60 protein-coding genes, 5 pseudogenes and 1 riboswitch (2 of these 66 cut by a window edge) are annotated in these 54,604 nt (G+C 61.4%); of the genes and pseudogenes, 24 read left to right on the forward strand and 41 right to left on the reverse strand.

Features of this window, described 5'->3' with window-relative positions:
* The 3 genes in view from cobN to cobU are tightly spaced (at most 6 nt apart) and all read right to left on the reverse strand, a layout consistent with a single transcriptional unit that may run on beyond the window.
* On the reverse strand, positions 1–386 hold the start of the coding sequence (gene cobN, locus HJC04_RS05970; protein WP_221145277.1) for a cobaltochelatase subunit CobN. Its footprint begins 3,775 nt before the window's first position; the window shows 386 of its 4,161 coding nt (coding positions 1–386); it begins with the start codon at positions 384–386; its stop codon lies beyond the left edge, outside the window.
* Between the two features lie 3 nt (positions 387–389).
* On the reverse strand, positions 390–1,445 hold the full coding sequence (cobW, locus tag HJC04_RS05975; RefSeq protein ID WP_221145280.1) for a cobalamin biosynthesis protein CobW: 1,056 nt from the start codon (positions 1,443–1,445) through the stop codon (positions 390–392).
* Positions 1,446–1,451: 6 nt separating this feature from the next.
* Positions 1,452–1,973, reverse strand: a complete 522-nt coding sequence (gene cobU / locus HJC04_RS05980) for a bifunctional adenosylcobinamide kinase/adenosylcobinamide-phosphate guanylyltransferase (RefSeq protein WP_221145282.1) — start codon at positions 1,971–1,973, stop codon at positions 1,452–1,454.
* A gap of 331 nt (positions 1,974–2,304) precedes the next feature.
* Positions 2,305–2,702, reverse strand: a riboswitch (cobalamin riboswitch).
* Between the two features lie 226 nt (positions 2,703–2,928).
* Between cobU and HJC04_RS05985 the strand changes: the two genes are divergently transcribed.
* Complete coding sequence (locus HJC04_RS05985; protein ID WP_221145284.1) at positions 2,929–4,719, forward strand: chloride channel protein; 1,791 nt, start codon at positions 2,929–2,931, stop codon at positions 4,717–4,719.
* A gap of 6 nt (positions 4,720–4,725) precedes the next feature.
* Here HJC04_RS05985 and HJC04_RS05990 read toward each other — a convergent pair whose 3' ends face one another.
* Positions 4,726–5,904: an adenylate/guanylate cyclase domain-containing protein gene (locus tag HJC04_RS05990; RefSeq protein ID WP_405048789.1), complete on the reverse strand. Its 1,179-nt coding sequence runs from the start codon at positions 5,902–5,904 to the stop codon at positions 4,726–4,728.
* A 265-nt stretch (positions 5,905–6,169) separates the two neighbouring features.
* Positions 6,170–7,624 (reverse strand): cobyric acid synthase, encoded by a 1,455-nt coding sequence (locus HJC04_RS05995; RefSeq protein ID WP_221145286.1) that lies wholly within the window; start codon positions 7,622–7,624, stop codon positions 6,170–6,172.
* 645 nt (positions 7,625–8,269) lie between these two features.
* Here HJC04_RS05995 and HJC04_RS06000 point away from each other — a divergent pair.
* Positions 8,270–9,268: a glycine betaine ABC transporter substrate-binding protein gene (locus HJC04_RS06000; RefSeq protein WP_221145288.1), complete on the forward strand. Its 999-nt coding sequence runs from the start codon at positions 8,270–8,272 to the stop codon at positions 9,266–9,268.
* Positions 9,269–9,300: 32 nt separating this feature from the next.
* Positions 9,301–9,648, forward strand: coding sequence for a hypothetical protein (locus HJC04_RS06005; protein WP_210630963.1), 348 nt, complete (start codon positions 9,301–9,303; stop codon positions 9,646–9,648).
* A 45-nt stretch (positions 9,649–9,693) separates the two neighbouring features.
* Here HJC04_RS06005 and HJC04_RS06010 read toward each other — a convergent pair whose 3' ends face one another.
* Positions 9,694–9,849, reverse strand: a complete 156-nt coding sequence (locus tag HJC04_RS06010) for an entericidin A/B family lipoprotein (protein WP_011425752.1) — start codon at positions 9,847–9,849, stop codon at positions 9,694–9,696.
* Between the two features lie 99 nt (positions 9,850–9,948).
* Positions 9,949–10,848 (reverse strand): LysR family transcriptional regulator, encoded by a 900-nt coding sequence (locus HJC04_RS06015; protein WP_210630962.1) that lies wholly within the window; start codon positions 10,846–10,848, stop codon positions 9,949–9,951.
* Positions 10,849–10,962: 114 nt separating this feature from the next.
* On the opposite strand from HJC04_RS06015, the gene HJC04_RS06020 reads away from it, so the two are divergent.
* Positions 10,963–11,175: a hypothetical protein gene (locus tag HJC04_RS06020; RefSeq protein WP_210630961.1), complete on the forward strand. Its 213-nt coding sequence runs from the start codon at positions 10,963–10,965 to the stop codon at positions 11,173–11,175.
* Between the two features lie 100 nt (positions 11,176–11,275).
* On the opposite strand, the gene HJC04_RS06025 is transcribed toward HJC04_RS06020, so the two are convergent.
* Positions 11,276–11,884: a LysE/ArgO family amino acid transporter gene (locus tag HJC04_RS06025; RefSeq protein WP_221145290.1), complete on the reverse strand. Its 609-nt coding sequence runs from the start codon at positions 11,882–11,884 to the stop codon at positions 11,276–11,278.
* A 100-nt stretch (positions 11,885–11,984) separates the two neighbouring features.
* Between HJC04_RS06025 and HJC04_RS06030 the strand changes: the two genes are divergently transcribed.
* Positions 11,985–12,878, forward strand: a complete 894-nt coding sequence (locus tag HJC04_RS06030) for a LysR family transcriptional regulator ArgP (RefSeq protein ID WP_221145292.1) — start codon at positions 11,985–11,987, stop codon at positions 12,876–12,878.
* A gap of 137 nt (positions 12,879–13,015) precedes the next feature.
* Here the strand turns inward: HJC04_RS06030 and greA are convergent, their stop codons facing one another.
* A complete protein-coding gene (gene greA, locus HJC04_RS06035) occupies positions 13,016–13,498 on the reverse strand; it encodes a transcription elongation factor GreA (protein WP_221145295.1) in 483 nt (160 codons plus the stop codon).
* A 242-nt stretch (positions 13,499–13,740) separates the two neighbouring features.
* Between greA and HJC04_RS06040 the strand changes: the two genes are divergently transcribed.
* Entirely contained in the window at positions 13,741–14,460 is a 720-nt protein-coding gene (locus tag HJC04_RS06040; protein ID WP_221145297.1) for an MgtC/SapB family protein, read from the forward strand.
* Positions 14,461–14,483: 23 nt separating this feature from the next.
* On the opposite strand, the gene HJC04_RS06045 is transcribed toward HJC04_RS06040, so the two are convergent.
* From HJC04_RS06045 to HJC04_RS06070, 6 genes are all read right to left on the reverse strand, one after another.
* Positions 14,484–14,669 carry a DUF3008 family protein gene (locus HJC04_RS06045; protein WP_210630956.1) on the reverse strand — a complete coding sequence of 62 codons (186 nt, stop codon included), beginning with the start codon at positions 14,667–14,669 and terminating at the stop codon, positions 14,484–14,486.
* Positions 14,670–14,753: 84 nt separating this feature from the next.
* The gene (locus HJC04_RS06050; protein ID WP_210630955.1) at positions 14,754–14,915 is read right to left on the reverse strand and encodes a DUF2945 domain-containing protein; all 162 of its coding nucleotides are present in this window, start codon (positions 14,913–14,915) and stop codon (positions 14,754–14,756) included.
* Positions 14,916–14,965: 50 nt separating this feature from the next.
* Positions 14,966–15,199 carry a DUF2171 domain-containing protein gene (locus HJC04_RS06055; protein WP_210630954.1) on the reverse strand — a complete coding sequence of 78 codons (234 nt, stop codon included), beginning with the start codon at positions 15,197–15,199 and terminating at the stop codon, positions 14,966–14,968.
* Between the two features lie 460 nt (positions 15,200–15,659).
* Positions 15,660–16,286 (reverse strand): hypothetical protein, encoded by a 627-nt coding sequence (locus HJC04_RS06060; RefSeq protein ID WP_221145299.1) that lies wholly within the window; start codon positions 16,284–16,286, stop codon positions 15,660–15,662.
* 36 nt (positions 16,287–16,322) lie between these two features.
* The gene (locus HJC04_RS06065) at positions 16,323–17,717 is read right to left on the reverse strand and encodes a selenium-binding family protein (RefSeq protein ID WP_221145300.1); all 1,395 of its coding nucleotides are present in this window, start codon (positions 17,715–17,717) and stop codon (positions 16,323–16,325) included.
* Between the two features lie 304 nt (positions 17,718–18,021).
* The gene (locus HJC04_RS06070) at positions 18,022–18,468 is read right to left on the reverse strand and encodes a DUF1184 domain-containing protein (RefSeq protein ID WP_221145302.1); all 447 of its coding nucleotides are present in this window, start codon (positions 18,466–18,468) and stop codon (positions 18,022–18,024) included.
* Between the two features lie 151 nt (positions 18,469–18,619).
* Between HJC04_RS06070 and HJC04_RS06075 the strand changes: the two are divergent.
* From HJC04_RS06075 to HJC04_RS06090, 4 genes and pseudogenes are all read left to right on the forward strand, one after another.
* A pseudogene (locus tag HJC04_RS06075) lies at positions 18,620–19,225 on the forward strand (alpha/beta hydrolase); the annotation flags it as partial.
* Complete coding sequence (locus HJC04_RS06080; RefSeq protein WP_259668821.1) at positions 19,191–19,709, forward strand: TetR/AcrR family transcriptional regulator; 519 nt, start codon at positions 19,191–19,193, stop codon at positions 19,707–19,709. The pseudogene HJC04_RS06075 and the gene HJC04_RS06080, both read left to right, overlap by 35 nt.
* Before the next feature lie 447 nt (positions 19,710–20,156).
* Positions 20,157–20,357, forward strand: a complete 201-nt coding sequence (locus HJC04_RS06085) for a hypothetical protein (RefSeq protein WP_064803254.1) — start codon at positions 20,157–20,159, stop codon at positions 20,355–20,357.
* 282 nt (positions 20,358–20,639) lie between these two features.
* Positions 20,640–21,659 carry a GlxA family transcriptional regulator gene (locus tag HJC04_RS06090; protein WP_041678677.1) on the forward strand — a complete coding sequence of 340 codons (1,020 nt, stop codon included), beginning with the start codon at positions 20,640–20,642 and terminating at the stop codon, positions 21,657–21,659.
* Between the two features lie 227 nt (positions 21,660–21,886).
* Here the strand turns inward: HJC04_RS06090 and HJC04_RS06095 are convergent, their stop codons facing one another.
* From HJC04_RS06095 to HJC04_RS06105, 3 genes are all read right to left on the reverse strand, one after another.
* A complete protein-coding gene (locus tag HJC04_RS06095) occupies positions 21,887–23,218 on the reverse strand; it encodes a diguanylate cyclase (RefSeq protein ID WP_221145307.1) in 1,332 nt (443 codons plus the stop codon).
* A gap of 186 nt (positions 23,219–23,404) precedes the next feature.
* Positions 23,405–24,235, reverse strand: coding sequence for a response regulator (locus HJC04_RS06100; protein WP_210630948.1), 831 nt, complete (start codon positions 24,233–24,235; stop codon positions 23,405–23,407).
* Positions 24,223–24,459, reverse strand: coding sequence for a hypothetical protein (locus tag HJC04_RS06105; protein WP_210630947.1), 237 nt, complete (start codon positions 24,457–24,459; stop codon positions 24,223–24,225). The genes HJC04_RS06100 and HJC04_RS06105 overlap by 13 nt, the downstream gene beginning before the upstream one ends.
* A gap of 351 nt (positions 24,460–24,810) precedes the next feature.
* On the opposite strand from HJC04_RS06105, the gene HJC04_RS06110 reads away from it, so the two are divergent.
* Genes HJC04_RS06110 through arsC form a run of 4 tightly spaced genes read left to right on the forward strand, consistent with a single transcriptional unit; the run spans position 24,811 to position 26,808 of the window.
* The gene (locus tag HJC04_RS06110; RefSeq protein WP_210630946.1) at positions 24,811–25,167 is read left to right on the forward strand and encodes a helix-turn-helix transcriptional regulator; all 357 of its coding nucleotides are present in this window, start codon (positions 24,811–24,813) and stop codon (positions 25,165–25,167) included.
* A complete protein-coding gene (locus HJC04_RS06115; protein ID WP_210630945.1) occupies positions 25,164–25,694 on the forward strand; it encodes an arsenate reductase ArsC in 531 nt (176 codons plus the stop codon). The genes HJC04_RS06110 and HJC04_RS06115 overlap by 4 nt, the downstream gene beginning before the upstream one ends.
* Complete coding sequence (locus HJC04_RS06120) at positions 25,694–26,389, forward strand: MIP/aquaporin family protein (protein ID WP_221145309.1); 696 nt, start codon at positions 25,694–25,696, stop codon at positions 26,387–26,389. Before HJC04_RS06115 ends, HJC04_RS06120 begins: the two co-directional genes overlap by 1 nt.
* Positions 26,386–26,808, forward strand: coding sequence for an arsenate reductase (glutaredoxin) (arsC, locus tag HJC04_RS06125; RefSeq protein ID WP_210630943.1), 423 nt, complete (start codon positions 26,386–26,388; stop codon positions 26,806–26,808). Before HJC04_RS06120 ends, arsC begins: the two co-directional genes overlap by 4 nt.
* 27 nt (positions 26,809–26,835) lie before the next feature.
* Here arsC and HJC04_RS06130 read toward each other — a convergent pair whose 3' ends face one another.
* The 5 genes from HJC04_RS06130 to HJC04_RS06150 form a co-directional block, all read right to left on the reverse strand.
* Positions 26,836–27,102: a hypothetical protein gene (locus HJC04_RS06130; RefSeq protein WP_210630942.1), complete on the reverse strand. Its 267-nt coding sequence runs from the start codon at positions 27,100–27,102 to the stop codon at positions 26,836–26,838.
* A gap of 112 nt (positions 27,103–27,214) precedes the next feature.
* Positions 27,215–29,737 carry a mechanosensitive ion channel family protein gene (locus tag HJC04_RS06135; RefSeq protein ID WP_221145311.1) on the reverse strand — a complete coding sequence of 841 codons (2,523 nt, stop codon included), beginning with the start codon at positions 29,735–29,737 and terminating at the stop codon, positions 27,215–27,217.
* Between the two features lie 135 nt (positions 29,738–29,872).
* Positions 29,873–30,424, reverse strand: coding sequence for a DUF924 family protein (locus tag HJC04_RS06140; RefSeq protein ID WP_221145313.1), 552 nt, complete (start codon positions 30,422–30,424; stop codon positions 29,873–29,875).
* A gap of 200 nt (positions 30,425–30,624) precedes the next feature.
* Positions 30,625–31,689, reverse strand: a complete 1,065-nt coding sequence (locus HJC04_RS06145; protein ID WP_210630939.1) for a sensor histidine kinase — start codon at positions 31,687–31,689, stop codon at positions 30,625–30,627.
* A 127-nt stretch (positions 31,690–31,816) separates the two neighbouring features.
* On the reverse strand, positions 31,817–33,262 hold the full coding sequence (locus tag HJC04_RS06150; RefSeq protein WP_221145315.1) for an MFS transporter: 1,446 nt from the start codon (positions 33,260–33,262) through the stop codon (positions 31,817–31,819).
* Positions 33,263–33,621: 359 nt separating this feature from the next.
* On the opposite strand from HJC04_RS06150, the gene HJC04_RS06155 reads away from it, so the two are divergent.
* Entirely contained in the window at positions 33,622–33,822 is a 201-nt protein-coding gene (locus HJC04_RS06155) for a FitA-like ribbon-helix-helix domain-containing protein (RefSeq protein ID WP_221145661.1), read from the forward strand.
* A pseudogene (locus tag HJC04_RS06160) lies at positions 33,819–34,243 on the forward strand (type II toxin-antitoxin system VapC family toxin). The gene HJC04_RS06155 and the pseudogene HJC04_RS06160 overlap by 4 nt, the downstream one beginning before the upstream one ends.
* 47 nt (positions 34,244–34,290) lie before the next feature.
* Here HJC04_RS06160 and HJC04_RS06165 read toward each other — a convergent pair.
* Complete coding sequence (locus tag HJC04_RS06165) at positions 34,291–35,019, reverse strand: esterase family protein (protein ID WP_221145317.1); 729 nt, start codon at positions 35,017–35,019, stop codon at positions 34,291–34,293.
* Positions 35,016–35,975, reverse strand: coding sequence for an acetylxylan esterase (locus tag HJC04_RS06170; RefSeq protein ID WP_210630936.1), 960 nt, complete (start codon positions 35,973–35,975; stop codon positions 35,016–35,018). The genes HJC04_RS06165 and HJC04_RS06170 overlap by 4 nt, the downstream gene beginning before the upstream one ends.
* 29 nt (positions 35,976–36,004) lie before the next feature.
* Here HJC04_RS06170 and HJC04_RS31605 point away from each other — a divergent pair, with 29 nt between their 5' ends.
* Together HJC04_RS31605 and HJC04_RS06175 are read left to right on the forward strand one after the other, a co-directional pair.
* On the forward strand, positions 36,005–36,196 hold the full coding sequence (locus tag HJC04_RS31605; RefSeq protein ID WP_349239623.1) for an SIP domain-containing protein: 192 nt from the start codon (positions 36,005–36,007) through the stop codon (positions 36,194–36,196).
* Positions 36,197–36,293: 97 nt separating this feature from the next.
* Positions 36,294–36,707, forward strand: a complete 414-nt coding sequence (locus tag HJC04_RS06175) for an NUDIX hydrolase (protein WP_221145320.1) — start codon at positions 36,294–36,296, stop codon at positions 36,705–36,707.
* Positions 36,708–36,784: 77 nt separating this feature from the next.
* On the opposite strand, the gene HJC04_RS06180 is transcribed toward HJC04_RS06175, so the two are convergent.
* The 3 genes from HJC04_RS06180 to HJC04_RS06190 all read right to left on the reverse strand — a co-directional run bounded on the left by HJC04_RS06180 (position 36,785) and on the right by HJC04_RS06190 (position 40,566).
* Positions 36,785–37,132: a CAP-Gly domain protein gene (locus HJC04_RS06180; RefSeq protein WP_210630935.1), complete on the reverse strand. Its 348-nt coding sequence runs from the start codon at positions 37,130–37,132 to the stop codon at positions 36,785–36,787.
* Positions 37,133–37,247: 115 nt separating this feature from the next.
* On the reverse strand, positions 37,248–38,594 hold the full coding sequence (locus tag HJC04_RS06185) for an extensin family protein (RefSeq protein WP_221145322.1): 1,347 nt from the start codon (positions 38,592–38,594) through the stop codon (positions 37,248–37,250).
* A gap of 151 nt (positions 38,595–38,745) precedes the next feature.
* A complete protein-coding gene (locus HJC04_RS06190) occupies positions 38,746–40,566 on the reverse strand; it encodes a methyl-accepting chemotaxis protein (RefSeq protein WP_221145324.1) in 1,821 nt (606 codons plus the stop codon).
* Positions 40,567–40,839: 273 nt separating this feature from the next.
* Between HJC04_RS06190 and HJC04_RS06195 the strand changes: the two genes are divergently transcribed.
* Both HJC04_RS06195 and HJC04_RS06200 read left to right on the forward strand, forming a co-directional pair.
* A complete protein-coding gene (locus HJC04_RS06195) occupies positions 40,840–41,226 on the forward strand; it encodes an acyl-CoA thioesterase (protein WP_064803309.1) in 387 nt (128 codons plus the stop codon).
* An 18-nt stretch (positions 41,227–41,244) separates the two neighbouring features.
* Positions 41,245–41,832, forward strand: coding sequence for a hypothetical protein (locus HJC04_RS06200; protein WP_210630932.1), 588 nt, complete (start codon positions 41,245–41,247; stop codon positions 41,830–41,832).
* Positions 41,833–42,043: 211 nt separating this feature from the next.
* On the opposite strand, the gene HJC04_RS06205 is transcribed toward HJC04_RS06200, so the two are convergent.
* From HJC04_RS06205 to HJC04_RS06220, 4 genes are all read right to left on the reverse strand, one after another.
* The gene (locus HJC04_RS06205) at positions 42,044–43,216 is read right to left on the reverse strand and encodes a DUF1501 domain-containing protein (protein WP_210630931.1); all 1,173 of its coding nucleotides are present in this window, start codon (positions 43,214–43,216) and stop codon (positions 42,044–42,046) included.
* A 10-nt stretch (positions 43,217–43,226) separates the two neighbouring features.
* On the reverse strand, positions 43,227–44,738 hold the full coding sequence (locus tag HJC04_RS06210) for a DUF1800 family protein (protein ID WP_221145327.1): 1,512 nt from the start codon (positions 44,736–44,738) through the stop codon (positions 43,227–43,229).
* A 472-nt stretch (positions 44,739–45,210) separates the two neighbouring features.
* Positions 45,211–46,011, reverse strand: a complete 801-nt coding sequence (locus tag HJC04_RS06215) for a class I SAM-dependent methyltransferase (protein WP_210630929.1) — start codon at positions 46,009–46,011, stop codon at positions 45,211–45,213.
* 151 nt (positions 46,012–46,162) lie between these two features.
* Positions 46,163–47,044, reverse strand: a complete 882-nt coding sequence (locus HJC04_RS06220) for an NmrA/HSCARG family protein (protein WP_210630928.1) — start codon at positions 47,042–47,044, stop codon at positions 46,163–46,165.
* Between the two features lie 100 nt (positions 47,045–47,144).
* On the opposite strand from HJC04_RS06220, the gene HJC04_RS06225 reads away from it, so the two are divergent.
* Complete coding sequence (locus HJC04_RS06225) at positions 47,145–48,068, forward strand: LysR family transcriptional regulator (protein ID WP_221145329.1); 924 nt, start codon at positions 47,145–47,147, stop codon at positions 48,066–48,068.
* Positions 48,069–48,098: 30 nt separating this feature from the next.
* On the opposite strand, the gene HJC04_RS06230 is transcribed toward HJC04_RS06225, so the two are convergent.
* From HJC04_RS06230 to HJC04_RS06250, 5 genes and pseudogenes are all read right to left on the reverse strand, one after another.
* On the reverse strand, positions 48,099–48,353 hold the full coding sequence (locus HJC04_RS06230) for a hypothetical protein (protein ID WP_210630927.1): 255 nt from the start codon (positions 48,351–48,353) through the stop codon (positions 48,099–48,101).
* Between the two features lie 48 nt (positions 48,354–48,401).
* Positions 48,402–48,779 carry a response regulator gene (locus HJC04_RS06235; RefSeq protein WP_210630926.1) on the reverse strand — a complete coding sequence of 126 codons (378 nt, stop codon included), beginning with the start codon at positions 48,777–48,779 and terminating at the stop codon, positions 48,402–48,404.
* A 139-nt stretch (positions 48,780–48,918) separates the two neighbouring features.
* Positions 48,919–49,480: pseudogene (locus HJC04_RS06240) on the reverse strand (NuoB/complex I 20 kDa subunit family protein).
* Between the two features lie 131 nt (positions 49,481–49,611).
* The gene (locus tag HJC04_RS06245) at positions 49,612–49,980 is read right to left on the reverse strand and encodes a DUF4087 domain-containing protein (RefSeq protein ID WP_210630925.1); all 369 of its coding nucleotides are present in this window, start codon (positions 49,978–49,980) and stop codon (positions 49,612–49,614) included.
* Positions 49,981–50,106: 126 nt separating this feature from the next.
* Positions 50,107–50,895 carry a DUF899 domain-containing protein gene (locus tag HJC04_RS06250; RefSeq protein ID WP_210630924.1) on the reverse strand — a complete coding sequence of 263 codons (789 nt, stop codon included), beginning with the start codon at positions 50,893–50,895 and terminating at the stop codon, positions 50,107–50,109.
* A gap of 261 nt (positions 50,896–51,156) precedes the next feature.
* Between HJC04_RS06250 and HJC04_RS06255 the strand changes: the two genes are divergently transcribed.
* Both HJC04_RS06255 and HJC04_RS31610 read left to right on the forward strand, forming a co-directional pair.
* A complete protein-coding gene (locus HJC04_RS06255) occupies positions 51,157–51,927 on the forward strand; it encodes an adenylate/guanylate cyclase domain-containing protein (RefSeq protein WP_221145331.1) in 771 nt (256 codons plus the stop codon).
* A gap of 56 nt (positions 51,928–51,983) precedes the next feature.
* Positions 51,984–52,174: pseudogene (locus tag HJC04_RS31610) on the forward strand (DUF805 domain-containing protein); the annotation flags it as partial.
* A 150-nt stretch (positions 52,175–52,324) separates the two neighbouring features.
* On the opposite strand, the gene HJC04_RS06260 reads toward HJC04_RS31610, so the two are convergent.
* The 4 genes and pseudogenes from HJC04_RS06260 to HJC04_RS06275 form a co-directional block, all read right to left on the reverse strand.
* Positions 52,325–52,666, reverse strand: a complete 342-nt coding sequence (locus HJC04_RS06260; protein WP_210630922.1) for a lipoprotein — start codon at positions 52,664–52,666, stop codon at positions 52,325–52,327.
* Positions 52,667–53,000: 334 nt separating this feature from the next.
* Positions 53,001–53,378 (reverse strand): hypothetical protein, encoded by a 378-nt coding sequence (locus HJC04_RS06265; RefSeq protein ID WP_221145333.1) that lies wholly within the window; start codon positions 53,376–53,378, stop codon positions 53,001–53,003.
* A 76-nt stretch (positions 53,379–53,454) separates the two neighbouring features.
* Positions 53,455–53,843 (reverse strand): annotated as a pseudogene (locus tag HJC04_RS31615) (hypothetical protein).
* A gap of 147 nt (positions 53,844–53,990) precedes the next feature.
* The gene (locus tag HJC04_RS06275; protein ID WP_311044146.1) at positions 53,991–54,287 is read right to left on the reverse strand and encodes a DUF982 domain-containing protein; all 297 of its coding nucleotides are present in this window, start codon (positions 54,285–54,287) and stop codon (positions 53,991–53,993) included.
* A 265-nt stretch (positions 54,288–54,552) separates the two neighbouring features.
* On the opposite strand from HJC04_RS06275, the gene uvrB reads away from it, so the two are divergent.
* Positions 54,553–54,604, forward strand: the 5' portion of a protein-coding gene (gene uvrB, locus HJC04_RS06280; RefSeq protein ID WP_221145337.1) for an excinuclease ABC subunit UvrB. The gene runs 2,960 nt beyond the window's last position; the window shows 52 of its 3,012 coding nt (coding positions 1–52); its start codon is at positions 54,553–54,555; its stop codon lies off the right edge, out of view.

Genomic DNA, 54,604 nt, shown 5'->3' on the forward strand with positions numbered 1-54,604 from the left:
TTGGAGAAAGGAACCAGCCCCGCATCTGGCTTGGCATCGCCAGGCAATACTGCAATCAGTGCGCCGTTGCGGGCGGCAACGGCGTGCAGCGCCTCCAGCGCATAATGGAAATAGCTGGCGCCGCCGAGCGCACGCACGACGATCAGCTTGGCGTGCCGGGCCGTTCGCTCGACATAGGTATCGACTGACATCGGATGCTTGAGGCTCATCAGATTCGCGAGCCTCAGCGAACGCGGCATTCCCTCGCACCCGCGATAGGCGGTAGCGACCGCGGCAAGTTCGGTGTCGGCAGCCGAAATGAACAGCATATCGCCCGGCGACTGGCCGAGGTCGATTGCCTCTTCGCCGTCGCTGATCGTTCCCTGCTGGGCCAGAAGCAGATGCATCGATTATCCTTGAACGAGCGCTTCAATCGCCTTGCGCACCGCGCCCTGGTTCATTTCGTGCAAGCCGATGACGACAAGGCGCGTGCGGCGCGCCTCGCCCGCTGCCCAGGCGCGGTCGAAATACTGGTCGATGCGGCTGCCGACGGCCTGCAGCTGCAGGCGCATGGGCTTGCCCGAGACGTCGATGAAGCCCTTGAGGCGCAGCACATCATGCTCGGCGATGATGCCCTTCAGCTTCTCGACAAAGCCCCTCGGATCGGAAACAGCGCCGAGTTCGACAACGAAGCTGTCGAACTCGTCGTGGTCGTGTGGCGCCCCATCCTCGTGCTCCAGCTCGTGATGGGATTTGCGGTTGGCGATATCGTCTTCCGCGCCGATGCCGAGGCCGAGCAACACGCCTGCCGGCACCTCGCCATTCCTGGCCTCGATCATGACCGGCTTGCGGGCGATGCGGGAGGCGACTTCGTTCTTCACGCGGCCCAGGCCATCCCCATCGATCAGGTCGGTCTTGTTGAGGACGATGAGATCGGCGCATGTGAGCTGGTCTTCGAACAGCTCCTCGATCGGGCTCTCATGATCGAGCGAGTCGTCCTCGACGCGCGCCGCCTCGACAGCAGCATGGTCATCGGCGAAACGGCCGGCGGCAACGGCCGCACTGTCGACAACCGTAATGACGCCGTCGACGGTCACCTGGGTGCGGATATCAGGCCAGTTGAAGGCGGAGACCAGCGGCTGCGGCAGGGCGAGGCCGGAGGTTTCGATGACGATATGGTCAGGCCGCTGTTCGCGCTCCAGGAGCTTCGTCATCGTTGGAATGAAATCGTCGGCGACGGTGCAGCAGATGCAGCCATTGGTGAGCTCGATAATGTCGTCCTCGCTGCAATTCTCCGCGCCGCAGCCCTTCAGCACCTCGCCATCGACACCGAGATCGCCGAATTCGTTGATGATAAGCGCAATCTTTTTGCCGCCGGCATTGGTGAGCAGGTTGCGGATCATCGTCGTCTTGCCGGCGCCAAGGAAGCCGGTGATGACGGTTGCGGGGATTTTCTGCTGGATCATGGAACTTCAACCCTTCATTTTCAGCGGCAGACCGGCCGCGATGAAATAGACTTCGTCGGCCTGCGCCGCGATTATTTGGTGCAGCCGTCCGGCATGATCGCGAAAATCGCGCGCCATCCGATTGTCAGGCACGATGCCGAGGCCAACCTCGTTGGAAACGAAGACCAGCCGCGCCTTGGCGCCAGGCAGGAAATCAGCGAGCGCGGCAAATTCCACAGCCATCTCGCGCTCCGCCATCATCAGGTTGGTCACCCAGAGCGTCAGGCAATCGACAAGCACAATGCGCCCCTCGCCGTCGATCGCGGCAAGCACGCCGAGAAGATCGAGCGGCTCCTCATGCGTCGTCCAGGAAGGGCCGCGATCGGCCTTGTGCTGGGCAATACGCGTCTGCATCTCCTCGTCCCAGGCACGGCCGGTGGCGAGGTAGTGGCGCTCGTCGCCGCTTGCCATAACGAGATTTTCGGCAAAACGGGATTTGCCGGAACGGGCGCCGCCGAGGATGAGGGTGTGGGAGGGGGCAGCCGTCATGCCCAGACAGTCCTATGACCGGATGCGGTACCCCGCCCCACCTCATTCCTGTGCTTGTCATAGGAATCCAGCCACGGCGCGTCGGCGCCGTGAATAATTCTATGCTGCCGTGAAGGGATTCTCCTGTGCCCAAGGACTTGGGCCCGCTGGATTCCTGTGACAAGCACAGGAATGAGGGAGGAAAGGAAACTCCTTCCCAGCGGCCCCGTGCCGGACGGCGGCGGCATCTGCAAGTCACCTTCCAAGCGCACCACCAGAGGCGGCGCTGAATTCAATCGTTCAGCCAAAACAACCTCCGTGCTGGCAGCGGGTCTCTTGCCCAGGGTTGGGCTTTTCGCCCGGCACGGAAGGCAGGTCTCCTGGCTCGCGGTTATCGGCGGCGATCGGGGCGAACCGGAAGTCCAGTCGCCCCTGATCGTGCCAGCGGATCTGCCTCGCCTTCCCGGCTGCCTCGGTGAAAAGGTGGACGATTCGTAGAGATAGAGGCGTCCGACCCCGGTTGATCACCATGCATTTCCAGTGGCTTTTCCGGCATGCCGCCCATCCCGCCCGCCTGCACGATTGCAGCCCGCCGGCCGAAAGGGTTCGATGCCGGATGGAAGACCCTGACCGCTCTACAGTCGCGGGGTCGGCTGTGATGAAGGCGCCCGATGTGGGTCCGCCCCGTCACATTCCCTTTTCATCCGGAAGGCGAAATGCCGATCCGGAACCATCCGTTATCCCTGGGATGGTTAGGCAAGCCGGGGGGTGAAGTCAACCGACCTTCGCAACCGCTCCAGCTCCAGACTGCGCAAAAGATCGGCCAACACCACTGACCCTACCGGAAATATCGTCTATTATCAGCGACTTAAGTCATAAATATTTGACCCGACCGTCGGCTTTTCGCCGCAATTGCGTTGCAAGGCGACTGCACCTCCGCCCTTGACCCGGCCTCTCATCGCCTAGTTGTCTAGCCATGCTTATGAAATTGGATCGGCGCCGCCTGCGCACGCTGCGTGTTTTCTTCGATCCGGGCCGGCTGCGCGCCCTGACGCGCCGCAGCGAAGTTGGCTTGTCGCTGGCAGGCGCCATCGTCGGCATCGCCTCGGGTCTTGCCGTGACCGGCATGAGCTATGTCTCCAACGAGTTGCACCAGCTAGTTTTCGGCATCGCCGACAGCGAAAGGTTGAGCGCGTCGGTCATCGAGGACAAGATGCTGCTGCTTACCGCCCCGGTCATCGGCGGTACCCTGCTCGGCCTGCTGCTTCTGGTCCTCGCCAAACGGCGCAAGAAACCGATGGTCGACCCGATCGAGGCGAATGCGCTGCATGGCGGCCGCCTCTCGTTGACCGACAGCATCATCGTTGCCGTGCAGAACCTGATCTCCAACGGCTTCGGCGCCTCCGTCGGTCTGGAGGCCGGCTATACCCAGCTCGCCGCCGGCATTGCCTCCAAATTCGGCCTCAAGCTGCAGCTGCGCCGCTCGGACCTGCGCATACTCGTCGGTTGCGGCGCGGCCGGCGCCATCGCCGCCGCTTTCAACGCGCCGCTGACGGGCGCCTTCTACGCCTTCGAGCTGATCATCGGCACCTACACCATCGTGTCGTTGACCCCGGTCGTCGTCTCCGCCCTCGTTTCAACCCTCATCGCAAGGTTGCTTGCCGAGGGCGATTTCACCATCGATATCGGCAGCTTCGGCTCGGTCGTGCCGGCCGATTATATCCCGGCGCTGCTGCTCGGCGTCTTCTGCGCCGGCGTTGGCATCCTCCTCATGCAGGGCGTGGCCTTCGTCGAGGAGGTGGCGCGCAAAAGCTCGATTGCCCCGCCCTTTCGCCCGGCGCTCGGCGGCATTATCGTCGGGCTTCTGGCGATGATTTCGCCGCAGGTGCTCTCGGCTGGCCACGGCGCGCTGCATCTGAACCTCTCCCGCGACGTGGCAATCCCGGCGCTGATCGGTCTCTTCCTCCTGAAATCCCTTGCCTCGGCGATCTCGATCGGCTCCGGTTTCAGAGGCGGGCTGTTCTTCGCCTCGCTGTTCATGGGCGCCCTGCTCGGCAAGCTCTTTGCTTATTGCGGCCCCTATTTCGCCGATGCGACATTGACGCCGGTCATTTATGCCGTGGTCGGGATGAGTTCCCTGGCGGTCGCCGTCATTGGCGGGCCATTGACGATGACCTTTCTGGCGCTCGAAATCACTGGCGATTTCCCGATCACGGCACTGGTTCTTGCCGCCGTCATCACCTCCTCGCTCGTCGTGCGCTCGACCTTCGGCTACTCCTTCGCCACATGGCGCTTCCACCTGCGCGGCGAAAGCATCCGCAGCGCCCACGACGTTGGCTGGATCCGCAATCTGACGGTGAACAAGCTGATGCGCGCCGACGTGAAGACGGCAAAGGCCGATATCTCGCTGGAAGACTTCAAGAAGGCCTTCCCGATCGGCTCAACCCAACGCGTCATTCTCATAGAGGAGAACGAAAAATATGCTGGCCTCGTGCTCGTGCCCGAGATCTACGCCAATCCGACCGACGCCCAGGACGAGAGCCAGAGGCTTGCCGATTTCGTCCGCTACCGCAATGATTTCCTGCAGCCGCAGATGAATGCAAAGCAGGCGGCGGCGATCTTCGACAGGAGCGAAAGCGAAGCGCTCGCCGTCGTCAACAATCTGATCGAGCGCAAGGTGGTGGGACAGCTCAGCGAAAGCCACACGCTGCGCCGCTACAGCGAAGAACTCGACCGGCGCCGCCGCGAGGTGTCGGGCGAGATTTGAGCGAGCCTAAGAAGCGGCGCGGGCAAGCCTGTAAACGTCGGCTCTCTTCGAAACGCCGCGCAGATCGAAAGCGCCGAGATAGTCGCAGGGCACGGCGCAGGTCGCTGCGAAGCTTTCTGACAGCAGCAGGGGCTGCTCAAGCGTTCCGCACAGCTTTTCAAGCCGCGACGCCTCGTTGACGGCCCTGCCGATCACGGTGAAGTCCAGCCGGCCCTGGGCGCCGACATTTCCGTAAAAAACCTCGCCGAGATGCAAGACGACATCAATACCGATATCGGGGCCACCATCCAGCGTCCGTTCGCGATTGAGCTCCTCGTTTGCCCTCAGCAGGTTCTGCGCCGAAGCCAATGCGGCCTTGCAAGCCCTTTGCGGATCCTCGGCGTCCGTCGGAAAGATTGCCAACACGCTATCGCCCATGAACTTGAGGATCTCGCCGGAATTTTCCTCGACGTGCCGGTCGATCAGTTCGAAGTGCTCGTTGAGAAAGCCGACGATCTCCCCCGGCTGATAGGCCTCGGTCAGCGCCGTGAAGTTGCGGAGGTCGGCAAGCAGGATGGCAGCATCGATGGAGCCGCCCATTCCCCTGCGGGTTTCACCGGCAAGGATGCGCGCGCTCGTCCTGGCGCCGGTATAGACGGCGAGGATATCGGTCGCGGTCTTGGAAACCGCGACACGGTAAGCGGCAAGCCCCAGCGCTGGGAAAAGCTCATCGATAATCGCCAGTTGATCATCTGAAAATCCGCCCGGAGAATCGCTCGTCAGAGAGAAACCGAGCCCGCGCAGCGCGACTTCCTTCGGGAACTCGAAAAGATTGACCACATGGTCCGTGCCACCGGCAAGCGCAAATTCGTGGAGCTCGCCATAGTGGAGACCCTCGCCTTTCGCCAGGTTCCACCGCCCCGTCTTCTCACCGCGGTTCAGAAGATAGAATATCGGCGTCTTCTCGAAGTTGCGCTCGGTCTCGCTGCCGTGCTCCGCATTCTCGAGAACAGTCTCACCGCCCCGCATGAAATTGGCCGCGACGCCGCGATACATCGGATGCAGGGACGGCATGCGGATGCTTGCCCGCCAGATCGGAAACCCGTCCGCAATCAGCCGTTCACACAGGCCGGCGACGAGATCACCGATATGCTCGCTGGTGATTCCCTGCTCTATAACCCACTGGATATGATCTTTAATTTCCAAGCCTCCGCGTGAGGATCAACAACCTTTTATTAGCCTGCTTCGCATCGCGATTCTACTCTTGAGCGAATTAAGTAATGCAGCACGACCGAAGATGCGCCTATCCCCTGAGACTCCGACCTCCGGCCAACGTGTTTTCGAGCGGGCCTCTCTCGGCCTTTCTGATTGGCAGCGAAATCCGGTACTCTCAAATGGCTCCTTGCGCGACCTTCTTCAAAGCGCCGCACCTGAGACGCGAAACCGCAGGCGCGGCCTTGATGGGTGGCGGCTAATCAATCAGCCCGGCCAGCCAGTGTGGGTCGAGGCAACGTTGCAATTCCCCGGCGATCTCATCGAGCGCCTGCTCCACGCCTTGACGATAATTCGTCCGCCCGCCCGATAATCCAAAGCTTTCCAGCAGTCGGGTGCGGTAGGCGTCACTGCCGAAGAGCCCGTGCAGGTAGGTGCCCATGATCCGGCCGTCGGCCGAAAGCGCCCCGTCGGGCGCACCGTCGATGATCGCCGAAGGCCTGATACAATCCGGGCCGCCGGTGACGCCGAGATGGATCTGGTAGCCGGCAAGCGGCACGTCATATTCGGTCGAGCGGGCCTGGCTGTTGCGCACGGTCTTCTCCGACGCCATCTCGGTCTCGACGTCGAGCAGCGCCAGCCCCGGCGCCTCGCAGGTTCCGCCCTCGATTCCCAGCGGATCGCGGACCGTGCGTCCGAGCATCTGGTAGCCGCCGCAGATGCCGATCACCCGGCCGCCGCGCCGGACATGCGCCGCAAGATCGCGGTCCCAGCCTTGAATTCTGAGATCGGCGAGGTCCGCTATCGTCGATTTCGAGCCCGGAAGAATGACGAGGCTCGCATCGGCAGGCAGCCGCTCGCCTGAGCGCACGAATACCAACTCGACATCCGCCTCCGCCTTCAGCGGATCGAGATCATCGAAATTGGCAATGCGCGGCAGCATCGGCACGGCAATCTTCAGCGCCCCGGCACCGCCCCTCGCCAGTCGCTCGAGGACGACGGAATCCTCGGCTGGCAGGCGCGCGGCAGCCTGCAGCCACGGCACGACGCCGAAGCAGGGCCAACCGGTGAAACATTCGATGGCGCGGATGCCGTCGTCGAAGAGCGAGACGTCGCCGCGGAACTTGTTGATGAGATAGCCCGCGATCATCGCTCTATCGCCCTCATCGAGGATCGCCTGCGTACCGACCAGCGAGGCGATGACGCCGCCGCGATCAATATCGCCGACGAGCACGACGGGCACGCCCGCTTTCGTCGCAAAGCCCATATTGGCGATGTCGCCGGCTCTGAGATTGATTTCTGCCGGCGAGCCGGCACCCTCGACGACGACGAGATCGGCGCCGGCAGACACCTTTTCGAAGCTTTCGAGCACGGCGCCGAGCAGTTGCGGCTTCAGCCGCTGATAATCCCGCCCCTTCGCCTGCCCGAACACCCTGCCCTGCACGATGATCTGGCTGCCGCTTTCCGATTGCGGCTTGAGCAGCACCGGGTTCATATGCACCGAGGACGGCGTGCGGGCGGCGAGCGACTGCAGCCATTGCGCCCGGCCGATCTCGCCTCCATCATCGGCGACCGCCGCGTTGTTCGACATATTCTGCGGCTTGAATGGCCGCACGGTGAGCCCGGCATTGGCCGCCAGCCGACAGAGACCCGCCACCAACACCGTCTTGCCGACATCCGAGCCGGTTCCCTGCAGCATGATCGCTCTTGCCATGGCGGCCGCCTTTCCCTAGGGCACCGCGCTTCCGAAAATCGATTCAGATTTTCGGGCCGATGCACTAGCCGGAGGCCTACAATGGCCGCCGATCCCGGGTCAAGACTTCGGATATTCTCGCGAAAGCGCGAAAACCGCGCATGGCCTTGGCTCTGCGCGGTTTGCCGAAAACTCAGGCGTCTTCGCCCCTACACGGCGAAGCTCGCTTTCTCCGGTACGCACTACCTGAACCGGAGAAGCAGCGGTCGTTGCCGCTACATCCCAACTGATAACGGCACATTCTTACCGGAGAGTTATTGAAGGCTTACGCAAATGTTAATTTTGACTTTTTTTGATCTGCACGGCGGAATTTCCGCCGCCACTGCGCCGGCGTTCCCAGACGGCGTCAATTTTCGATCTGGGGAAATATTAGCTGCGAACTATATTCTTCGAATTCAATAATTTAGTTCCGCAACCACGAGCAGAAGACGGTTGATTTCTCCGAGCGAACGCGTAGGCTTCGACAAAATAAGCCATTGCTAAACATGGTCTGCGACGAGTTGCCGGAGCCGGTGGGACGGCGCCCGTGAACGGGAAACGCCTGTTGCGGGATCGCCCCAGGTGAATCCCGGCAGCACGTTGTCTAAGAAGAATTCGGGGAAGACGATGAAGACGCATTTGATTTCGGCCGTCTTTGCCGCGGCTCTTCTGAGCGCGATCGTGCCGGCCGAAGCCGCCGAATGCGGCAAAGTATCGATCGCCGAGATGAAATGGGCCTCGGCCGGCATTGCCGCAAACTTCGACAAGTTTATCCTGGAAAACGGCTACGGCTGTTCCGTCACCATCGTCGACGGCGACACCCTTCCGACCTTCGCCTCGATGAATGAGAAAGGCACCCCCGATATCGCATCGGAATACTGGATCAACTCCGTCAGGGCTCTGCTCGATCAGGCCGTCAATACCGGCCGGCTGGTGCAGGGCGCCGAGATACTCGCCGATGGCGCGGTCGAGGGTTGGTTTATCCCAAAATTCATTGCCGACGCCAATCCCGATATTCGCTCGGTCGAGGACGCGCTGAAGCACCCCGAGCTCTTTCCTGCCGAGGATGATCCGTCGAAAGGCGCGGTTTACAACTGTCCCGCCGACTGGAGCTGCCAGATATCGACCACCAACCTCTTCAAGGCCCTGGCCGCCGACAAAAAGGGCTTCGAACTTGTCGAGACCGGCAGTCCCCAGCGGCTCGATGCCTCGATCGCCCGGGCTTTCGACAATAAGATCGGCTGGCTCGGTTATTACTGGGCGCCGACCGCCATCCTCGGCAAGTACGACATGACGCGGCTGAGCTTCGGCGTCAGTCACAACAAGGCCGAATGGGATCGCTGCACTGCGGTTGCCGGCTGCATCAGGCCTGAGCTCAATTCCTATCCGGTCTCGCGCGCCTTCACGCTGATGACCAGGTCTTTCGCCAGCCGCGCCGGACCTGTCACGACCTATCTCAAGACCCGCAAATGGGACAATGAGACGATCAACCAGGTGCTCGCCTGGCAGGATGAAAATCGCGAAAGCAATGAGGATGCCGCTATTTATTTCCTGCGCAATTACGAGAACTTGTGGGTGAAATGGGTGCCCGCCGATGTAGCCGAAAAAGTCAAAGCGAGCCTATAACGGCAGATGGCACCTACGACCGGACGATTCGAATGACAGGCAATGTTCCCTTTCCCGACCGCGATACCGTTGCGGAAAAGCTCGCCGCGCTGTCGGAAGCGGATAAATCATATCTGGCTTTGCTCATGGAAAATGCCGCCCAGGACGACAACCTGCTCGACGGCCTGCGGCGCCATCTCGACCTTGCGGCGAAGTCGCATTTCCTGAACTCGCTGAAGCTTGAAAACCTTGGATCATGGCTCGGGACCCAGGCGCCGGATCGCCTGCAGATACGACTGATGGAAACCGCTCGCTCGAGCCAGCATCCCGCCTACCAAGCCTTCCGGACCGGTCTCAGCCGATCCGGCGGCCTCGAAAAGGCATATCCTCCGGTGCCTTGATCCGGCCGCGGATGGTCCGTTCAGTCCGGCAAAGCTGCCGGCCGATTACTTCCTCGCAGCCCTGTCGACCGAGCGACCGGCGTCCTGGGTGGCGTTGACGGCGTTCGCCGTATCTTTCCCCATGCCGCGGATCGTGTTGCCGCAGGAGGAAAGAGCAAGAAGAACCATGAAGGCTGCGGCAATTTTGGCCGTTGTCGTCATTTCGAATATCCTTGTTTGAAATCAACCCCGAACGGCACTCGTGCCATCCGCGCCGATAACGCACAAAGGAACAAAAGGTTCAGCGGGAGAAAGACGTCCTCAGGCGGCGACCGCCTTCGCTCTCTCGGCGAAAGCACTGCGGATGCTGTCGGCCACCGTCTCGATCGGTCCAGACATCTGCGAGGCGGTCAGCAGCCGGATATCGAAGGAGCCGAGCTCCGGCAGCCCTTCCTGCAGCCCGAGGATCGACATGTCCTCGCTGACATAGGAGAGCGGCAGCGGCGCGATGGCGAGATCGGAAAGCACGGCGGCGCGTTGCGCCATCGTGTGGCCGCTGAGATAGGCGACACGATACGGCCGCTTGTTGCGTTCGAGCTGCGATAGCGCTTCCTGGCGCCAGATGCAGCCATCCTCCCAGATCGAAATCGGCAGGGGATCGCGCCGATGCGCCGAACCGCACCTTGCGCCGGCCCAGACCAGCCGCTCGCGAAACACCACTTCGCCACCGGTCGGAAACGGCCGGGTCGCGCAGTTGATCAGCGCCAGGTCGAGCCGCTGCTCCTCCATGCGCTTCTTCAGCCCGACGCTCATGTCGATCGTCACGTCGACCATGATGCCGGGATAGCTTTCGGCAAAACTCTTGAGGATCCTCGGCAGCAGCCGCTCGCCGATATCTTCAGGCGCGCCGAGCCTGACGACACCGGTGAGTTCCGGCATGATGAAGCGCGACACCGCCTCGTTCGACAGGGCGAGGATGTTGCGGGCGTAGGAAAGCAGCATCTCGCCGTGGCGTGTCAGCGTCACCGAGCGGGCGTCGCGCAAAAACAGGGTCGCGCCGAGCTGTTCCTCGAGCTTCTTGATCTGCATCGACACTGCTGACGGCGTGCGGAACACCGCTTCGGCGGCAGTGGAAAAATTGCCCGTCTCGGCGATGGCGACGAAGGTACGCAGCACATCGTTGTCAAGCAAAGGAATGGGACGGCGAAAGGGAAGGCTCATCGTCGCATCTTTCAATTTTTCTGATCTTTAACCGCATATCATTTTGTTTGATTGAATGTCAATCGCTCCCCATAGTCAGCGTGTCGCCAACTAACGCAGCAAAGGAGGCTCGACATGGCGCAATCAAGCACCTGGAATATCCTACAAGCCCTTTCAGCATTCAAGTCGCATCGGCGCAGGGATGCGAACCACGAACATGCGCTGCGGGAGTTGAAGCGATTTCCGTCGCACCTGCTGGCTGATTGCCAGCGTGAAATGGAATTGCCGCCCCTCAACTCGGTCGCTCGACCGAAGCGGGTTCTGAGGATCGTGGAATCGCGTGCATAATGCCGATCTCTGGATGGGATCAGGACATTCAGGTCTTCGGACGACATTGCCGTCGAACTCGGCAACACGGGCCCGGGCCGATGGCCTCACGGCGATCGGCTCATATCCCACCTATCAGCTTGAAAGCTATAATCCACATCGTCGCCGCGACGAGCGTCTCGAGCATCCGCCAGGAGGCTGGCCTGGAGAAGATTGGCCGCAGCCACATTGCGCCATATCCGAGCGCAAAGAAAAACAGGAAGGAGCCGGTCACGGCGCCTGCGGCAAACGAAGCCTGCTGCCCCGGATAGCGCGTCGATATCGTACCGAGCAGCACCACCGTGTCGAGGTAGACATGCGGATTGAGCCAGGTCAGCGCGAGGCAGGTCGCAAGCGTACGGCAAAAGCTTGTCGTTTCGGCTTCCGCCGCTGTCAGCACAGCGGACGACCGTAAGGCGGAATAGAGGCTCTTGGCTCCGTACCAGGCCAGAAACGCGGCTCCCCCGTAGCGCATGACCGGATCGAGCCGGGGCACGAAGCCGACGATCTGCTGGAGGCTGGTGACGCCGAGCATGATCAGTGCGGCGTCGGATAAGGCGCAGGTGAGGCAGACGGCGAAGACATGTTCATGGCGCAGGCCCTGGCGAAGGATGAAGGCGTTCTGCGCGCCGATCGCCACGATCAGGCTGAGGCCCATCATCAGGCCTGTAACATAAATCGAAAAATTCATCGTTTCAGCAACACGTCTCAGCTTCGATGAAGTTGCGGTATCGCCTGAAATTGGCTTAGTCTAATTAATCTGCCTTATCCCAATTAAGAGAAATTAATCCATGCTCGACTATCCCGCTCTTCGCGCCGTTGCAACCGTCGCCCAGACCGGCAGCTTCGAAAGGGCGGCGACCCTGTTGAACGTGACACCTTCGGCGGTCTCGCAGCGGGTCAAGCAGCTCGAAGAACGCCTCGGCGTCATCCTGATCGCCAGAGGCACCCCCTGTACCGCAACCGAAAAGGGTGAATGGCTCTGTCGCCACATCGAGAATGTCGGCATGCTCGAGGCCGAGCTTTTCGGGCAGCTGCCGGCTCTTGTCGATCCCGACGAGCCACGCCAAAGGGTCACGCTTCAGATCGCGACCAACGCCGACAGCCTCGGCACATGGTTCGTGGAGGCCATGTCGAATTTCTCCAAAACCTCGTCCTATCTGTTGAATGTCGCCGTCGACGACCAGGATCACACCGCCGAATGGCTGCAGCGAGGACGGGTGATCGCAGCCGTCACCAGCCTGGAGAAGCCGATCCGGGGATGCCGGCGTTTCGCGCTTGGAACTCTCCGTTACAACGCCACCGCGACACCCGATTTTGTCGCCCGCCACTTCCCGGACGGCGTGACGTCGGAGGCGATCCGCAACGCTCCGGCCCTGACCTTCAACCAGAAGGACAGGCTTCAGAGCAACTGGGTAAGGCAGACTTTCGGCCAAGATCTGGACTACCCCACACATTGGCTGCCCTCGCCGCAAAGCTTCGTCGAGGCCACCCTTTCCGGCATGGGATGGGGAATGAATCCGACCCAGCTCACCCGCGAACATTTCGCATCAGGACGGCTGGTCGAGCTTGTTGCCGACACGCCGCTGGACGTCCCACTCTACTGGCAGATAAACCGCCTCGCCGCCGACCGCCTGGCGGAGTTGACGCGCGAAGTCGTCGCTGTGGCGAAGCGCTGTCTTTAATTCCGTCAGGCATGCCTCTTCTTCAGGCTCCACCGCGGCAGAGATACTCTTCGATTGGAGCGATCACACGTAGGCCCTGCGGCTGCCGATGTTCGACGAAATTCTTAGTACCGATCCGCTCGCTTTGACGAGCTTCTCTAGGAGATGGCGATGATCTCCAGCTCCTGGCCGCTTGTCTCCATCACATCGCCGACAGCCCTCCCCATCAGCAGCTGCGCCACCGGAGAGACGTAGGAAATCGATCCGGCCTTGGGATCTGCTTCGTCTTCGCCGACGAGCCGATAGGTCTGCACGCGTCCGTCGTCGCGGCTGAAAGTGACCGTACTGCCGAAGGCAACCACGTCGGCTGACGTTGGGTCAGGCATGAGTTGGGCCGTGCGAAGTCTGGCCGATAAGTATCGGAGATCACGCAAAGGATTGGCAGCTTGGCGCCGCCGTTCGTTTACGTCTTCGATGGCGCTCGTCGCATCATAGGCCGCGCGCGCCTGCTGAAACCGCAGTTCGAGAGCCTTCAACCCGGCTTCCGTGACGAGGTTCGGATGCGGCGAAATTGCCCGGTCCGGCAACAGGGTTTCCGAAGCGGTTTCGAAACTCTCTTCCTTGGTGAAGGCAACAGCCAATCAATGACTCCATTTTAGACGCTACGCGCTCTTATGGTTAGTGTGGATGGTCCCAGTCAGAAACCATACACCGATGGCCGACAAACCGCCAATCTTGCCCTGTTGCAAACGTCTACGGCCCAGAGGCGCCCCGGGAACGTCCGGGCCGACACCGCGTTTATCTCAACCGGATGCACTGTAGCGCAGGAGGAACGAATGCCCGGCCAGCAGCGAAAGAGCGGCGACACAGTCAGGATCAGACCATGCCTTCATTCCTGACGGAAGCGATGCCGCTGACGCCAAGCTGGTGGGAGATCGCCTTGCGGATCATACTGACGGTGATCGCGGGCGGACTGATTGGCCTCGATCGCGAGCGCGGCGGTCACCCGGCGGGCTTCAGGACTACTATCCTGGTGGCTCTTGCCGCCTGCCTGGCGATGATCCAGGCAAACCTCCTTCTATCGACCTACGGAAAAACCTTTAGTTATTTCACGCAGATGGACGTCCTGCGCTTTCCCCTCGGCGTGCTGACGGGCGTCGGCTTCATCGGCGGCGGCGCGATTCTGAGACGTGGCGACACGATGACCGGCGTCACCACGGCCGCTACCATGTGGTTCATGACCGTCGTCGGTCTCTGCTTCGGCGGTGGCCAGATCCTGACCGGGACGGTGGCGACCGCCGTCGCCTTCATCGTCTTGTCGCCAATGAAGCAGCTGGATATGTGGCTGCGTTGCGAACAGAAGGCAACACTCGTCATTCACAGCTCCGAAGCCGACTTGCCGGAATTATCGGAGGTGCTTGGACCGCTAGGTTGCGTTGCGCTGTTCGTTTCTTTTGGACAGACCAGCGAGGGCCGCCCTGGCGTCACGTTCGAACTGCGATGGATGTCCAAAAACCGCGACGCCTCCGCCCGCGCGATTTTCGATGCTGTTTCAGAGTCCTATCATGTCGCAGGATTTTCCATGCATTCGACTTCGACGTAACGAACTCGCAGGCTGTCGCACGATCATTTGGAAACATGCTGGGGTTTGCCCTTTGTCTTGGTCGATGCGAATTCCTCGAGCTGTTTTTCGCTCATGCTTTTTTCCATCTGCTTCGAAGCACCCTTGAGTTCTTTCTTGGGCGTCTCTCCGCGTTTGGCTGAAAGTGCGGCTCCCGCCGCCTTCTGCTGGGCCTTGGATTTGGCTGGCATTTCAATCTCCTCTCGTCCAGACGAGGCATGCCGACATCAATGTTTCCTGAGTTCCTCAGACTTGTGAGCGGCGCACTTCCCGATTTATCGCTCTCGAACGATATATCGCGGGCTTTCCGCCGACGCCTTCACCATATGGCACTTGATCTTCGTCTGGCTGGTCTGTTTACTGATCACTCTGTCCTCGGCGCTTCCCTGGCTGGTATCCCAGCTCACTTTGTCGCCCTTCTGCAATTGTCGCGTCATGGCGGCTCCTTGGAGAGGAAGCTGCGACCTGAGCCGCAGCCTGCCACTCCTCAATTGATGGTTGCCCACTGGCTGCGGACATCTCTGGCGTTCTTCGACAGGTGGACATGGGCATCGACGTGATCGACCCAGTCAATCGGGATCAGATGGTGTTTGCCGTCCTCCGAGTCGGACTTCGTCAACTTGATGCGGGTCGGACCATCAAGATGATCCACCGTCCCGACGTGGGTGCCGTCAGCCGTCAGAACTTCCATATGTTCACGGATCTGGTCTGCGGAAATCATCATTTCCTCCTTTGCGTCACTGGCAGTTACCTGGTCGCAACGATGGGGAACGGAGTTGGTTCCAAGCCATGTCGCCGCATACCGAAGGTGCAGTTGAATGCTTCATCCCCCGTGACAACGAGTGCGGCGACCGGCGAGATAGCAAATCGCGCCGGGAAAATTCCAGTTGGCTGTGGTTCGGCATGTCAGCTCAGTTTGGCTCATTGGAGAGAGGGGCAAGGCTGAGCGCTGCGCTAACCGTTTTCCCGCGGCTACCTGGGGCACTCTTCATTGCACGATCGACAATTGCTTCTCGGCCTTACCCCAGGAGGACGACGCCAAGATCCTGCGTCCCAAACATGGACAAAGACGCTCGGCGATGCCTACACCGAGCCGGCCACCGATGTCCGCGGTTACATCAGCGACGTGAAGGCGCAAGATTGGGCGCGTCCCCGCCCACGACCGCGGTCACAGCACAGGTTCATTGGACGAGAAGCACGATGCCGGTCGCGCTCAGCGCCACGGTCCAGAGGCGATCAAAGTTGATCCATGCCGAGCGGAGTGCCGCAAGGCCGAGCCATTCGAAGACGGCGATCGCCACCAGCGCGACGACGGCCAGCATTGCCGCGCCATGTACGGCAACGGCGGCAAGCGCGATCGGCAGCGAACTCGCGGTCGCAAGATCTCCCGCTCGATCCGCCACGCATAGGCTGAGTACCGCGGGAACCAGCATCAAGCTCGCCCCGTGGCTCGTTGCCATCAGGAAGGACCAGAGGCCAAGGCCTGCCATGCCGGCGCGCATGCCGACCCTCACCCGGGGGCGGTGCCCGTAAAGCACGCCGTAGGCAGCGACGCTGAGAATGAGCAGTGCCGCGACGAGCCTGAAATGGTGCGGCTCTAATACCGCGCCGAATGTGACGACCACCACCAGTGTGAGAGCGGCGGAGATGGCATGACCCACGGCAATTGGAGCAAGCGACAACCAGACGATCCGGCGGCTCTGGCGGTGAAGTCCCAGGGCGACCGCAAAGAGCCAGCCCATCGCCGGATTAATGCCGTGAAAGGCACCGAGACCGACAATCGAAAGCCATGGCCAGACGGTTGTCATTCGCCCTGAGAAGACCGCACTGTCGCCCCCTCCTCCCTATGGATAACAATAGGAATCGGACGAGCAGTCGCCGCCTTCGAGGCGGACCTGATGCGGGCGGTGGCCCTTCGGCCAGTCGACGAAAAAGTTCTCGTCGAAGGCGATGCCGCCACCGTCGCCGACATCGAGTTTGACCATCCATCCGTCGATGCCGTCAGGGTAGAATTGCGGATCGATGGCGCCATAGAGCGAATTGGTGAAATAGATCCGCTTGCCGTCGCGGCTGATCTCCACCATCTGTGGCCCACCGTTCAGCGCTCCGTTTACAGCCTTCGGATGGGAGGTACGCGAAACGATCCCGCCGATCCGCACTCGGCCCGTTTCTTTCGGCGCGAAGGGATCGGAAACGTCATACTGGATCATATCGCCGGTGCCCCAACACGAGACGTAGAGAAAACGGTCGTCCATCGACAGGTCGATGTCAGTGACGAGCGGCGCCACGGCGCTGAACCCCTTGAGTACGGGAGGTAGCAAATCCGGGTCCGCCGGCTCCGCCGGAATCTCGATCACCTTCCTCACAGCCCACCGGTCTCCATCGCGATACCATGTCCAGATCGAGGCCGAGAGGTCCTTGAGGCTGATGACACAGCCGACAAAACCATAGGCCTTGGTCGGATCATGAGCCGGGCGCAGCTCGAAGACGAGCTGGTGCTCCTCGCCGAAATCGATCTCTTGCAGGTGCTTGCGCTTGTGCAGATCCCAGAAATGCAATCGGCGGCCATATTTCGAGCCGAGCAACACCTCGGGAACCAGCCCGTTCTCGAATGTATCCGGCGTGCCCCATTCGCTGGTGATCATCGTATCATGACCGAGATGCCACCAGAAATCATAGGCAAGCTTCTGCGGCCCACGATCCATTTCCCACTGCCCGAGCACGTCGAAACTCTGGTGATCCAAGAGGAAGATGCCGCCTGGCGCCTTGCCGTCGCGATCGGCGAGCGCATTGATGTAAATTCCCTCGGGTCCGCAGTGGGTCGTGTGCAACCGGGAATAGTTCGCCTTTTCGGCAATCTCCGAAGGCTCGATCACGCGAATGATCTTCGGATTGCGCGGATCCGGCTTGGTGTCGATGATGTGCAGACGCGAGGACCGCAAGCCCGGCACCACCAGATACCGCCGCTCGACATGCGGATGCGGCGCATTGGGGCAAAGACAGGACGAGCAGGCATTCCAGCCGAAATGGTGAAGCTCGTCGCCAAGGTTCGGCATCTCGACCTGTCCGACAATCCGCGAATAGCTTGAAGACGCCGGGTCGACGTCGACGACGGCGATTGCATCCGGTCGCCTTCGCTCTGGGTCGAACGCTGCAACATAGGCGAGCGTTTCCTTTGGAGCCTTGGCCGCCATGCGCGGTGATGGATAGAAGGAAGGATCGGGTCGCCACGTCGCCATCTCCATTCTCCCTGCTGGTATTCCCCATGCGTGGATCCTGATGCAGGCTCTGTTGATGCGGCAAAAACGCGTCGGAAATACGGCCTATCGGCCTTATTTCTTCGATTGAACGCTTGAAGCGCCTTACCGCCAAAATTGGATATACACGACGATCGTAGCGAGCGCGCTCAGGCCCGAACCGATCGTGCCGCAGTCACAGCGTTCCCTCATACGCTGTATGGTGGGGAGAGCGCGCGACAGGGATTCGGACTGTTGCGAGCAATCCGCGCAAGGAAATGCTCGCAAGCTGATCTCATCGGCGAAACTATCCACCAGAGTGGCGATCTGCCGATGGCTCGACCCGGCACGCCTCGCCGAATTCGAGTAGAACGTTCAATGCGCCTGATCTAGCCATACCCTTGATCTCAGAGAGGGAGCGGTTGGGAGCCAGATAAGTCTCGACAATCCTCTCCATCACCAACTCGGCCGCGTCTACAACCGGGCGCGTGGAAAAGAGCCGCATCTGGGCGACTAACGCGTAACAGAAGACGAGATCGGAGACGTCGTCCTTCTGGTGGCTGATTGCGTCACCATAGAGCCGTGTGGCTTCAGCGATGAAATCGGAAAAAAGCTTTTCGCGCTTGGCCATCTCGGCGTCGCGATGCTTTTCCCTGGCCTGTGATCGCTGAGTCGTCCAAGTGGTAACAAAGGAGGTCAGGCTGCCGATCGCGACGCCTGCGAGCCCCATCAGAGCAGATAGGTATTCGCTCAAGAGTTTGTCCTCTCAAAGGAAGCTAGCACGGCTGTAACGACACCATGCCAAGCTATAGCAGCCGATCCTGCAAACCGGGCAGATGTCGGCATGTCGGGAGCGTGGCGAATTCTCTCTAGTAAGCGAGCGGGGGGCAGGCGCCTGCCATGGCAGCGACGTGACGATCCTGGCCCACTCCATGGGAGGCTGGCTTGCAGCGGAGGCCCTGCGCGGTGTTGCCATGCGGGAGAAATCGATACCGTCCAAGGTCAGGAATGTCATCCTGGCATCCCCGGACATCGACATCGACGTGTTTCGCCGTCAGTTCACGGAAATGGGGCCGAAGAGGCCGCACTTTGCGATCCTGACATCGACGCGCGACAAGGCGCTGGAGGTGTCCGGCTGGCTGTCGGGTGGCGTCAACCGCGTCGGCGGCACCGATCTCAGACCCTATGCACCCCTTCTCGACCAACTCGGCGTTTCCGTGATCGACACGAGCGGCATCGCAACCAGCGATCCGCTCGGCCACAACGCTTTCGCCGACAGTCCCGAGATCGTGCGCATGCTCGGGCGGCGGCTGGCGGGGCAGAGCCTGGAGGGCGGAAAGGCAGGCGTTGCCGATGAGATCGGGATGACAGCGGCCAACTTCGCCGGCTCGGCAGCGCGCGTAGCCGTTGCGGCTCCGGTGGCCATCATCAGTCCGGAGGCACGCGATGCGCTGAAACGGGAGCTTTCCTCCGATGATGGAAAGATCGTCAACGGGCAGATCTCGTACTGAGCCTTCAGCGGGATTCTGCGATGAGGATCCGTCTGAAATCCCCTGTCCGGCAACTTACCGGCCGGACAGGGCTTCACTTCGAGACGATAGGATTCGAAGCCGTACGCCCAAAGGACTCACAAATGGAAAGTCGCCTGATCCATCGATCGAGTCACGCGCAGAAGAGAGATCCCACATTGTCGAAGCCGCCACCACAGCGTGCCGGCGATACGGACCATTGAAAACGAACGTCACCGATATTGCCCGACTGATCGGAAAGTCGCCGGCAAGCGTGTACAAGGTCTTCCCTACTAAGGCTGCCGTACTGGACGCCGTGGCGGCGAGATTCTTCGAGCATCGTTTCTGCTTTACCCAGTCTGCTAAAAGCGGCCAAGCCAGTGCAGGAGCGTTTGAAAGAAACGATCTGGAACAGCACCGACTGTTGCTGCAGGCGCGGACAATGACGCTGCGGTCGAACGCGCACGAGCCATCATGGTGCAGTTGACGGTGTTCGGTTCCCGAGGCGGTGGTCGAAGCGTGAACACCTATGATGCCGGCAGCAACGGGAATTTCGACGACGAGCTGCCCCATCTCGACACTCGGCACTGATCACTCCGGCCCTCGCATACAGAATTCAGCTCGCTGCATTGGCCTTCGCGGCACGATCTTGCTCAACTGCCATTTCCAAAGGGAAAAAAGCTTGCCGTCTGTTGGAGAGACGCCAGCGGCATCCAGAGCCCACTTCCGCTCGCAGGGTTCAAAGTGCTTGGTACCGACAATAGAGGCCACGAGGTCCATTGTCGCGAGGCGCCGAGATCATTCAATATCGTTGATGCTATCCATAAGCTCTATTCGTTTGAATGATGAGTTCCCGACGCCCATATTAACAGCGTGGACATGGACGAACCTCCCATCGACGACCATGTCCCTGACCCAGGAAAGGAACTGGATAATGACCACGCTCACCTATCGGGGTGGTGGCAAGACCCTCACCTCCGGCGAAGGCCGCTTCGATCTGGGCCATTACGCCCACAAGCTCGTGCTTGCCTGGACGCGCTGGCGGACCGCCCGTGAAATCGAAGCCATGCCGTTTGACGTCCGCAAGGATATCGGCTGGCCGAGCACCGACGACAGCAAACACCGGACCATGTAATGAATGCGACATTCCTCCTGAGATGAGGGCGGCGTCTGCCTCGCGCAACGCCGCCTTTTTCCTGTCCGCTGTGCCGTTCCCAGCCGTTTTCAGCCCCGAATTTCAGTCGCGTATGAGCCTGTCTTCTGCCCCGATCGGCGATTTGACCGGTCAAATTCCGGTCAATGTCGCATATTTGCTCTTCCCGGCCGCATTTTTCCATGCCACTGTCGCTTTTAGGACATCGGCGCGACGCATTCCGCGCAACGAATATGTCATCGCCCCTCGAGCATGGATTTCGCTATGAACAGGATGCAGATCAAGAAGCGCTCACTGGTCTTCTTTATGGTACCGCAATTCACCATGCTGCCCTTTTCGGCAGCGGTGGACACCTTGCGCATCGCCAACCGCATGCTCGGCTATCAGGCCTATACCTGGCGGCTCGCCTCGGTCGACGGAGAGAAGGTCTATTCCTCGTGCGGCATCGGCATCGAGGCAAATTCCTCGCTCGCCGAGGAACGCCGGCATCTGGGCGGCGAAAACCGTCCCGGCATGGTGCTCGTCTGTTCCGGCATCGATATCGAGGAATTCAACAATAAATCCGTCAATGCCTGGCTGCGCGAATGCTACAATCGCGGCGTCGCCGTCGGCAGCCTCTGTACGGGCGCGCATGTGCTGGCTCAGGCCGGCCTCCTGAACGGCAAACGCTGCGCCATCCATTGGGAGAACCTGCCAGGCTTTTCCGAAGCCTTTCCGCAGGCGGAGGTCTATGCCGACCTCTACGAGGTCGACGGCAATCTCTATACCTGCGCCGGCGGCACCGCCTCGCTCGACATGATGCTAAACCTGATTGGCGAGGATTTCGGCGAAAGCCTCGTCAACCGCATCTGCGAGCAGCACCTGACCGACCGCGTGCGCAACCCGCACGACCGCCAGCGCCTGCCGCTGCGCGCCCGTCTTGGCGTGCAGAACGCCAAGGTTCTGTCGATCATCGAGCTGATGGAAGGCAATCTCGCCGAGCCGCTGTCGCTGATCGAGATCGCCGATGGCGCCGGCCTCTCCCGACGCCAGATCGAACGGCTGTTCCGCCAGGAGATGGGCCGTTCGCCGGCCCGCTACTATCTGGAAATTCGCCTTGACCGCGCGCGCCACCTGCTGGTTCAGTCCTCGATGCCCGTCGTCGAGGTCGCCGTCGCCTGCGGCTTCGTCTCGGCCTCGCATTTCTCCAAGTGTTATCGCGAACTCTACCACCGCTCACCGCAGCAGGAACGCGCCGAGCGCAAGATGACCATGGCGACGGCAAGACAGGCTGTTGCGGCTTGAGGCATCGGAAGGTCGCCGAGTGATAGGGCCGTGTCGGCCCCTCATCCGCCTGCCGGCCCCTTCTCCCCGCTTGCGGGGCGAAGGGGATACGCCGCACCGGCTTCCTCAGCCTCAACGCTGCATTTGGCATGCCCCCTCGCCCCGTTTAACCGGGGAGAGGGTTAGGGTGAGGGGCTGCCATTGGCGCAAACCGGACGGTGGCGACAGGCTAATTACCGGAAGCAGTCCTACTGCGCCACCTCTTCCGTCATCCTGGCGTCGGAATAGACCTGGTTACGGCCGCGATGCTTGGCCATATAGAGGAACTGGTCGGCGGCGTTGAGATAATTCTCGAAGGTTTCATAGCTGCCGATTTCGGCGATGCCGATCGAGATGGTGACGCCGAGTTCCTCGTCGTCGGCCGTTACCTTCAGCCGCGAAATATCCGAGCGGATCTCGTCGCAGAGCTTGGTGGCGGCGGCCGAGTCCATCAGCGGAAAGAGGATGGCGAACTCCTCGCCGCCGAGGCGCGACAACAGGTTGTCGCTGCCGTCGAAGATCGTGAACAGCCTGTTTGCAACTGCTTTCAGCACCTTGTCGCCGATCTCGTGGCCGTATGTGTCGTTCAGCCGCTTGAAGTGGTCAATATCGAGGATGGCGACCGAGCTCGGCACTTTCAACCGCAAGCACTCGTTCACCAGCTTCGGGCCATTGTCATAGAAATAGCGGCGGTTATAGAGGCCGGTCAGATAGTCGCAGGCCGCAGCGGCCCTCAACTGGCGCATCTGCGCCAGTGTTTCCGCATTGTTTGCGATGCGGCATTGCAGCTCCTCGGCCACGAAGGGCCGGTAGACGAAATCGCTGGCGCCGGCTTTGAGGAAACTCGCGGACAGCATGCGATCGTTGGAGGAGGAGACGCCGATGACGCGCAACCGGTCCGAACCGAAGCGATGGCGGATGCGCCGCGTCAGCTCGTAGCCGCTCATATCCGGCATGTGATGATCGGTGACGACGAGTTCGATATCGCTATAGGCTTCGAGCGCCGCCAGCGCCTCGAGCCCCGAGCTTGCCTCGACGACCAGATATTGCTGTGCCTTCAGGAGATCGACGAGAACCTGGCGTACCGAGACGACATCGTCGACGACGAGCACCCGCGTCTTGCGGTTGGAGATCGCACGGCGGACGGTGGCGACCAGATTGTCGAGCGCGAACTCATTGTCCTTCAGCACGTAATCGATGACATTGCGCTCCATGATCCTGTTGCGCGTATTGAGATCGAACGTGGCGGTGAAGACGATTGCTGGAATATCGTGCTCGATCGTGCAGTCGAGCGCCTCGCCATAGGGCGAATCCGGCAGGTTCAGATCGACGACCGCCATGGTGTAGCCGTGACCGTCTTCGGCAAGTTCCCTGCGAAGCGCCTTCAGCGACGAGCAGGATTTGACGGCAAGGCCAAGTTCCGTTTGGAACCGATGGCAAAGCACGGCGGAAAACATTCGAGAATCTTCAACCAGAAGTATCTTTAGCCCGCCGGAACGCAGCCCGATGCCATCTCGCTGAAAATCCGCCTGAAAAGCCACAGCCCCTATTCCCCCTTGCGCCTTATGGGCTCGACTCGGCCCTTCCCCCGGCGCGGCGGACGATAACCGAGAGGCTCATCCGCGTGAAGGGGACAAATATCCTGGTTACCTGTAATTGCAAAAATCCAGCGCCCGGCAGCGCCGATCGCCCCCGGCTTCCTCGCGATCCAGATCCTGGAAGGGCCGTCAGGCAACCGCCCGCTCCTTGCGCATGGACTGAATCTGCAGCAGCGTGTCGAGATTCTGGTTGACGCGGCAGTAGAACTCCTCGTCGATGAAGGGACGCAGCATGAAATCATTGCCGCCGGCCTTCAGAAACCGCGCCGAAAGCAGCCGGTTCGAGGACGAGGAAACACCGATGATGCGCAATTCGTGCGAGCCGATATGAGCCCGGATGCGCCGCGTCAGTTCAAAGCCGTCTATATCGGGCATATTGTAGTCGGTGATCATCAGGCCGATATCGCGACTGGCCTTCAGGATCTCCAGCGCCTTGGCGCCGTTTTCGGCGGTGCTCACTCGGAAATTATAGCGCTTCAGCCGGCTCGACAGCAGGGCGCGCGCCGTCGCGCTGTCGTCGACGATCAGCACGTGATGGCGATGATTGGTCAGAAACCGGCAGATCGACTCCGCCAGAAGGTCGACGGCGAAAATATTGTCTTTGAGGATATAGTCGACAATGTCCTTGGCGATCAGTTTGTCGCGCATGCCTTCATGGAAGGTGCCGGTAAACACGATGGTCGGTATGGAGAGATCGACCAGATATTCCAGCGCCTCGCCGTTTTCGGCGCCGGGCAGGTTGATGTTCGAGATCGCCAGCGTGATCGGGTCGGAAGACTTGTCGTAGGAAAACTGCAGATCCTCGAAGCTGCGGCAGATCTCGACATCGATGTCGAACAGCTCCTTCAGGCGCTTGCTGATCATGGAGGTGAATACGTTGGAATCTTCCGCGACAATAATCCGCGCACCGGCAAACATTTCCCCGGAATATTGCATCCCCGAAATACCTAGAAACGCCATAAGCAAACCTTTGATGTAAATTCTGTCCCCGAGCCAATTCGATACATCAATTGATTTGAATAATTATTAATCAGCATCTGCCGCTGCGAAATGAACACGCGGCGCAATGGTGCGCCTGCGATTTCTTTGCGGATATGATTAAGAGTCTGATCGAGAAAGCGGGATAGCGGACCAGCCTTCGTGTCATGAGCTTGATCATTGCAGCCTGGATGAACGTAGCGCATGCTGCTTCTATCATGTTGACGCCTGGTAGCGGGCGTCCGGATCATTCGATCTCTCCGCGTTTGTCGCCTAGATACGCAGGCATTAATCAGACACAGACGGCAAACCCAGCGAGCGCGCCTCGATCTTGTGCAGCAATTCGCGGGCCGAAAACTGGCCCGCCTTGACCTCGGTGATATGATAGCCCGGCTTCACCGGCCGGCCGTCATGGTAAAAAACAGGGAAGAGTCCCTGGCGCCGGCAAGCACGCTGAGCAGCATACCGAGATCGATATCGGTCTCCTGAATTCTACTGTTGTCGATGGCATTCATTTGCGCTAATCATCGCTTCAATGATTCAAGGATTATTGAAATATGGATCAGCGTCAAGCCCTCGCCGCATTTGGCGCGCTTTCACAGGAAACGCGCCTCCACATCATTCGCATGCTTGTCGTATCGGGTCCTGATGGAATGGCGGCAGGCGCCATCGCCGTAAAGGCGGAGGTTTCCCCGTCCAACATCTCCTTCCATTTGAAGGAGCTGGAACGAGCCGGCCTTATTGGCCAACAGCGCGAATCCCGCTCGATCATCTACACGGCCAATTACGAAGCGCTCGGCGGCCTGATCCGCTTCCTAATGGAGGATTGCTGCAGCGCAAATGCAGAGATCTGCGCCCCCGCTGCCACTGTCGCCGCATGCTGCGCACCTGCAAACAAGGAGGAACTGCAGTGACCACAGACCGCGTTTACAATGTGCTCTTTCTCTGCACCGCCAATTCTTCCCGCTCGATCTTGGCTGAATCCATTCTGAAGACCGAGGGCAAGGGCCGATTCAAGGCCTATTCCGCCGGCAGCCAGCCGAGGGGCGAGGTCAATCCTCTGGCGCTGAAGGAGCTTGCGGCACTCGGTTATCCCTCGGCCGGCTTTCGCTCGAAGAGCTGGGACGAATTTGCCAAACCTGAAGCACCGGAGATGGATTTCATCTTCACCGTCTGCGACACCGCCCACGGTGAAGCCTGCCCTGTCTGGATCGGCCATCCGATGACCGCTCACTGGGGCGTCGAGGATCCGGCCGCCGTCGAGGGCAGCGAGGTCGAGAAGGGCCGTGCCTTCGCGCAGGCCGCCCGCTTCCTCAAGAACCGGATCATGGCCTTCCTCAGCCTGCCCTTGTCGTCGATCGACAAGCTGGCGCTGGAGCAGCATCTGCGCCAGATCGGCGCGATGGAGGGCTCGACCGCTAAACCGGCGGGCGCCGGCTGATGGCGTCGTTCGATCTACCGCGCCGGCTGGTCGCAGAGGCCCTCGGCACCGCCATGCTGGTCGCAACCGTCGTTGGATCCGCCATCATGGCGGCATCGCTGACCGCGGATACGGGACTTGCCCTGCTCGGCAACACGCTGGCGACCGGCGCCATGCTGGTGGTGCTGATCACCGTTCTCGGACCCATCTCCGGCGCCCATTTCAATCCGGCCGTCTCGCTCGTCTTTGCCATGTCGCGCACGCTGGCGAAACGCGATCTCTCTGGATATGTCGCCGCGCAGATCGTCGGCGGCATTGTCGGAACCGTCATCGCTCATCTAATGTTCGCCCTGCCGATCGTCGAGTTGTCGAGCAAGGTGCGCACCGGCGACGCGCAATGGTTTTCCGAAGGTGTCGCGACCTTCGGTCTGGTCGCCATCATCCTTGCCGGCATCAGGTTCGAGCAGAAGGCGGTGCCGTGGCTGGTCGGCCTCTACATCACCGCCGCCTATTGGTTCACCGCCTCGACCTCCTTCGCCAATCCGGCCGTCGCCTTGGCCCGCTCGCTGACAGACACTTTCTCCGGCATCCGCCAAATCGATCTTCCCGGATTCTGGATCGCCGAAATATCCGGTGCTGTCGCAGCCCTTCTCCTGTTCACCTGGCTGTTACAGCCTGGCGCTTCGTCAACGCTATCGTCAGAGGCAAAACTATGAATGTCACCATCTACCACAATCCCGCGTGCGGCACGTCGCGCAATACGCTGGCGATCATCCGCAACGCCGGTATCGAACCTGATATCATCGACTATGTGAGGAACCCGCCATCGCGTGAGGAACTGGCAAGAATGATCGCCGATGCCGGCCTCACCGTGCGCCAGGCCCTTCGCGACAAAGATACGCTCTATGCCGAACTCGGCCTCGACAATCCTGATCTGACCGACGATCAGCTTCTCGACGCCATGCTGGCGGAGCCGATCCTGATCAACCGGCCCTTCGTCATCACACCGCTTGGCACACGCCTGTCGCGGCCTTCCGAGGTGGTCCTGGAAATCCTGCCGGAGACGCACAAGGGTGCCTTCACCAAGGAAGACGGCGAGAAGGTCCTGGATGCGGAGGGCAAGCGCATTATCTGAGCCGTCCAGCCTGACAGGTCCGCAACCCTATTTGACGACCGCCGAGCCTTTGATGATGTCGATCGTCTCGCCGCCATCGAGCCCGATCCGGTCGCCGTCGGGTGTCGTCATGAAGCAGCCGGAGGAGCAGAGGCTTTCGGAAGCGCCGGCATCGACCACGACTTCGACGCGCTGGCCGCCCTCGGTGATGATGAGCACCACGGCGGCTGGATCGGTGTTGGTGATGGATGCCGCATTGACCGCCGGCGCGGCAAGCAGCGGGACAAGCAGAACGGCGGCAAATCTTGCCATCATATGCGGCGGCGCTGACGCGCCCTCCCCTCGAAAGATCGGTGCTGCCCTCGGCAGCGATCCCGATGGAAGGGATCATGCACATAGACCTGTGAATGATGGCTGAATAAGCTGTTCAGCTCTCCGCTGCCCGCCCGCGCAGCTGGCGTACCGGCCGCTCTTCTTCCTCCACCAGTCTATCCTTGGAATTCTCATCGCCGCCAGTATGCTCCTTAACCGCATTGGGAAAGACGGGGGCAGCCTCCCGATGGATGGTAAGGTCACTCTGTGGCAGCGGGATTTCTATGCCTTCCGCCTTGAAGCGCTTGAGGATCTCGATCCTGAGATTGTTGCGCACCGTCAGGCCGTCGCCCATGTCGGCGAGGAAGAAGCGAAGCTCGAAATCAAGCGAATAGGGGCCGAAGCGCAGGAATTCGACATGCGGCTCGGGATTGCGCATGACGAGCGGAATCTTCGCGGTCAACTCCAAGAGAATATCCATCACCATCTGCGGATCGGCGTCGTAGCTGACGGAGACCGGGATTTCCGAACGGCCGATCTTGTTGCGATGCGTCCAATTGCCGACGAGGCCGTTGATCAGTTCCGAATTCGGCACGATGATCGCCTGCTTGCGGAAAGTCTCGATCTCGGTGGCCCGCACCGAGATCCGCTTGACGATACCTTCGGCCGTGCCGGAGACGACGTGATCGCCGACCTTGAACGGCCGCTCGACCAGCAGGATCAGGCCGGAGACGAAGTTGGAGACGATGTTCTGCAGGCCGAAACCGATACCGACCGAAAGCGCCGAGGCGACAAGCGCGAAGCTCGACAGATCGATGCCGGCGGCGGAAACGCCGATGATCGCGGCAATGCCGACGCCGAGATAGCCGATGCCTGTCTTGACCGAATTTCGCACGCCGAGATCGACATGGCTTCGCGCCATGACATTGCCGTCGAGCCAGCGCTGCAGCCAGCGCGTCAGCAGATAGACGCCGGCAAAGAGCAGGACGCCGGTGCAGATTCCGAGCAGCGAGATGCTGATGCCGCCGAGCTTGACCTCAGTGAACAGCCGGAAGGCGATAAGCTGCAGATCCTGTACATGGAAGCCCCAGAGCAGCAGGATCAGCGGAATGCCGACGAGCAGCGCCACCGCATACATGGCAAGGCCGACGAGCAGGCCGACCTGGTCTATCGCCACCGGCCCGAGGTTGAAGCGCCGCGCCAGGAAGCGCGCGAAGAAGGTGTCGCCGAAGCTTTCCTGCCGCGAGATCGCCTTGCCGGAGAGCAGGCCGACATACATGGTTGCGACGACCGCGCCGGTGATGATGAGCTGCGTGGCGACGAAGCGGGCAAGTCCGACGTAGCCGGCAAGTGCCGTAACGATCAAAGCGGCACCGACGACGCGCAGGATGATCGCCATGCCGCGCGGCCAATGTCGGCCAGGAGCGTCGGGATCGCCGCTTCTCGCCAACATCGGCTTGCCGAAGGAGACCGCGATCAGGATGATGCCGATGATGAGCGCGGCGATCAGACTTCTGACGACCGTCAGCACCAGCGGTGAGCCCATCGCTTCGCCGATGCTGCTGAAGAGATAGTCGAGCCCGTTGATGACTGCCATCGCCAGCAGGCAATAACCGATTGAGCGCGCGCCGAGGTTGGAAAGCTTGACGAGCCGCCAGCGCGGTTCGTGCGGCGCAAAGATGGCATTGATGAAGCGACCGACAAAATAGACGAGTCCGATTGTTCCGAACAGCGCGCCGATGACCGGCGCGATATCCGGCCGCAGCACGTTGAAACTGTTGAGGAAGAAGAAGGAGGTGACGAGCAGCACCGCCAGCGCCAGCGTGCGGATCAGCGTCGACCAGAAGGCGATCGACAGCCGGCCGATATAAGAAGGGTTCTCGACCGCCTCGTCCCGGCGCAGATAAGAGCCGAACAGTCGGTAGCTGCCGGAAAGCAGAATGAGCGCCGAAGCGAGCGACAGGAAGATCGCCGCGAACAGCGGGAAGCGCTTGAACTTCCAGACGAAGGTGGCCCAGCTCGACAGCGCCGTGGCAAATTCGCCAGTCTCCCGTACGAAGGCAGTTGCAGCATCGTCAAGGACGGAAACCGAGATTTCGGTGCGCCTGAAAAGCGTATCGGCGAAAAGCTGCCGCCGCATCTCGATGATCTCGTTCATGAGCTTCGTCACCGCGATCGACAGGTTTTCGGCGTCACCGGTCACCGCATTGATCTGCGCGCGCTCGGCGGCAAGCGCGTTACGCTCGTCGGTGACGATCTGCGCCTCGGGCGGCTGCCCATCCTTCGGCGGCTCGCCGATCTCGGTCAGCCGGTTCTTGATCTGGTCGAAACGCGGCCTCAGGTTGACCGATATGGTGATGACGGCGCGGCTGAGTTCGTCGGCTTTGGTCGCAAGCCCGACCAGCGCATCGTCATTATCGGCGTTCTCCTTGACGCTGTCCTGCAGCGAACCAAGCTGGACCTTCGCCTTCTCGATCTCCTTCGCCGCCTGGGCGGAAGGCGTATCGACAGGCGGCGTCTCTGCTGCCGCCTGCGGCTGCGGTTCCTGCGCGAAGGCTGCTGCGCTCTCAAAATGCGCACCGGCGAGCGCCAGCGTCATGAGAAGAATGGTGCGAAGCAGGATGGATCTCAGCCGCAAAAAGGCCTCCGGAAAGGTTGTCATCGAAATTGAATGCTCGCTTTTCATCGCAAAGAAAGGCGACAGAAAGGCGAGAGATGCCTAAAGCGCCCTGCACCGAGCCTGTTCCATGCCGCGCACGTTCGTCCAAACAGCTCAGAACCCCGCGCCAGGCTTGGAGAGATAGTCGAGTTCTGCTGCCGTCGATTCCCGCCCGAGCATGGCATTGCGGTGAGGAAAGCGCCCGTAGGCGGCGATTATCTCATGGTGGCGGATCGCATATTCGAGATATTCCTCGTCGCCAAGCGCGGTGAACAGTGCCACCGAACGCGCCTGCTCATCGAGGTTCTCGGCATGTTCGAAGGGCAGATAGAAGAAGGTCCGGCATGCATGTTCCACCGCCTGGTCGGCGCCGGCCGCAAGCGCAAGCTTGGCTTCCCGAAGCGCCAGCCCGTCGGTAGCAACGGCAAGCCCAGTGCCGCGATAGATGTTGCGGGGAAACTGATCGAGCACGATGACGGCCGCCAGCCGGCTCATCGGATCGGCCCGCCATTCGTCGCCGACGCCTGCGGCAAGCGCCAGATGCGTATCGCGGAATATATCACGGATCTCGACATCGAGTTCCGGCGGCGGGCGAAACCATAGCTCGCGGCCGCATCGAACGAACCAGAAATCGTAGACTTCGCGAGGTGTGCGGATCGTTGTCATGCTTTCCTCCCGTTGCGTTAGGTTCATGATGTTATGCCGGCAAGCTCTTGTAAAAATAGGACAAGGGGGCACCTTCTCCCGTTGGGTAGAAGAGGGAGTCGAGACGTTGCCGCGAATCTCTTCTCCCCTCGGGGAGAAGGTGCCGGCAGGCGGATGAGGGGGCCGCGGGCACACCCTTTATCGTGACCTTCCACCTCTACCTACTTCTCCTCATGCAACGAGAACACTAGCATCGCCCTCGTCCCTTCATGCCTGGGGTCGTAAGCGAAATCCGATTTCAAGCTCGCGGCCATCGCCGTCAAAATGCGTGTTCCGAGCCCCGTTCCCCTGGCTGAGCCCTCTGGATCGAACCCCGCTCCATCATCCTCGACGATGACGTGCAATTCTCCGTCCGTCTGGTCGACAAAAACGCGGATCTCGCCCGAGACGCTCTCGGGATAGGCATATTTGAAAGCATTGGTGACGAGTTCACTGACGATCAACCCGAGCGTGATCACCTTGTCAGTCGCCAGATTGACCGGTTTTGCGGTCAGCACGATACGGTGCGGCCGCTTGTCGTCGCGCATCGAAGCTTCGAGTTCGGTCAGCAGGCTGTTCAGATATTCATCCACCTGCACCGAGCCGACCTGCCGGTTGGTGTAGAGCCGGCGATGCACGCTGGCGATGGCGTTGATGCGCATCTGCGTCTCGTGCAGCGCGTCGATCGCCACCTGATCCCTGGTCATGGAAGATTGCATGCGGATCAGCGCGCCGACCAGGCCGAGGCTGTTGGCGATGCGGTGATTGACTTCGGCAAGCAGCAACTCGGCATGGTCGCGCTGCTGGCGGATCACCTCCTGCGCCTGCGCCGTCTCGCGGCGGAAGCGCGCCCGCTCCAGCGCCTGTTCGAGGGCGGCGGCGAGCAGGTCGAAATAATCGGCCGAAATCCCCTTCAGCATGTAGTCATCGGCGCCCGCCTTCAGCGCCGCGACCGCGATGCTGGTGTCATCCGACCCCGTTGCATAAATGACCGGCGGATGATCCGGCACGGACGTGATGCAGGGCAGAATGTCGAGTCCGGTCTCGCCGCTCAGGAGATGATCGAGCACGACGGCGTCGATGCTGCCCTCGGCGATCCGCGCAAGGCCGGCAGCACCATTCTGCGCCCACTCGACCGAAAAGCCGCGCCGCGCAAGGTTCTTCTGCATCAGGAGGGCGAGCCCTTCGTCGTCGTCGATATAGAGGATGTGGATCAGGCCATCCGCATCGCCGCTAGAATTGCTCATTCGGTCTCCCGGCGTTCTCTCTAAGCAACGACGGCCGCAAGGGTCCGAGTCGTCGGCATGGGCACTGTCGTATTGCATTGACCGCCTGAGGTAAACATCGCTGATCCCTCGCTCATGTCGCAGGTGGTTAGCTCTTCTGGAATTTCCGGTGGCCGGAGACTTCGGCGCCAGCCTCCTTCGGCAATTGCAGGAAACGCAGCGACGAGACGATGCCGATCGCGCCAATCACGACGAAGGCCCAGCGGAAATCGGCCAAGACGGGATTGGCCGCACCCCTGAGAGCAGAGGAAATGTTGAGCACGGCGGCGGCCACCGCAACGCCGAGCAGCATCGACATCTGCTGCAGCATGCTCGACAGCGTCGAGGCCGAGCTTCGCTGCGCCGGGCCGATGTCGGCAAAGGCGAGCGTGTTCAGCGCCGTGAACTCCATCGACCGCGACAGGCCGGCGAGGAAGAGCAGCGCATGCATGAAAAACGGCGGCGTGTCAGGCGTCAGGAAACCGCAGGCAACGATCGAAAGGGCCGCGATCAGCCCATTGAGCCCGAGCACGGTGCGGAAGCCGAAGAAGCGTAAGAGCGGCGTCGTCACCGCCTTCATGCTGAAATTGCCGAGAAAATAGACGAGCAGATAGGTGCCGGCGGCAATCGAGCTCAGCCCGAAGCCAAGCTGGAACAGAAGGGGCAGCAGGAAAGGCGTCGCATTGATCGCCGTCCGGCATGCCGTGCCCGCCGAAAGCGTCGACATCGAGAAGGTCTGGACGCGGAAGGCCGAGAGGTCGAGCAGCGGATTGTCGACGGCGAGGAAATGCCGCGTCGCCATGACAGAGAGCATCATGCCCGCCGCCAGCAATGAGATGACGGGCCAAAGCCCGCCTTCCCATTTGACCGAAAGCTCCAAGGCCGCGAGCAACAGGGTCAGTCCGGCCGCGCTCAGGATAAAGCCGAGAATATCCAGCCGGCCGGGATTGGCCTCGCGCTGTTCGGGCACGAAGCGCAGCACCAGCCCCATACCGATGATGCCGATCGGGATGTTGATCAGGAAATTCCAATGCCAACTGGCATAGGTGGTGATGAAGCCGCCGAGTACGGGCCCGACCACGGGCGCCGTCAGCGCCGGCCAGGTGATCAGCGCGATTGCCTGCACGAGTTCAGACTTGCGGGCGTTTTTCAGCACGATGATGCGACCGACCGGCGTCATCAGCGCGCTGCCCGCCCCCTGCAGCGCACGCCACAGCACGAATTCCGTGAGGCTGCCGGAGAGCCCGCAGAACAGCGAAGCGCCGGTGAAGACGCCGATCGACACCAGGAAGACGCGGCGCGCGCCGAAGCGGTCACCGAGCCAGCCTGACAATGGAATGAAGGCCGCCATCGTCAGCATGTAGACGGTGATGCCGATGCTCATCGACACCGGCTGCACGCCGAAGCTTGCCGCCATCTGCGGCAGCGAGGTGGCGACGATGGTGCCGTCGAGGATCTGCATGAAGAAGGAAACGGCAACGACCAGAGCCACGATCTTCGCCTGACGGCCAGTTGCCACCTCTTGCCCGTTCTCGCTCGTCTCTGCCGTTGTCATGAAGCTGCCAATGAAAAATCCGGATGACGCGACAGGCAAGCGGAAAGGAAGCCGATCGGAGATCTGCCGCGCGGGGAGCGTGGATGTGAACCACACATTGGCTGAATACGCCCGTTGCATCACGCCGGAAAGGCTAAATCTAGCACTGGGCGGGAATATTCCCCCGCCCAGCCAAGAAAAAAGCCCCGCCGAAGCGAGGCCCAAGTTTGATCCGCTCCCGGGAAAACAGGAGCGACGTCGAGGTCCATATCCTGCTGCCCATCCGCCAGCGAGGCCAGATTTCACCGTAGCGGTACGCCCTGCAAACGAAATTTGAGGGATCTGCGTAGGTTTCAGCTGCGAGACCTTGCGCGCTTCGTATTCGGGCGGCCACGCATGGCCGCAGCACCGAGGCGGAAATTCGAGACATTCTTGAGACGGCCGTCCGCCCCCCCGAGCGGGTGAAGCTCGGTTCGTTGCTGGCATCCATCGCTCGCGAAGCGGAGCTGACCGATGCCGAGGCGGAACTGTTCGACCATTTGCGCGACAAGACGCCGGCAGATCCGATGAGGTTTGAATGATCCTCATCGATACCAACATGATTTCGGAACCATGGAAGCTCACGCCCGATCCGCGTGTGCTGGCGTGGATAGACGCCCAAGCTATCGAAACCCTCTATCTCTCGGCCGTCACAGTCGCTGAGCTGCGTTTCGGCATTGCGGCCATGCCCGCCGGCAAGCGCCGCACCACTCTGCATGACCGGCTGGAGGGCGACGTGCTGCCGTTGTTCGAGGGGCGCGTGCTGCCCTTCGACCTCGGCGCCTCACAAGCCTATGCCGCCCTGATCGCGCAAGCCAAGCCCGCAGGCAAAGCAAACGGCAAGGTCGACGGCTACATCGCCGCCACAGCCGCCGCACACGGCCTCATGGTGGCCACACGCGACACCGGCCCTTTGAAGCCGCCGGCATCCCCATGATCAATTCATGGGAGGACCGCGGCTGACATCTCCCGCGACCGGCAGAGCGAAAAAGCGGACGGGCTCACAGGGGTCAGATGTAGAGTGGCGCCATCTTTCGCCAGGCGCCGGCGCGGTGGGCGCGGCCGTCCCAAACATGCAGTTGATGGCGGATGTTCTTCTCGCCGAGCAGCCGGCTGAGATAGCGGTTGTTGTCGAGGAAGGGATCGGCATCGCCGATGGTCAGCACGATCTCGATCTCGCGCAGCCGCTCGAGCCGCCAGTCTGCGCCGAGGCCGGGCAGAAAATGCGTCGGCGTGTGGAAATAGATGCTGTCGTCGTAGTAGCCGTCGAACAGGTCGCCGAACACGTCCACCTTCATCGTCAGGTCGTAGCGCCCAGAAAAGGCGACGAGCTTACGGAAGAGATGCGGGTGGCGGAAGACAAGGCTCGCCGCCTGGAAGGCGCCGAGGCTACATCCATGCACGACGGTGCAATCATGCGGGTTTTTCGCCGCCATCAGCGGCAGCACCTCGTGGAGGATATAATCCTCCAGCGCCGCATGCCGGCGGATGCGCTCGGCCGGATGATGGTGGAAGCCGTAGAGGCTGTCGGCCGCCAGTCCCTCGATGCAGTAGAGCTGGAGATGGCCGGCGGAGAGCTTATCGGCAAGGCTTCCGATCAAGCCGAGCTGTTCATATTCGAAGAAGCGTCCTTCCCGCGTCGGAAACACCAACACCTTGGCGCCGGCATGGCCGAACACCAACATCTCCATCTCCCGATGCAGGCGCCGACTATACCAGCTGAGATATTCGCGGTTCATGTCACCCTGAAGAACTGTCCGATCTTATCGCGGAGAACCGCCTCTTGCTCTGCGCTTCCAGGGTAATCGAAATGACCGGCGTCCAGGATGAAGATTTCATTATATTTCCGTATCGCATTTGCGACAGCGAACTGGCAGGGCGGCGCGACGGCGGGATCGAAAAGCGCCACTGCCGTCAGCATCGGCACATCGATCCGCCGCGCCGCCGTCGCCGCATCGTAGAAGCGCAGCGTCTCCAGCACGTTGTGATGTTCCGCCTGATAATCCTGCACCCCTTGCGCGCTGCCGACGCTCGGCAGCTTCAGCCGCAGCGGCTGGTGGCCGAAGCTCGGCAGCGCCAGATGGCCGCGGTCGATGCGCCCGTCATAAGCGATCGCCATCGCCCCGACACCGCCGCCGAAGCTGATGCCGCTATAGCCGATATGGCCAAAGAGCCAAGGATAGAACGCGACAAGTGTGGAGACGGCAAGCCAGATATCCTCGACGCAGCCGCCGATGATATAGGAGTCCCGATTGTCGATATCGTGCAACACATGCCAGGACGGATTCTGAGAGATCGGCGGATGGCTGCTCAGCGACAATCCACGGCAGCAGGGAAGGATCAGCGCCGTTTCTCTGACCGGCAGATCGAAATCAGGCTGATCCCGCCCGCCGTAACCATGCCCGACGACGAGGCCGCGCTTCACTTGCCCCTCACGCGGCAGCAGCAGCCAGCCGCCGATCCTGAAATCACCGGTCGAGCGATAGACGAGATCGAGCACATGCCAATCCGGATGGCTGAGCGGGCTGCGCGAAAGCATCGGCCGCGGATCGACCGTCAGCGCCCTCCGGTACCGCGCCTCCCAGAATGAGTCGAAGCCGTCGGGCTCCTCCGGCGGCTCGACTGCGAGAAGCTCCTGAAGCCGCATGCCGTAGGTCGGATCGAAGGCAAAGGGATGTTTTTTGGGAATGCTCATTCGAGCTTTGTCCCGCGAACAGGCAGGCCATGCAAGTTTTGCCGCGTACTTACTCGGGGCGACCATCAGCATCGCCACAACACCACCGGATCGCGGCGGAAGCTTCGACGACACGTACCATTCGCGCCCATCTGCTGGAGCGGGGCTACCCACTCGCCTGGATCAAGGCATCCGGCTATTGGGTACAGGGTAACGCCGATGCGACTGAGAAATTTGGTTAGGCCGGAACAGCCGACCCGGCCGCCACCCTCTCACGGGAAGACGGCCGGGAAAAAGCGCGGGCTCGCCGGCATTTGCCGACATAAAGGAGAAGACGACATGCCTGAGATCGCGATGGGCGCCCTCATCGAGAATGGAAGCGTTCTCCTCGCAAGGCGAAGTCCCGGGCGCAGGCAGCATCCGGATCGTTGGAGCCTTCCCGGCGGCCATGTCGAGGACGGCGAAGACGTAGAGACTGCAATGCGCCGCGAACTGACGGAAGAAATCGGCGTGACGCCGGAGCTGTGGCAATTTGTGACAAAGTTCGGATGGCAAGGCCAATCCGCCACATCCGCCAGGTTCCATATCTATCGCATCGATCGGTGGCGAGGCTGCCCGCGACTGATTGACGACGAACACACCAAGCTGAAATGGTTTAGCGCCGCCGAAATCAAATGCGAAACGGAGCTGGCTTTGCCTGAGCTCAGTAAAATCCTTATGAGTCTGACCATCCAGGGGAACAGCAAAGATTGAGCGCGCGATGGCGTTCTCGAGCTCAGCAGGCAAACCGGGCTGTCACTCAGCCTGAAGACGGGCTGACACAACCGCGCTCAGACCTTCTCTTTCTTTCTGGTCTTTTCTTTCGGCTCCGCCGGCGCATCCGGTGTCGGCGCCAAAAGCTTGCGCAGTGATGCGATCTTGTCCTTCATCAGCGGCCGGAAGCGCGTCGCGCGATAGGGCATATCGGCGGCACCATAGCCCTCCGGTCCGTCATCATTGCCGCGATGGATTTCCGCAAGCTTCACGCCGATGAAGGTGCCATCGACATAATGGGTATATTCGCCGACCCAGCGGATCGTATAGATCTCGCCCTTGCGGATGAGCTGGTCGATGCTGACATGCTTGAAGGTATCATTGATGCAGACGACCTTCTGGCCGACATGGAATTCATAGCTCATGGATCAGACTTTCCAATAGCAATCCGCCTCGCCGGTCCATAGCGCGTCCGGCGGCCGGGATGAACCCTTTTCTTGGGACAGGGCCGAATTGCCGCGGCTGCAGCCGCGCCCTCGCCTAGTCGCAATAGACCTTGCCGCTCTTGCGGGAGCGCAGATCGAAATGGAAGTGGTTCCAGTGTTCCGGGTTGCTGCCCGGTCCGAGCACCGTATTGAAATAGCGGCAGCTGTCGCTGCGCACCGCCTTCAAGAGCCGGCCCTCGCGATAGGAGAACAGGCCCTTCTTACGCACGTCGATCGCGTGGCCGTTCTTCAGCACGAACTTGCCGACGTCGATGGCATTGCCGCGGGCGTGTTCCGACATCGGATTATATCTCTGCCGGCTGTTGTTCATGCGGCGGCAGGAATAGCCGCCGAGCGGCTGGATCGTCCTGATGCCGCTCCAGTAGCGGTAGCGGGCCGACGGCGCCAGCTCGTTCTTCACCCACTTGGCGAAGGCAAGCGTCACCTGGCAGTTCAGCGTCACGGCCGGCTTCACGCCGATATTGCCGGAAAGCCCCTTCAACGACACCGGATAGGGCACCTGGCAGGCTGGTCCCTGCGAGATCGGCGGCTTCTCGTCGAAAAGCACACCCATACGCTTCAGTTCGCGCCGGCAGGCGAGCTCGGAAGCCGGCATGACGCTCGGGTCGACCGGCGCTGCGGGCTGGCTCATCATCGGGTTGTTCGGCCGGAGCATCGCAACTTCTTCGCTCTCGTCCTCTTCGGGAACGCGGGTCGGTTCCAAGACAGGACTGCCGTCATTCCAGGCGGGGGCTCGGCTCATCTCAGCCTGGGCTGCCGGCTGCGGCATTGCCCGCGGCGCCGGCCGGCGCACTGGCTGATTGATCTGAGCCGGGTTGTCGGTGCCGATGCCGTCGACGACAGGTTCGCTGGCGTTGCCCTCGGCGATCTGCTGCTGTTGTTCCTGCGCCAGCCCGACGACCGGTTCGGCCCCGAGCTCCTCGTCCATGTTGACACCGCCGGACGGGACAGCAAGGTTCTGCGTGCCGCCCCAGTTGCCGTTCGGCTGGCCTGCCGCCAGCGCCTCATCGCTGTCGATCATCGGCAGCTTTCGGCTCTGGGATTCCGGCGCCGTCAGCGTCCGCGGCGCCTGCGCCGCGTGCCCGGTGCCGGCAAGGTTCGGCGTATCGAGATAATCGACCGAGCCCTGGCTGCTGCCGACAGGGCCGCCGGAAACGGGATATGAGGCTTGAGTTTCCGCAGGCGCAAGGCGCTCCGCCCGCGCCATACGCACGGCGGGCGCCATACGCGCTGCACCGCGAGACGGTGAAATCGAACTGACCCGGGTGCCGTTGTCGACATTGGCCGGTGGCACCAGCCCGTCGCTGATCGAACAGGTGGTCAGCGCCGCCGAGAGCAGAACGGGCAGGAAGGCTCGCCGCGGAAAGGAAACAAACGCCATACTCTTATCGCTTCCATGGGCCGGCCGCAGAGTGACCGAAAAAACTCGGTCCAATTTTAATTAAAAACGGTGAATGAAAACTTACCGGCACAATCTGAAGGCGGTGGAAATGAAAAAGGCCGGTCGCCCGGCCTTTGATTTCTGCTGTTTCTCACGCTGCCCGAGTGTATCGGGTCTCGGCCCGCCGCCCCGCCTCGCGCAGGCGGAAATTCGAAAGCAGCGTCTTCAGCTGCGTGCTTTCGTCGGCGAGCGTGCGGCTGGCCGCCGTCGTCTCCTCGACCATCGCAGCGTTCTGCTGCGTCATCTGGTCCATGTGATTGACGGAGCTGTTGATCTCGTTGAGGCCCGTAGACTGCTCGCGCGCCGCCGTCGCGATCGAGGCGACATGGTCGTTCACCTGGTTGACCAGTGCCTCGATCTCCAGCAGCGCGTCACCTGTCGAGCGCACCAGCGCAACCCCGCCTTCGACTTCCGCAGCCGAGCGGCTGATCAGTTCCTTGATCTCCTTGGCCGCATTGGCGGAACGCTGCGCAAGTTCGCGCACTTCCTGGGCGACGACAGCGAAGCCGCGGCCAGCCTCGCCGGCCCGCGCAGCCTCGACGCCGGCGTTCAGCGCCAGCAGATTCGTCTGGAAGGCGATCTCGTCGATGACAGAGATGATCTGGTTAATGCGGCTGGAGGATTCCTCGATCCGGCCCATCGCGGTCACGGCGTTGCGGACGATGTCGCCGGAGCGGCCGGCGCTCGCCTTGGTTTCGGCCACCATCTCGCGCGCCTCGTTCGCCCGCTCGGACGCGGTCTTGACCGTCGCGGTGATTTCGTCGAGCGCTGCCGCCGTTTCTTCGAGTGCGGCCGCCTGCTGCTCGGTGCGCTTCGACAGGTTACCGGTCGCCTCACTGATGTCGGATGCGCTGTCGTTGACTACCCGGCTTGATTCGGAAATCGCGTGAATGACGCCGTTCAGCGCATCGACGGCCGCGTTGAAATCATTCCTGAGCTTGGCGTAGTCCTCACCGATGTCGCCGATTGCAACGGTGAGGTCGCCGCTTGCAAGCTTCTCCAGGCCGACGCCGAGCGCCTGCATGGCGCGGTTTTGCCGCTCGGAAGCCGAGCGCAGGCTCGCTTCGTTGCCGCGGCGCTCGCCCTCGATCTGCCGCTGCCGCTCGTCTTCGCGGCCGCGTAGCGCCCTGCGTTCGTCGACGGAGTCACGCAGCACCAGCAGCACTTTGGCCATTTGTCCCACCTCGTCGCGGCACTCGCTGCCGGCGATCTCGACGGATGCTTCCTCGGCAGCAATCGCGTTCATCGCCGTCTTCAGCCGGGCAATCGGCGCCGTTACACTGCGGACGATGGCATAGGCGATCGCAATGGTGGCGGCCGCACCAAGCAGGCAGAGCACTGCCGCCCAGATCGCATTTTGGCGATAGAGCGCCGCCAGGTCATCGGCATAGACGCCGGTGCCGACGATCCAGCCCCAGGGTTCGAAACCGGCGACATAGGAATATTTCAGCACCGGCTCATCGGCGCCCGGCTTCGGCCAGTAATAATCAACGAAGCCCTTGCCGTCCTTCTTCACCTTGTTGACGAACTCGACGAACAGGAACTTGCCGGTCGGGTCCTTCATCTGGGAGATATCGGTGCCGTTCAGTTGCGGTTTGATCGGGTGCATCACCATGGCGGGGCGCATGTCGTTGATCCAGAAATAGCCGTCGGCGCCGTAGCGCATGGCGCCGATCACGTCCTTGGCGGCCGCCTGCGCCTGCTCGCGGGTCATCGTGCCCGCCTGTTCCATCTTGTAATATTTGTCGAAGATGCCGAGCGCCGTGGCCTCCATCTTCTCCAGCCCCGCCTTCCGCTCCGCTTCCAGCTCGGAATAGGAAAAGTTCAGAAAGAAGACCATCGTCGCCGCAAGCACGGCAAGCGTGAAGCCGACGAGGCAGTAAAGACGGGTGGAAATCTTGACGTTACGCATGAGGGTTCCCGGCGATTCTTGGATATGAGACCGCTTTCATTGTGAACCACCTCAATTACTGGAGCGTAAAGTTTTATTAGAAGATAATTAAATAACGCAAGCTGAAGTGTCGGTTGTAAAATTCAACTAGCTGAAATCGATTGAGATTTCAGCTCGGTGACGGTCGCGATATTTGCACCGCCGCCTTCGCTGGCACCGAAAGGGATTGGTCGACACAACGAGTTCGCCTAACGTGGCTGCAGAATCGTAACACCCAGCCTGAGGGAACCTTCCATGACCGATGCCGCCAAGCCGAGAGGCGAACTGACGCTGCGCACGCTCGCCATGCCGGGCGATGCCAATCCGGCCGGCGATATTTTCGGCGGCTGGGTCATGGCGCAGATGGACCTTGCCTCCGGTATTCGTGCCGCCGAGCGCGCCAAGGGCCGCGTCGTCACCGCCGCCGTCAAGGAGATGGCCTTCGAACTGCCGGTCAAGATCGGCGATACGCTGTCGGTCTATACCGATATCGACCGCGTCGGGCGCACATCGATTACGCTGATCGTCGAAGCGTGGGCGCACCGCTCGCGTTATGCCAAGATGGAAAAGGTCACCGCCGCCACCTTCATCATGGTGGCGCTCGACGAAGAGGGCAAGCCCAAGCAAGTCCCCGAGGAGTGACAGGCCGGGATCGACACGATGGAAACGGTCAGCTCGCCGGAAGTCTTCCTTCATATCAAGGTGGTGATGGGCATGGTCATCAGCCTTTCGCTTGCAAGGCTGCTCACTGGCGTTGCCGGCATCGTCCAGCATCCGGCCAAGGCGAAGGTTTATCCAATTCACCTCGGTTGGGCGCTGTCGCTGTTCCTCTTCATCATCCATATCTGGTGGTGGGAATATCGCCTGCAGGCCGTGCCCGCCATCGGCTTCGGCATCTATCTCTTCCTCGTCTGCTTCTGCAGCCTGTTCTTCCTGCTCTGCGCCCTGCTCTTCCCGGCGAGCCTCGAGGAATATGGCGGCTACGAGGAATATTTCATTTCACGGCGCAAATGGTTCTTCGGCATCCTCGGCCTGATCTACGCCGTCGATATCCTCGATACGGCGATCAAAGGTCCGGAGCGTATCCTCTCGCTCGGCTGGGAATATCCCGCCCGCAATATCGTCTACATCCTGCTCTGCGCCATCGCCGCCTGGACCGCGAACCGCCGCTTCCACACCATCTTCGTCATCGCCAACCTGCTCTACCAGGTGAGCTTCATCTTCAGACTTTACGATGTGTTGGGGTGAGGAGCGATCGGGCGCGGCCCGAGCAATCGATCCAGTGAACCGATTGCAGCGACGAACGCCCTGAGCCTAAAGCGAAGGGCCGGGCAGCGGCTTGCTCCCTTGGCGAAGCACAGGCAAGAGCAGGCGGCCGCCCGACGCATCACCTCCCTCAGAGCGTCCGGCCCTGCAATTGGTTCACCGGCCGATCGATCCCGCTATGCGAAACCACCTCTCACACCTTCAAAAACTGCGACCCCCTATCAAACCCCAGCCCGGGAAATATCTTCCCCGTCAGATCATCCACGCCGACATCGAACTGCCGGTAAAGCATCGCCGCCGCCACCTCGCGCACGTCGGCGGTCGGCATCAGGTCGCGGTCGTCGAGCAGTAGCCCGTCGCCGAGCCCGGGCCAGCGGCCGAGGATACGGCCGCCGTCGATCGCGCCGCCGGCAAGTACGGCGCAGCCGCCGGTTCCGTGGTCGGTGCCGGCGGAGCCGTTCTGTCGGACGGTACGCCCGAATTCGGTCATGGCGAGTACCACCGTCTTTGACCAGATCTCCGAGCCCAGCGTCACCTTCAGCGTGTTGATCGCCTGGGCGAGATCCCCGGCCGGCCGCTTGAACTGGCCGGCCTGGCCGATATGGGTGTCCCAGCCGGTGATCGAGAAGCTGGCGATGCGGTAGTCGCCCTTCAGCATGTTGGCCGCGAGCGCCGCGACGTCGCCGATCTTTTCGCCGCGCTCGCCGTCCGGCTCGACCATCATCGCCGCGCTGTCGGCTCGCGTCGCCTCAGCAAGCGCCTGGGCGAAGGGCGGATCACCGGCATAAAGCCGCGCCAGGAACTGCATCTCGTCACGCGCCGGCGCCAGATTGGAATCCGACGCCCAGACGTCGACATTGTTCGGCCCGGAGAGGATCAGTTCCGTCGACGTGTTGACGTCGATCGCCTTGCGCGCATCCGACCGCGGGATGACGGCGAGCGCCCGGTTCAGCCAGCCAGTCTTTTCCTCGGCGACATGTTCGCCGCCAGACTCAAGCATGTCCTGCCCGTCGAAATGGCTGCGCTGGTCGCGATAGGGCGTCGACACCGCATGGACGAAGGCGAGTTCTCGGCTCTTCCAGAGCGGCATCAGGTCGGCGGCGGCGGGATTGAGGCCGAAATGCCCATCAAGATCGAGAAGTCCGCTGTCCGGCGTCAGCGCCAGGGTCGGCCTGAGCGCAGCAAAGCCGGCATCGCCGTAAGGCTGCACCAGGTCGAGTCCGTCCATTGCGCCGCGCAGGACGATGGTGACGAAACGATTATCGCCCGGCATCGCCGCAAAGGTGACCGGCGTGAAGAGGGGGGCGGCGGCAATACAGCAGGCCGATGTCAGAAAGCCGCGGCGGGAAAGCAAAATCCGGTTCATTGAGAGCCTCCTATCGGCGGTTGAATTCCGGCGATGCCAGCACCAGCGTCAAACCGCTGACCTTGTTCGGCGCCTGCGATACCACGCGGATCGTCTCGTCGCGGGCGGCATCGGCAAGCGTCGATCTCAGGAACTCGCGCGGATCCTCGTCGCGGCCGAACTGCGCCGCGGCCCGCCTTGCCCAGGCCAGGCGCTCGGCGAGCTGGCTGCCGCTGATCCAGGCGGAAAAGCCTTCCTCGAAACCGGCAGGGCTCGGCGGCAGCCAGGTCGGCTGGCCCATGCGCTTCAGCGCCCCCTGCCCCAACGCCCGCGCCGCCCGAAAGGCCTTGAGCCGCTTGTCCCTCGCCTCTCCGGCGGGGTCCGTCGTCACTGGCGCTCCCGCCATGCCGGGCGTATTGGCAGCCATATCGCCCTCATCCGTTCCCTGCTGATTGGCTGCCAGGAAGCTGCCGACGACGCCGTTGACCGGCCCCGCATTCAGCGCCCTCAGGCCGGCAACGATAAAATCGAATGGCTGACGCGCCTTGGCGCCCTCGTTTTGCCAGGCGGCCGGATGGTCGAGCATGGCGGTGTAGACGGCGGTGAGATCGCCATCTGTCTTTCTCCAAGCCGCCGCCATGTCAGAGACCATCCCCTCGTCTGGCTGGTCGGAGACGAAATGCACCGCGAGCTTGTGGCTGATATGCGCCGCCGTCTTCGGATGGACCGAGAGGTCATCGAGCATGTCGAGATAATCTTCGCGCGAGCGCCGGCGCCCGCCATAACTGACGCCGAGCACCTCATGCGTGCCGGGCTCCGAAATGGTCGGCCGAAAGGCGATATCCATCTCCTTGCGGTCGATGGTGAGGCCCGTCAGCACCATGGCCGCGGCGGTAACATCCGCCTGGGTATAGCCGCTGCCGGCCCCGAGCGTGTGCAGTTCCAGGAGTTCGCGTCCGAGATTTTCGTTCAGCCCCTTGTTGCGCTTGACGCCGCCCGCCGAATCCGGCCCGAGCGAATCCGCCTGGTCGAGGTAGATCAGCATGGCGGGATGAGCGGTGGCGCTGCGCAGGAGATTGCCGAACCTGCCCGAAATGAACGGCCGGATTGCCTCGGCCTCGTAGAGCGGCACGATAAGGCGCATCGGCAGGCTCTTGTTGGCGCTGGTGGAGAAATGATCGGTCCAGAAGGTCGAAAGCCGCTCGTAAAAGCCGTAGGGCGACAGCACCGCCTGCATCAGCCGCAGGTTTGCATCGTGCTGGAATTGTTGCTGCGCCTGGCGCTGCACAGCCTTGCGCATCTCGCGCCGCGTCGGATCGTCGGTGACCGTCTTGGCATCTTCGCGGATCTGCTTCAGCTGCGCCTGCAGGCTGAGGATCGCCCGGTGACGCATATCGGGGCCGCCGAGCGGAAAATCCGGCGTTGCCGCCGCGCCTTTGGACAATTGCCCGATCAGCTCGTCCTTGCTTTGCGGCGCCACCTCGCCCGGCCGGAAACCATAACCGAAACGGATCGCCGCCATCGTCGGGAAAGAGAGGCTCATGCCCGATCACCTCCTGATCACTTGATGGTGGCAGGCTGACAGCCGATTGCGACGGGAATCTGTAGGAAATGCGGCGATATCACGACATGGACGATTTGTAATCTACTGAAAACGCTCAGGTTTCATGCGCGGAAAATGAAGGATGCTCCGATGTACTGCCGTAGGCGGCTTCAGTTTCAACCCGCCGACGGCTCTGGCATTTCATTCAGCGAGCACTTTCGAACGCGGCTCCCGCCAACGCCCCTCACGATGAGGCTCTCTCGGGCCTTTGGCGGCATCCTCCAGCTTTCCTCGTGCTGAGGTGTGCGGCCCGAGGGCGGAACTCGAAGCACGCGCCTCAACCTTGCTTTTTGCAACTTTTCGCCGCCGCAACACCCGCCTCGTCCTTCGAGGCACCTGCGGATGAGGCTCTTGAGCGCTGGCGCATGCCCTTGCGCCTCTTCATCGTAACAGACGCATCCGCCCGACCGTCTCAAGCCACCCTGCCCCGGCACGCCCACGCCACCGAAGCAAACGATCGCGGCCCATCCGGCTCGCCGGCCTCATAGGCGGCCCGAATGGCGGCGTCGACGGCCTTTTTCTTGTCCGGCTCGAGCCCCGCAACGTACCTGCCGAGCGGCCCTTCGCCGGCCGCGATCGGCTGCCAATAATCGTCGAAGGAAAGATAATCCATCCGCACCAGGAGCGAGGTTTCTTCGACATCGGAAAGGCCTTGCGCGATGAAGGTCTGTTTCATTTCCCCCGGCCGCATCATCGGCTGGAAACAATATCGGCGGCGCAGCGGCAGCGCGTCCTCGTCGAGCATGACGGCCGTATCCCACAGCATTCGCATATTCGACATACCGCCGTAATGGTCCCAGACGGCGGCGGCGACCACACCGCCGGGGCGGACGACGCGGGCCATCTCGGCCACCGCCTTGCCGGCCTCCGGCACGAAATGCAGCATCAGCAGCGACATCGCCCTGTCGAAACAGCCGTCCTCGAAAGGCAAGGAGCAGGCATCCGCCTGTTGGATCGATATGCGTGGATCGGTATTGGCCCGTTTCGCCGCCTCGACGAAGACAGGAGAATAATCGATGGCGGCGATCTCCCGCAGGCCTGGCGTTTGCGCAAGCGTAAACGCCAGGCTGCCGGTGCCGCAGCCGACGTCGAGCACGCGATCGCCATCCGCCAGCCCGGCAAAATCGATGAGCATCGGCGCCAGCTTCCGGCTCCAGCGGCCCATCAGCCGCTCGTACCCATCCGCACTTTCGACATGAAAACTCGACGGCATGAAAGCCTCCTCCCCCAAGGACGATGGCTGATTATGAACGCGCCATCGGCGGCCGCAAGCGGATAATCGCTGTCGGTCCGCCGGACCTCCTTCTCCCGCATCCTCGGCCCTGCGCCGAGGATCTGCCACCCGTCAACCGCCGTGGAGCGCGTCAGCCGCCAGCTTTATCCAGAACGCTCCAATCAAACCCGCGTGCCCAATCGGCATAACGGTGCCAGCCGACATCAGGAAAATCGCGGCGAAGGAAGGCGATGTCGGCGTCGTAGCCGGTGCGATCGAACCATTCGTACATCCGCGCCGCATCCTCGCTCTGCTGCCGCATCGCGGCAATCGGCAATTCCTGATAGCCGATCGGGCGGCCGAGCACTTCCGATAGGATCTTCACCTGCTCCTCGCCGGACAATTCGTCGCCGGCGATGTCGAAACGCCTGCCGAACACCCGTTCGCGCCGTTCGGCCAAGGCCGCGACGAAGGCGCCGATATCGGCAAGGCAGATCTGCTGCAGCACGCGCCCGGACGGCAGGGCCGCGGCGTAGACGCCCTGGCGCAGCCCGTCGAGAGCCCAGGGCGCCACGGTGTTTTCCATGAAGGCGACGGGCGCGCTGATCGTGTAGGGAACGCCGAGCCCGGCAATATGCTGCTCGACCAGAAACTTGCTGTCGAAATGCGGAATGCCGGTCTTTCTATCGGCGTCAGCGACGGAGGAATAAATCAAGTGCCCGATACCGGCAGCCTTCGCCGCATTCGCGGCGGTGATGCCCTGGCGGGTTTCCGCATCCGTCCCCGCCTCGTAGCTATTGCCCATCAGGAACATCGTATCCACGCCGCTCGCAGCCTGCGTCACCGACCCGGCATCGTCGAGATCACCGGCGACGACTTCGACTCCCGCCGCGGCCAGGCGGCTGGCGCTGTCGCTCTCCGGATTCCGGCAGATCGCCCTGACGCGGTGGCCCCGCGCCAGCAATGCGCGTGCGACCGCGCCGCCCTGCTGTCCGGTCGCGCCCGTTACCAGTACACTTCTTTCCTTGCTCATGTCTCTGCTCCTTGTGGTTGGCGATGAGCCAGAGGTAAGGCTTGCCGCATTGAACCATAATAGCCTAAGAATGAGAAACATCGTGCCACTGGTGAATACAATGCTCGATCTCAACGATATCGTCGTCTTCGCCCGCGTGGTCGAGGCCGGCAGCTTCACCGCCGCCGCCCGCCTGCTTGCCATGCCAAAGACGACGGTCAGCCGTCGTATCGCCGCGCTCGAGCGCGAGTTCGGTGTACGGCTCCTGCAGCGGACCACCCGCAGCCTCAGGCTGACGGATGCGGGACGCCTCTATTACGAGGAGAGCAGTGAGGCGCTTCGCACCCTCGAGCAGGCGAACCTTCGGCTGGCCGAGGCGCGGACCGAGCCCGCCGGCACGATCCGGATCTCCGCGCCCGTCGGCTTCAGCGGTCATTTCCTCTCCGCCACCATGTTCGATTTCCTGGCGACTTACCCGAAAACCAGGGTGGAGTTGCACCTGTCCGACGACCGGCTCAACCTCATCGAGAACGGCATCGACCTCGCCTTCCGCACCGGCATTATGGAGGATTCGACGCTGATCGCCCGCAAGCTCGGCTCGACCTACCGGATTCTCTGTGCCAGCCCCGACTATCTCGCGCGCTGCGGCGCACCGGATCGGCCGGCGGACCTCGCCAGCCACGATTGCGTCATCGCCGGTCCGTCGGCGGCCAATGCGCACTGGGTGCTGGAGGGCGCGGACATTCGGGAAACCGTAGCGGTATCGGGACGCTTCGCCGCCAACGAGATGCAGGCGGTCATGGCCGCCGCGATCGCCGGCTACGGCATCGCGCAACTGCCGCACGGCGCCGCCGCAGCCTGTATTGCCGACGGCCGTTTGCAACGCGTCCTCGACGGCTACACGACCCCAGCCGACGGCCTGCATGTCGTCTATCCCAGCAGTCAGCACCTGTCGCCGCTGGTCAAGGCATTCGTCCAATTGGCAATCGATCGGCTCAACGTCGGCTATGGCGCATTGAATGCGCCGGCGATCATATCGCAATAAGCCCTGGCCTCGGTGAAAATGCTGCCTGTTTTACCGCCAGAGGAAATCCGGCCCGGTCGTCTGCGAGGTCAGCTTGAGCGTTCCGTCCGGCTGAACGACATAGGTCTCGAAGACGCGGTAGCCGAAGGCGCCGAGAAAAGTGTGCTGGACCACCGTTCCCGGACGATAAGGTGAACGCACTAGTTTTCCGCCATAGGTGAGACTATCCGGAAGAGGCTGCGGTCCGCCGGCGGTGCTGGCGCACGCGGTAAGGGCGAAGAAAACGACAAAGAGCGCGTGCTTCATCCTGGCCTCCCGGTGATAATGGTAACGGAAGAATACAACTTTGCTCACTCAGAAAACAGCGTTTCTGCCTTCGTAGTCTCTGCGCAACGCCTGCGCCCTCGCCAGTGCGCCGGTGATCCTCTCGTCGGTGAAAGGTTTGGCGATCACATCGAGCGCGCCCTCAATGCCGTTTCCGACGCTTTCCGGACTGCCGGTCACGAAGATAACGTCGACGCCGTAGCGGTCGATCAGCCGGCGTGCGAGCTGCGCGCCGCTGACCCCGTCGGCGAGACTGAGATCGACGAGTGCGAGATCGCTTTTCGGAGCATAAGCGAGAGCCTGCTCAATGGTCGAAACCGGCCCGACCGTCTGGTGCCCGGCATCCTGCGCGATACGTTCGAGTTCCAGGGCAATAAAACCCTCGTCTTCAACGATCATGACTTTCATGGATCATCCTCCTCCCATGGCAGGCTCGCCGGTGGATACATCCCCGGTCACCGTCCTAACGCAACTCCCGCTCGAAAGTTTCCGCAGCGAAGGATGGGCGTGCGGAAAATGGTAAGCAATCCCGTAAGGCCATCGCGAGCTACCGCTCGGTGCTGCCGTTGCGCCGGATCTTCCGCTGCAGGAGCAGGATGCCGTAGAGCAACGCTTCGGCCGTCGGCGGGCAGCCGGGAACATAGATGTCGACCGGCACCACCCGGTCGCAGCCGCGCACGACGGAGTAGGAATAATGGTAATAGCCGCCGCCATTGGCGCAGGAGCCCATGGAGATGACATAGCGCGGTTCCGGCATCTGGTCATAAACCTTGCTCAGCGCCGGCGCCATCTTGTTTCACAGCGTACCTGCCAACGATCATCAGGTCCGACTGCCTTGGGCTTGCGCGCGGGGCGACGCCGAAGCGCTCGATATCGTAGCGCGGCATGGACATCTGCATCATCTCGATGGCGCCGCAGGCAAGACCGAAGGTCATCCACATCAGTGAGCCGGTGCGCGCCCAGGTGATGAGTTCGTCGGTGCTGGTAACGAGAAAACCCTTGTCGGCAAGCTCGGCATTGATCTTTCCCATCATCGGGTCGCCCTGCCGCTGTTCACCGGGAAACCGGAAATTGCCTGGAGTCGGGTGCGGTTGCGTAAAGGGCGGCACCGTCTTCTCCTCTGAGCCGACCTCCAACGAAGCGGAGACGCCAAAGTTTCTGCCGCACCCGCCCCGGTACAATAGCGAACATTTGCTTCCTATGTTTTTCGGAAGTCCGACGCCGGCACCGGCAGCCGGGATCACTGATCCTTATCGAGGAACCCGCGGATCGCGGCGTCGTTGCGGCATCGCGAGAGCGGCAATTGCCGCACGGAGTGAATACGGGTGATCCCCTCCTCACCGTCCGTGTCAACATCCATGCACGCGCAGGCATAACCATGCGCGGCATAGGTGTAGACAAATTCGCCGGCCGTCAGGTCGGGGATCTTGTCCATTCCCTCGGCCGCCTTGTAGCCGCTGCCATTGTCCATGATGGTCCAGCCGCCGCCGGCGTCCATGAGCAACCATTTGGCCATCGAGGGATTGTCCAGCCAGCCGCAGCGGCGTTCGGCATGCGCCGCGGCGGGCGCGAGAAGCACCATTAGAACAAGCGCATGCAATCTGGTCATCGGCCCCTCCAAGTCACCTCCCACTCTGCATGGTCGGTGCCCGGCAAGGCAACTGGGGTTTTCCAATTGGCCTGGGACGACCTCCATCGGTGTCATCCACCCGCCCTTGCCCTTCGAGGCTCCGGCCTATGATTTCGCCTTTGCTGCTTCCTCCCTGAACGCCGCCTCGCCGGCATCTGACACTTCAACCCATTTCTTGTCTGGCTCGGCGTCGGCAACGTAACTGTCGTGCCAGTTCCACCATTTGTAGGTCGGGGTCTGTGGATAGCCCGCAGGCGAATCCTCCCAGACTTCCTGGCGCCCGAGCGGCGTGATGTCGAGATAATTCCAGGTGCCGCCCATCTGCTCGTCGCCGCGATTGTTGACGAAATAGGTGCGGAAGATGCGCTCGCCGTCACGGTAGAAGACATTGGTGCCGTGCCACTCGTCGACGCCGAAATCCTTGTCGAAGTCGTCGGTGATCGTCACCCACGGCACCGTCCAGCCCATCCGTTCCTTCAGGCGCTCTATGTCGGCCTGCGGCGCGCGCGAGGCGAAGACCAGCGTCGTGTCGCGGGCGTTGAGATGAGCGACATGGGCGACCTGATCGGCCACCATCGAGCAGCCGCGGCAGGCATGCTCGGGCCAGCCGAAGACGCCGGGCTCGTAAAAGGCGCGGTAGACGATGAGCTGGTGCCGGCCCTCGAACAGGTCAAGCAGGCTGATCCTGCCCCGCGGTCCTTCGAAAGCATATTGCTTTTCGACGGCCATCCACGGCATGCGCCGCCGCTCGGCGGCAAGCGCGTCACGGGCACGCGTATGCGCCTTTTCCTTCACGAGAAGCAGCCTGTGAGCCGCCTCCCAGTCCTCCTGCGACACGACGGGCGGCCTCCGCATGGCCTGTCCGCCCTTTCCATTCTGAACTGTTGCAGTCATCGCTTCAATCTCCTCTTTGGGGCGAGTTCCCGCGCCTCCTGTCCGAGAGCCGGTGCATCGCGATTGGTCGCAGATAGTTTCGCATCGGGCATCGAACAGTGGGAGTAACAACTGTGTCTGTTATCCCACGGCCAACGCAGTTGGTCCGTAGGCCAACGCAATGGCTCCGCCCGCGGCCGACGATACCTCCTCAACCAACACAACAGTTGCCAAAACCCACATGTTGACGGAAGCTTCACCAAGGCCATTGGATCACGTGACATGACGACAGAAACCACCTTCACGGAGCAGGCACGGCATGGCAGCGCCAGGATCTGCCGGGGCTGCTGGGATCAGATGCATATGCCGATCCCGATCGGCGGCCCGCTCGCGCTTCCCTTTCGCGCCTTCGGCATTACCCGCAGCAAGATGAATCCCGATATCTGCACGATTTGCGAGCGCTCCTTCCAATATGTGAAGAAGCAGCGCCAGATCACCGTCGACGCCACCATCCTGTTTGCCGATATCAGGGGCTTTACCGATCTTTCCGAGCGTATAGAGGCAGTGCGCTTGAGCGAAATCGTCAGCCTGTTCCAGGATCGCTGCGCCCAGGCGATCTGGGCGCATGACGGCATCGTCAACAAGCAAATGGGCGACGGCCTGATGGCGATCTTCAATTTCCCGATCATCCGCAAGGATCACGCCAGCGCCGCGATCAGCGCCGCCCAGGAGATCCAGCGCAACTGCGCCGCGGCGTTGAGCGGGCTGGCACTCAACGCCCTGTCCGGCCGCACCTTGGGCGTCGGCGTCGGCATCCATTCCGGCGAGGTCCAGATCGGCGAATTCTCGAGCTTCCGCAGCGATTTCACTGCGATCGGCGGCGTTGTCAACCAGGCCGCAAGGCTCGAATCCCAAGCGGCAGCCGGCGAGATCCTGATCTCGGCCGAAACGGCCGCGAAGGCTCCCGAATTCGCGGCAGACGCCGAAACGCGCATGCTGGCGCTGAAGGGCATCGAGCAGCCCGTGCAGGCACGCGTTCTGGTCAAGCGTTGAGCGACGGCGATTGCGGTCTTCTCAAAGCATCATCCCGCCGCCAACATGGGAGCTGCAGCCGGATCTCGTCGCCGGTCAAGTTTCTTCCGTCGATCGCCATGGCCGCCCGACGCCTTCACGACACATCAACCGAAGCGGGTGGTGGCAGCTTCTTGGACTATTAGTTCCCATTGGATCGGCTGTCGCGCTCGTATGGTACTGCAGGGCGTCGACAGCAGATGCTTCCAGGGAGGCCGTCTTCGCTTGAGCAAGGTGTGAGGATGGCCCTCGCGGGTTAGGTGTTGCCTTCGTGGCACGGCCTATTCCGCTGAGCGCATTGCGGGATGCGCAGTCCGCTTCCAAGTATCACCGACCGTAAACCGGTGCCTGCCTTCTTAGTGGTCCTGACGAACCACTATCAGCCGGGCAGCTTGCAGCCCTTGCTCATGCCGGCGGACTGTATAGCCGAGACCTTGCCTTTGGATGCTGCAATTTCGCCTTCCTTGTCTCCGCCAGCGACACTACCGATCGGAACGCCGACGAGGAAGACACCGAAAGCATCGCCATTCGCCGCGCTGATCTGCTGCTTCGACAGGTCGTCGAGCTTCGCCTTCTCTTTCCTCAATTCCGCGGCGAGCGCCCCGCAACTGAGGTTCGTATAGGCCGCCATCGGAATATCGACCTGAACGATGGCGTCAGGACGCTTGGCGCAGCCGGCCAGCGCCGCGGCAGCCGCGAATGCAATGAAAATTTTTCTCATGAAGAATCCCCAATTCCCGCATCAGCTGTAACATTGCTGCGCGCATCGCGGGAGGGGACACCCCCTTCAACCACAGAACTTTTATTTGTCAGGCATGCATTCAGTTGCCGCACGATGGGCTGCCGCGCGCCCTGTGCGTTGAAAAGGGACGGCCGCCGCCGCACGGCCGTTAGCGTGCGGCTCGCGCCTGGAGCTCATCTCCTACCCGCCCCTCGACCATTCGATGGGTTCGACACGTTCGACGACCTTCCTCGATGGGCGCTGGCGTAAGGGATCTCTGGTTCCGAGGATTCCGGAGGGGACCGGCGAGGCTGGCAGATGCCCCGGCTCCTCCTCAGTACTTCATTTTCCGCAGTTCCGGAAAATCATAGTACCGCAGCCGCCTATCGTGGCAACGAAGTTCGTTTTTTTTCACGCCCACGATCATGTTATGTTTTAAAGTAAACCCGATGTAAGACCAGTCTGGATTGCTACGCTCCGTGGTCCGCGTACAGTAGGCGTAGGTCTGCTCTTGAGGTTTTAGCGGAACGATGCTGGAAATCTCAGCCCGCAGAAAGTTTCCCGGTTCTATGACGCCGCGGAGAGCGTCAACATTCTCGTGTCGAACGGCACTGGAGGGTGGACGCTGCGAGTCCGCAACGGATTGAGGCAGAGCGGTTTGGCAGCCGGTCAGCGCCAGCAGAGCCGCGCTCGCAAGTATTCTCATTTTCATTTGAATTCTCTGTATCAAAGTTGATGGGGTCATGGCTGCAGACGGCAATGACCCGTCCGAAGCCCTTTGCCCTCTGTCAGGTCTTCATGCCGGTCAGCTCAGGAAACGGTAGTAGTGAAGCCGCTTATCCTTGCAACGATAGTCATTCGCAGTTGCGCTGAGGATTTGGCCATCCGTGAAGGAGACGCCGAGGTAGGCCCAGTCGCCCCAGCTGCGCTTGGGCACGACCCGCACACAGTAGGCATAGATCTTTTTCTCGGGCTAAAGCAGCACCACACTGGAAATCCGCGCCCAAACCACTTCGCCCGCTTCGTGTCTATAACTCCTCTTGAATACAATATTGATGAAGTTCTGCCGGACGTCACTGGAGGGAGCACGTTGGGAATCCGCAACGGATTGCGATACGGGGGCGTTGCAGCCGGCCAACATCAGCAGGGCAGCGCAAGCAAGGACTTTTATTCTCATTCAGGTGAATCTCCAAAGAATCGGATCGTGATAAACCCTGCGTATTCCTACAAACATCGCGGGAATAATATTTGCAATACACAAAAAAACAGTATTTGACGCTGCGCGTTGATCGCGCACCGTGTAAATTTGATTGCGTCGCTCTATTTATACAGGTGGGTTTGAAACGGAACTCGTGGTCCCATTCCCATCGTCATCATTGATCGCCACGCCAGCCTCCAGCGCCGCAAGGATAAAAGCCTGCCGCACCGTTTCCGCCGGCATGCGGCCGGCAAGCCAGGCGCGGCAGAAATCGATCGCCCTCTGCTGATGGACGCCGCCATTGACGGGCCAGTCGGAGACGAGTGCGTAAAGCGCATCCTGCGGTGAGCGGAGAACCAGCCGTTCGCCGGTATCAAGTTCGATCGAGATCGGTTTTTTCCAGAAGGCGGAATGGTCGCTAATGGCAGTCGCACCTGCAGCTGAATTGACAGGGAACTAACTGCCGAGGGCCGATACCGGTTCCAGTGCGGGCGAGAGGATGGCAACGGTGCCCCGCCCAAGAGAGCCCATCCTACGGCGCCCCTCCGGGGCCTCGAAGGACGAGGCGGGTGCTCCCGCGGTCAGCCACAAGCCGGGGGATTGTTGAGCCAATCCGAACGATTCATTCGTTTCCCTTTTGTACTCTTTGCCTCTTCCCTTTCGCGCTGACTCTCTCCATATTCGCGCCATGGCCAAATCTCCGAAGAAATCCCCCGCCCCGAATGGCTTCGAGGAAGCCC

This window comes from Rhizobium sp. NLR8a, from assembly GCF_019685235.1.
Classification (GTDB): Bacteria; Pseudomonadota; Alphaproteobacteria; order Rhizobiales; family Rhizobiaceae; genus Rhizobium.

Coding starts and splice junctions, on each gene's coding strand:
- HJC04_RS06215 (WP_210630929.1), bottom strand. CDS start 46,011: ATGCCGTCGAGTTTTCATGTCGAAAGTGCGGATGGGTACGAGCGGCTG.
- HJC04_RS06120 (WP_221145309.1), top strand. CDS start 25,694: ATGGCGTCGTTCGATCTACCGCGCCGGCTGGTCGCAGAGGCCCTCGGC.
- HJC04_RS06235 (WP_210630926.1), bottom strand. CDS start 48,779: ATGAAAGTCATGATCGTTGAAGACGAGGGTTTTATTGCCCTGGAACTC.
- HJC04_RS06265 (WP_221145333.1), bottom strand. CDS start 53,378: ATGAAAATGAGAATACTTGCGAGCGCGGCTCTGCTGGCGCTGACCGGC.
- HJC04_RS06005 (WP_210630963.1), top strand. CDS start 9,301: ATGACAGGCAATGTTCCCTTTCCCGACCGCGATACCGTTGCGGAAAAG.
- HJC04_RS06105 (WP_210630947.1), bottom strand. CDS start 24,459: ATGCGCTACGTTCATCCAGGCTGCAATGATCAAGCTCATGACACGAAG.
- arsC (WP_210630943.1), top strand. CDS start 26,386: ATGAATGTCACCATCTACCACAATCCCGCGTGCGGCACGTCGCGCAAT.
- HJC04_RS06130 (WP_210630942.1), bottom strand. CDS start 27,102: ATGATGGCAAGATTTGCCGCCGTTCTGCTTGTCCCGCTGCTTGCCGCG.
- HJC04_RS06245 (WP_210630925.1), bottom strand. CDS start 49,980: ATGACCAGATTGCATGCGCTTGTTCTAATGGTGCTTCTCGCGCCCGCC.
- HJC04_RS06010 (WP_011425752.1), bottom strand. CDS start 9,849: ATGACGACAACGGCCAAAATTGCCGCAGCCTTCATGGTTCTTCTTGCT.
- HJC04_RS06055 (WP_210630954.1), bottom strand. CDS start 15,199: ATGATTTCCGCAGACCAGATCCGTGAACATATGGAAGTTCTGACGGCT.
- HJC04_RS06140 (WP_221145313.1), bottom strand. CDS start 30,424: ATGACAACGATCCGCACACCTCGCGAAGTCTACGATTTCTGGTTCGTT.
- HJC04_RS06020 (WP_210630961.1), top strand. CDS start 10,963: ATGGCGCAATCAAGCACCTGGAATATCCTACAAGCCCTTTCAGCATTC.
- HJC04_RS06060 (WP_221145299.1), bottom strand. CDS start 16,286: ATGACAACCGTCTGGCCATGGCTTTCGATTGTCGGTCTCGGTGCCTTT.
- HJC04_RS06260 (WP_210630922.1), bottom strand. CDS start 52,666: ATGAGAAAAATTTTCATTGCATTCGCGGCTGCCGCGGCGCTGGCCGGC.
- HJC04_RS06200 (WP_210630932.1), top strand. CDS start 41,245: ATGGAAACGGTCAGCTCGCCGGAAGTCTTCCTTCATATCAAGGTGGTG.
- HJC04_RS06195 (WP_064803309.1), top strand. CDS start 40,840: ATGACCGATGCCGCCAAGCCGAGAGGCGAACTGACGCTGCGCACGCTC.
- HJC04_RS06210 (WP_221145327.1), bottom strand. CDS start 44,738: ATGAGCCTCTCTTTCCCGACGATGGCGGCGATCCGTTTCGGTTATGGT.
- HJC04_RS06000 (WP_221145288.1), top strand. CDS start 8,270: ATGAAGACGCATTTGATTTCGGCCGTCTTTGCCGCGGCTCTTCTGAGC.
- HJC04_RS06050 (WP_210630955.1), bottom strand. CDS start 14,915: ATGACGCGACAATTGCAGAAGGGCGACAAAGTGAGCTGGGATACCAGC.
- HJC04_RS06110 (WP_210630946.1), top strand. CDS start 24,811: ATGGATCAGCGTCAAGCCCTCGCCGCATTTGGCGCGCTTTCACAGGAA.
- HJC04_RS06255 (WP_221145331.1), top strand. CDS start 51,157: ATGACGACAGAAACCACCTTCACGGAGCAGGCACGGCATGGCAGCGCC.
- HJC04_RS06025 (WP_221145290.1), bottom strand. CDS start 11,884: ATGAATTTTTCGATTTATGTTACAGGCCTGATGATGGGCCTCAGCCTG.
- HJC04_RS06185 (WP_221145322.1), bottom strand. CDS start 38,594: ATGGCGTTTGTTTCCTTTCCGCGGCGAGCCTTCCTGCCCGTTCTGCTC.
- HJC04_RS31605 (WP_349239623.1), top strand. CDS start 36,005: ATGCAAGTTTTGCCGCGTACTTACTCGGGGCGACCATCAGCATCGCCA.
- cobW (WP_221145280.1), bottom strand. CDS start 1,445: ATGATCCAGCAGAAAATCCCCGCAACCGTCATCACCGGCTTCCTTGGC.
- HJC04_RS06065 (WP_221145300.1), bottom strand. CDS start 17,717: ATGGCGACGTGGCGACCCGATCCTTCCTTCTATCCATCACCGCGCATG.
- HJC04_RS06230 (WP_210630927.1), bottom strand. CDS start 48,353: ATGAAGCACGCGCTCTTTGTCGTTTTCTTCGCCCTTACCGCGTGCGCC.
- HJC04_RS06145 (WP_210630939.1), bottom strand. CDS start 31,689: ATGAGCAATTCTAGCGGCGATGCGGATGGCCTGATCCACATCCTCTAT.
- HJC04_RS06190 (WP_221145324.1), bottom strand. CDS start 40,566: ATGCGTAACGTCAAGATTTCCACCCGTCTTTACTGCCTCGTCGGCTTC.
- HJC04_RS06225 (WP_221145329.1), top strand. CDS start 47,145: ATGCTCGATCTCAACGATATCGTCGTCTTCGCCCGCGTGGTCGAGGCC.
- HJC04_RS06100 (WP_210630948.1), bottom strand. CDS start 24,235: ATGGCGTTTCTAGGTATTTCGGGGATGCAATATTCCGGGGAAATGTTT.
- HJC04_RS06090 (WP_041678677.1), top strand. CDS start 20,640: ATGAACAGGATGCAGATCAAGAAGCGCTCACTGGTCTTCTTTATGGTA.
- HJC04_RS06170 (WP_210630936.1), bottom strand. CDS start 35,975: ATGAGCATTCCCAAAAAACATCCCTTTGCCTTCGATCCGACCTACGGC.
- HJC04_RS06150 (WP_221145315.1), bottom strand. CDS start 33,262: ATGACAACGGCAGAGACGAGCGAGAACGGGCAAGAGGTGGCAACTGGC.
- HJC04_RS06205 (WP_210630931.1), bottom strand. CDS start 43,216: ATGAACCGGATTTTGCTTTCCCGCCGCGGCTTTCTGACATCGGCCTGC.
- HJC04_RS06080 (WP_259668821.1), top strand. CDS start 19,191: ATGGAAAGATCGTCAACGGGCAGATCTCGTACTGAGCCTTCAGCGGGA.
- HJC04_RS06175 (WP_221145320.1), top strand. CDS start 36,294: ATGCCTGAGATCGCGATGGGCGCCCTCATCGAGAATGGAAGCGTTCTC.
- HJC04_RS06180 (WP_210630935.1), bottom strand. CDS start 37,132: ATGAGCTATGAATTCCATGTCGGCCAGAAGGTCGTCTGCATCAATGAT.
- HJC04_RS06220 (WP_210630928.1), bottom strand. CDS start 47,044: ATGAGCAAGGAAAGAAGTGTACTGGTAACGGGCGCGACCGGACAGCAG.
- HJC04_RS06015 (WP_210630962.1), bottom strand. CDS start 10,848: ATGAGCCTTCCCTTTCGCCGTCCCATTCCTTTGCTTGACAACGATGTG.
- HJC04_RS06045 (WP_210630956.1), bottom strand. CDS start 14,669: ATGCCAGCCAAATCCAAGGCCCAGCAGAAGGCGGCGGGAGCCGCACTT.
- HJC04_RS06250 (WP_210630924.1), bottom strand. CDS start 50,895: ATGACTGCAACAGTTCAGAATGGAAAGGGCGGACAGGCCATGCGGAGG.
- HJC04_RS05995 (WP_221145286.1), bottom strand. CDS start 7,624: ATGGCAAGAGCGATCATGCTGCAGGGAACCGGCTCGGATGTCGGCAAG.
- HJC04_RS06165 (WP_221145317.1), bottom strand. CDS start 35,019: ATGAACCGCGAATATCTCAGCTGGTATAGTCGGCGCCTGCATCGGGAG.
- HJC04_RS06085 (WP_064803254.1), top strand. CDS start 20,157: ATGACCACGCTCACCTATCGGGGTGGTGGCAAGACCCTCACCTCCGGC.
- HJC04_RS06030 (WP_221145292.1), top strand. CDS start 11,985: ATGCTCGACTATCCCGCTCTTCGCGCCGTTGCAACCGTCGCCCAGACC.
- HJC04_RS06040 (WP_221145297.1), top strand. CDS start 13,741: ATGCCTTCATTCCTGACGGAAGCGATGCCGCTGACGCCAAGCTGGTGG.
- cobU (WP_221145282.1), bottom strand. CDS start 1,973: ATGACGGCTGCCCCCTCCCACACCCTCATCCTCGGCGGCGCCCGTTCC.
- HJC04_RS05985 (WP_221145284.1), top strand. CDS start 2,929: ATGCTTATGAAATTGGATCGGCGCCGCCTGCGCACGCTGCGTGTTTTC.